This is a genomic window from Neorhizobium sp. BETTINA12A (assembly GCF_023006485.1).
Lineage (GTDB): Bacteria > Pseudomonadota > Alphaproteobacteria > Rhizobiales > Rhizobiaceae > Neorhizobium.
Genome location: NZ_JALBGW010000001.1, coordinates 57083 through 114753, shown reverse-complemented (window position 1 = coordinate 114753; position 57671 = coordinate 57083). Strand labels below are relative to the sequence as shown.

48 protein-coding genes and 2 pseudogenes (2 of these 50 running past the window's edge) are annotated in these 57671 nt (G+C 60.2%); 32 read left to right on the top strand and 18 right to left on the bottom strand.

Annotation, left to right across the window (positions count from 1 at the left end; genetic code table 11):
• On the bottom strand, positions 1-539 hold the 5' portion of the coding sequence (locus MOV61_RS00555; protein ID WP_247135196.1) for a LacI family DNA-binding transcriptional regulator. The gene continues 493 nt to the left of window position 1, outside the view; 539 of the gene's 1032 nt are visible here — the first part of the coding sequence; the start codon lies at positions 537-539; its stop codon lies beyond the left edge, outside the window.
• 165 nt (positions 540-704) lie between these two features.
• Between MOV61_RS00555 and MOV61_RS00550 the strand changes: the two genes are divergently transcribed.
• From MOV61_RS00550 to MOV61_RS00535, 3 genes and pseudogenes are all read left to right on the top strand, one after another.
• Positions 705-1652: a dihydrodipicolinate synthase family protein gene (locus MOV61_RS00550; protein ID WP_247135133.1), complete on the top strand. Its 948-nt coding sequence runs from the start codon at positions 705-707 to the stop codon at positions 1650-1652.
• Between the two features lie 236 nt (positions 1653-1888).
• Positions 1889-3271 (top strand): MFS transporter, encoded by a 1383-nt coding sequence (locus MOV61_RS00545; RefSeq protein WP_247135132.1) that lies wholly within the window; start codon positions 1889-1891, stop codon positions 3269-3271.
• 910 nt (positions 3272-4181) lie between these two features.
• A pseudogene (locus MOV61_RS00535) lies at positions 4182-4406 on the top strand (PIN domain-containing protein); the annotation flags it as partial.
• A gap of 372 nt (positions 4407-4778) precedes the next feature.
• On the opposite strand, the gene purU reads toward MOV61_RS00535, so the two are convergent.
• From purU to MOV61_RS00505, 6 genes are all read right to left on the bottom strand, one after another.
• Positions 4779-5663 carry a formyltetrahydrofolate deformylase gene (purU, locus tag MOV61_RS00530; protein ID WP_247135131.1) on the bottom strand — a complete coding sequence of 295 codons (885 nt, stop codon included), beginning with the start codon at positions 5661-5663 and terminating at the stop codon, positions 4779-4781.
• A gap of 113 nt (positions 5664-5776) precedes the next feature.
• Complete coding sequence (locus MOV61_RS00525; protein ID WP_247032551.1) at positions 5777-6859, bottom strand: ABC transporter permease; 1083 nt, start codon at positions 6857-6859, stop codon at positions 5777-5779.
• Positions 6860-6880: 21 nt separating this feature from the next.
• Positions 6881-8434, bottom strand: coding sequence for a sugar ABC transporter ATP-binding protein (locus tag MOV61_RS00520; RefSeq protein ID WP_247135130.1), 1554 nt, complete (start codon positions 8432-8434; stop codon positions 6881-6883).
• Positions 8435-8497: 63 nt separating this feature from the next.
• A complete protein-coding gene (locus tag MOV61_RS00515) occupies positions 8498-9421 on the bottom strand; it encodes a sugar ABC transporter substrate-binding protein (RefSeq protein ID WP_247135129.1) in 924 nt (307 codons plus the stop codon).
• 113 nt (positions 9422-9534) lie between these two features.
• Entirely contained in the window at positions 9535-10347 is an 813-nt protein-coding gene (locus tag MOV61_RS00510) for a TIM barrel protein (protein ID WP_247135128.1), read from the bottom strand.
• A gap of 157 nt (positions 10348-10504) precedes the next feature.
• Complete coding sequence (locus MOV61_RS00505) at positions 10505-11536, bottom strand: LacI family DNA-binding transcriptional regulator (protein WP_247135127.1); 1032 nt, start codon at positions 11534-11536, stop codon at positions 10505-10507.
• A 172-nt stretch (positions 11537-11708) separates the two neighbouring features.
• Between MOV61_RS00505 and MOV61_RS00500 the strand changes: the two genes are divergently transcribed.
• The 7 genes from MOV61_RS00500 to MOV61_RS00470 all read left to right on the top strand — a co-directional run bounded on the left by MOV61_RS00500 (position 11709) and on the right by MOV61_RS00470 (position 17821).
• Positions 11709-12800, top strand: a complete 1092-nt coding sequence (locus tag MOV61_RS00500; protein ID WP_247135126.1) for a fatty acid desaturase family protein — start codon at positions 11709-11711, stop codon at positions 12798-12800.
• A 44-nt stretch (positions 12801-12844) separates the two neighbouring features.
• Positions 12845-13159 carry a MocE family 2Fe-2S type ferredoxin gene (locus tag MOV61_RS00495; RefSeq protein WP_247135125.1) on the top strand — a complete coding sequence of 105 codons (315 nt, stop codon included), beginning with the start codon at positions 12845-12847 and terminating at the stop codon, positions 13157-13159.
• A 1-nt stretch (position 13160) separates the two neighbouring features.
• Complete coding sequence (locus tag MOV61_RS00490; RefSeq protein WP_247135124.1) at positions 13161-14381, top strand: NAD(P)/FAD-dependent oxidoreductase; 1221 nt, start codon at positions 13161-13163, stop codon at positions 14379-14381.
• 25 nt (positions 14382-14406) lie between these two features.
• On the top strand, positions 14407-15201 hold the full coding sequence (locus MOV61_RS00485) for a 3-methyl-2-oxobutanoate hydroxymethyltransferase (protein ID WP_247135123.1): 795 nt from the start codon (positions 14407-14409) through the stop codon (positions 15199-15201).
• 19 nt (positions 15202-15220) lie between these two features.
• Positions 15221-15484: a hypothetical protein gene (locus tag MOV61_RS00480; protein ID WP_247135122.1), complete on the top strand. Its 264-nt coding sequence runs from the start codon at positions 15221-15223 to the stop codon at positions 15482-15484.
• A 284-nt stretch (positions 15485-15768) separates the two neighbouring features.
• On the top strand, positions 15769-16911 hold the full coding sequence (locus MOV61_RS00475) for an epoxide hydrolase family protein (RefSeq protein WP_247135121.1): 1143 nt from the start codon (positions 15769-15771) through the stop codon (positions 16909-16911).
• A 79-nt stretch (positions 16912-16990) separates the two neighbouring features.
• Positions 16991-17821 carry an endonuclease/exonuclease/phosphatase family protein gene (locus tag MOV61_RS00470; RefSeq protein ID WP_247135120.1) on the top strand — a complete coding sequence of 277 codons (831 nt, stop codon included), beginning with the start codon at positions 16991-16993 and terminating at the stop codon, positions 17819-17821.
• Positions 17822-18727: 906 nt separating this feature from the next.
• Here MOV61_RS00470 and MOV61_RS00460 read toward each other — a convergent pair.
• Positions 18728-18931: a cold-shock protein gene (locus MOV61_RS00460; protein WP_040125337.1), complete on the bottom strand. Its 204-nt coding sequence runs from the start codon at positions 18929-18931 to the stop codon at positions 18728-18730.
• 455 nt (positions 18932-19386) lie between these two features.
• On the opposite strand from MOV61_RS00460, the gene MOV61_RS30270 reads away from it, so the two are divergent.
• Entirely contained in the window at positions 19387-19512 is a 126-nt protein-coding gene (locus MOV61_RS30270; protein WP_258718730.1) for a hypothetical protein, read from the top strand.
• Positions 19513-19525: 13 nt separating this feature from the next.
• Here the strand turns inward: MOV61_RS30270 and MOV61_RS00455 are convergent, their stop codons facing one another.
• The 4 genes and pseudogenes from MOV61_RS00455 to MOV61_RS00440 form a co-directional block, all read right to left on the bottom strand.
• Positions 19526-19834 carry a hypothetical protein gene (locus MOV61_RS00455; protein ID WP_247135119.1) on the bottom strand — a complete coding sequence of 103 codons (309 nt, stop codon included), beginning with the start codon at positions 19832-19834 and terminating at the stop codon, positions 19526-19528.
• A 211-nt stretch (positions 19835-20045) separates the two neighbouring features.
• Positions 20046-20177: pseudogene (locus MOV61_RS00450) on the bottom strand (DNA polymerase IV); the annotation flags it as partial.
• A 69-nt stretch (positions 20178-20246) separates the two neighbouring features.
• The gene (locus MOV61_RS00445) at positions 20247-20888 is read right to left on the bottom strand and encodes a 3-oxoacid CoA-transferase subunit B (RefSeq protein ID WP_247135118.1); all 642 of its coding nucleotides are present in this window, start codon (positions 20886-20888) and stop codon (positions 20247-20249) included.
• Complete coding sequence (locus tag MOV61_RS00440) at positions 20888-21601, bottom strand: CoA transferase subunit A (protein WP_247135117.1); 714 nt, start codon at positions 21599-21601, stop codon at positions 20888-20890. The genes MOV61_RS00445 and MOV61_RS00440 overlap by 1 nt, the downstream gene beginning before the upstream one ends.
• A gap of 77 nt (positions 21602-21678) precedes the next feature.
• Here MOV61_RS00440 and MOV61_RS00435 point away from each other — a divergent pair, with 77 nt between their 5' ends.
• From MOV61_RS00435 to groL, 12 genes are all read left to right on the top strand, one after another.
• Positions 21679-22269 (top strand): PAS and helix-turn-helix domain-containing protein, encoded by a 591-nt coding sequence (locus tag MOV61_RS00435; RefSeq protein WP_247135116.1) that lies wholly within the window; start codon positions 21679-21681, stop codon positions 22267-22269.
• A gap of 293 nt (positions 22270-22562) precedes the next feature.
• Complete coding sequence (locus MOV61_RS00430) at positions 22563-23246, top strand: TetR/AcrR family transcriptional regulator (RefSeq protein WP_247135115.1); 684 nt, start codon at positions 22563-22565, stop codon at positions 23244-23246.
• A gap of 297 nt (positions 23247-23543) precedes the next feature.
• Positions 23544-24491, top strand: coding sequence for a 4-hydroxy-tetrahydrodipicolinate synthase (locus MOV61_RS00425; RefSeq protein WP_247135114.1), 948 nt, complete (start codon positions 23544-23546; stop codon positions 24489-24491).
• A gap of 10 nt (positions 24492-24501) precedes the next feature.
• A complete protein-coding gene (locus MOV61_RS00420; RefSeq protein WP_247135113.1) occupies positions 24502-25281 on the top strand; it encodes an SDR family NAD(P)-dependent oxidoreductase in 780 nt (259 codons plus the stop codon).
• Between the two features lie 95 nt (positions 25282-25376).
• Entirely contained in the window at positions 25377-26348 is a 972-nt protein-coding gene (locus MOV61_RS00415) for a tripartite tricarboxylate transporter substrate binding protein (RefSeq protein WP_247135112.1), read from the top strand.
• Between the two features lie 2 nt (positions 26349-26350).
• Positions 26351-28726, top strand: a complete 2376-nt coding sequence (locus MOV61_RS00410; RefSeq protein ID WP_247135111.1) for a molybdopterin-dependent oxidoreductase — start codon at positions 26351-26353, stop codon at positions 28724-28726.
• Entirely contained in the window at positions 28723-29181 is a 459-nt protein-coding gene (locus MOV61_RS00405; protein WP_247135110.1) for a tripartite tricarboxylate transporter TctB family protein, read from the top strand. The genes MOV61_RS00410 and MOV61_RS00405 overlap by 4 nt, the downstream gene beginning before the upstream one ends.
• 9 nt (positions 29182-29190) lie before the next feature.
• Entirely contained in the window at positions 29191-30690 is a 1500-nt protein-coding gene (locus MOV61_RS00400; protein WP_247135109.1) for a tripartite tricarboxylate transporter permease, read from the top strand.
• Between the two features lie 34 nt (positions 30691-30724).
• The gene (locus MOV61_RS00395) at positions 30725-31981 is read left to right on the top strand and encodes an FAD-binding oxidoreductase (RefSeq protein ID WP_247135108.1); all 1257 of its coding nucleotides are present in this window, start codon (positions 30725-30727) and stop codon (positions 31979-31981) included.
• 166 nt (positions 31982-32147) lie between these two features.
• The gene (locus tag MOV61_RS00390) at positions 32148-32756 is read left to right on the top strand and encodes a J domain-containing protein (protein WP_040125316.1); all 609 of its coding nucleotides are present in this window, start codon (positions 32148-32150) and stop codon (positions 32754-32756) included.
• Positions 32757-32938: 182 nt separating this feature from the next.
• Positions 32939-33235 (top strand): co-chaperone GroES, encoded by a 297-nt coding sequence (gene groES / locus MOV61_RS00385; protein ID WP_040125314.1) that lies wholly within the window; start codon positions 32939-32941, stop codon positions 33233-33235.
• Between the two features lie 66 nt (positions 33236-33301).
• The gene (gene groL, locus MOV61_RS00380; protein ID WP_247135107.1) at positions 33302-34936 is read left to right on the top strand and encodes a chaperonin GroEL; all 1635 of its coding nucleotides are present in this window, start codon (positions 33302-33304) and stop codon (positions 34934-34936) included.
• A 124-nt stretch (positions 34937-35060) separates the two neighbouring features.
• Here the strand turns inward: groL and MOV61_RS00375 are convergent, their stop codons facing one another.
• The 3 genes from MOV61_RS00375 to MOV61_RS00365 are packed head-to-tail and all read right to left on the bottom strand — an operon-like array spanning position 35061 to position 38299.
• A complete protein-coding gene (locus MOV61_RS00375; protein ID WP_247032489.1) occupies positions 35061-35855 on the bottom strand; it encodes a sulfite exporter TauE/SafE family protein in 795 nt (264 codons plus the stop codon).
• Positions 35856-35862: 7 nt separating this feature from the next.
• Entirely contained in the window at positions 35863-36738 is an 876-nt protein-coding gene (locus tag MOV61_RS00370; RefSeq protein ID WP_247135106.1) for an MBL fold metallo-hydrolase, read from the bottom strand.
• On the bottom strand, positions 36725-38299 hold the full coding sequence (locus tag MOV61_RS00365) for an aminotransferase class V-fold PLP-dependent enzyme (RefSeq protein ID WP_247135105.1): 1575 nt from the start codon (positions 38297-38299) through the stop codon (positions 36725-36727). Before MOV61_RS00365 ends, MOV61_RS00370 begins: the two co-directional genes overlap by 14 nt.
• A gap of 35 nt (positions 38300-38334) precedes the next feature.
• Here MOV61_RS00365 and MOV61_RS00360 point away from each other — a divergent pair, with 35 nt between their 5' ends.
• A complete protein-coding gene (locus tag MOV61_RS00360) occupies positions 38335-38817 on the top strand; it encodes an Lrp/AsnC family transcriptional regulator (protein WP_247135104.1) in 483 nt (160 codons plus the stop codon).
• 132 nt (positions 38818-38949) lie between these two features.
• Here the strand turns inward: MOV61_RS00360 and MOV61_RS00355 are convergent, their stop codons facing one another.
• Entirely contained in the window at positions 38950-40080 is a 1131-nt protein-coding gene (locus MOV61_RS00355; RefSeq protein WP_247135103.1) for a LysR family transcriptional regulator, read from the bottom strand.
• Between MOV61_RS00355 and MOV61_RS00350 the strand changes: the two genes are divergently transcribed.
• The 8 genes from MOV61_RS00350 to MOV61_RS00315 all read left to right on the top strand — a co-directional run bounded on the left by MOV61_RS00350 (position 39994) and on the right by MOV61_RS00315 (position 50854).
• The gene (locus MOV61_RS00350; RefSeq protein WP_247135102.1) at positions 39994-42039 is read left to right on the top strand and encodes a hydantoinase/oxoprolinase family protein; all 2046 of its coding nucleotides are present in this window, start codon (positions 39994-39996) and stop codon (positions 42037-42039) included. The genes MOV61_RS00355 and MOV61_RS00350 overlap by 87 nt on opposite strands.
• Positions 42039-43649, top strand: a complete 1611-nt coding sequence (locus MOV61_RS00345; RefSeq protein WP_247135101.1) for a hydantoinase B/oxoprolinase family protein — start codon at positions 42039-42041, stop codon at positions 43647-43649. Before MOV61_RS00350 ends, MOV61_RS00345 begins: the two co-directional genes overlap by 1 nt.
• Before the next feature lie 23 nt (positions 43650-43672).
• Positions 43673-44719: an SIS domain-containing protein gene (locus MOV61_RS00340; protein ID WP_247135100.1), complete on the top strand. Its 1047-nt coding sequence runs from the start codon at positions 43673-43675 to the stop codon at positions 44717-44719.
• Positions 44720-44852: 133 nt separating this feature from the next.
• Positions 44853-45746 carry a fructoselysine 6-kinase gene (locus MOV61_RS00335; protein WP_247135099.1) on the top strand — a complete coding sequence of 298 codons (894 nt, stop codon included), beginning with the start codon at positions 44853-44855 and terminating at the stop codon, positions 45744-45746.
• Positions 45747-45757: 11 nt separating this feature from the next.
• Complete coding sequence (locus MOV61_RS00330; protein ID WP_247135098.1) at positions 45758-47461, top strand: ABC transporter ATP-binding protein; 1704 nt, start codon at positions 45758-45760, stop codon at positions 47459-47461.
• A complete protein-coding gene (locus tag MOV61_RS00325) occupies positions 47458-48435 on the top strand; it encodes an ABC transporter permease (RefSeq protein WP_247135097.1) in 978 nt (325 codons plus the stop codon). The genes MOV61_RS00330 and MOV61_RS00325 overlap by 4 nt, the downstream gene beginning before the upstream one ends.
• Positions 48432-49268: an ABC transporter permease gene (locus MOV61_RS00320; protein ID WP_247135096.1), complete on the top strand. Its 837-nt coding sequence runs from the start codon at positions 48432-48434 to the stop codon at positions 49266-49268. The genes MOV61_RS00325 and MOV61_RS00320 overlap by 4 nt, the downstream gene beginning before the upstream one ends.
• A gap of 50 nt (positions 49269-49318) precedes the next feature.
• The gene (locus tag MOV61_RS00315) at positions 49319-50854 is read left to right on the top strand and encodes an ABC transporter substrate-binding protein (RefSeq protein ID WP_247135095.1); all 1536 of its coding nucleotides are present in this window, start codon (positions 49319-49321) and stop codon (positions 50852-50854) included.
• A 206-nt stretch (positions 50855-51060) separates the two neighbouring features.
• On the opposite strand, the gene MOV61_RS00310 is transcribed toward MOV61_RS00315, so the two are convergent.
• Together MOV61_RS00310 and MOV61_RS00305 are read right to left on the bottom strand one after the other, a co-directional pair.
• Positions 51061-51828, bottom strand: coding sequence for an IS6 family transposase (locus tag MOV61_RS00310; protein WP_247135094.1), 768 nt, complete (start codon positions 51826-51828; stop codon positions 51061-51063).
• Positions 51829-51953: 125 nt separating this feature from the next.
• Positions 51954-57671, bottom strand: the 3' portion of a protein-coding gene (locus MOV61_RS00305; RefSeq protein WP_247135093.1) for a GLUG motif-containing protein. It continues 2895 nt past the right edge of the window; only the last 5718 of its 8613 coding nucleotides appear in the window; its start codon lies off the right edge, out of view; the stop codon is at positions 51954-51956.

The window sequence follows — 57671 nt, the reverse complement described above, 5'->3', positions numbered from 1 at the left end:
CGCGTCGCCAGATATCCGCCCAGCCTGTCGTCGCCCACCGAAGAAAGGCTCCGTCCATCGGTACGCAACGCCAGGACAAAAGGTACCCCCCGGGCCGCGAGCTTGTCAGGAAAATCGTCATCCTCGCGGGCAGTCGAAAGGATCAAGCCGTCGACGCCTCGTTTCAGAAGAGACTCCGCAGCAAGTCTGTCGGCCTTGGGCTTGTCATCCGTCGTTGCGACAATCGCGAAGCGCCCGCTTCTGCTGCATGCTTTTGCCAGGGCTTCATAAAGCATTGCCATGACGGTATCGGTCAGCCGGGGCACGATCACGCCAACCGTCATCGTGTTGCCGCGTCGGAGGCTCGCTGCGGAGACGTCTCGGACATAACCCATGTCTTCGGCGATTTTCCGGACGCGGCGCGAAGTTTCGTTGTCGGATCGGGGAAGTCGTTCATCGAGGATGCGCGATACCGTCGATTTCGAAACGCCAGCTGCCGACGCGACATCAAGGATGGTCACCCGTGTCTGACGGCTCACTTCTCCGGGCTTTGAATCCATTTCGGTTTTTTCCATCTGCGGCGTTCTCGCGGTCAACGCGCCAACCATGCAACAAAAAAAATGTTGACTCCAGCAAAATCGGAAACGATAGTGGGAACGTTCCCATTAACGATCCCATCGCTGATCGCAAAGGCGGACAGCGGCTATCTAGGAGGAGAAAAACCTATGCCAACGATGGATCTGAGAGGTCTGAGCCCGGCACCCGTTACCGCGTTTACCCGCGACGGAGAGGTAGATTATCCGGCCAATGCCCGTATTGCCAAATGGCTTGCCGGCATGGACGGCGTCAAGAGCCTCGTTATCCTTGGCCATGCCGGCGAAGGCACGTTCCTGACCGAGGAAGAGCGCCTGAAGCTCATCCGCACCTATGTCGAAGCCGTCGATGGTCGGGTTCCAATCATTGCTGGCATCACCGGCGAGGGTACCAAGGTTGCCGCAGAAGAAGCCAAGAAGTGCAAGTCTGCCGGCGCGACCGGCGCTCTTGTCTATCCAAACCATGGTTGGCTGCGTTTCGGCTTCCAGAAAGGCGCCCCGCAGGATCGCTACAAGGCGATCTGGCAGGAATCGGGCCTGCAGTGCATCCTGTTCCAGTACCCGGATGCCACCAAGGCTTCCTACGACCTGGACACCCAGCTTGCGATCGCGACCCAGGATGGCGTCGTCGCCACCAAAAATGGCGTTCGAAACATGAAGCGCTGGTACGTCGAGATTCCGGAACTCAAGAAGGCCAACCCGAACCTGCAGATCCTGAGCTGCCATGACGAATGGCTGTTGCCGACCATGTTCGATGTCGACGGCCTGCTCGTGGGCTACGGCAATATCACACCGGAGCTGCTGATCGACCTGATCAAGGCAGGAAAGGCGCAGAACTATCCGGAAGCCCGCCGGATCTTCGAACGTCTCCTTCCAGTCACCCGTGCCGTCTACCACCGTGGTTCCCATATGGAGGGCACCGTCGCCCTCAAGCTTGGGCTTGTCCATCGTGGCGTGCTTGATCATGCCACGATCCGCGAGCCCCTGAAGAACCTCGGCGAAAAGGCCGAAGCGGAGATCTTTGCAGCCTTTGATGCTGCCGGCATCGGCCGGGTTGAGCAGCTTCTGGCAGCCGAGTGACTGAGGACGCCCCCGCCTCTCGAGCGGGGGCTCCTAGCGGGGAGGGGATTGCGGGCGCATCGGGAGTGACGTGCCGCGGTCGCACCGTCTGTCACGCTGGTGCCTGGTTAGCCGATGAGAGAGCCATGCCTTCCGGATCCACAGCGACACCATACCAAAGGGTCCCGAAGTTTAAGACATCCAACGCGTAGGTTCGACGCCAGGCTGGGAGAGTAGGCCGGGCAGAGGGAGGAAACATGAATATCGAACAACGGATGGCCGCGCCGTCGCCGGCCGTCGACACCCAAGCTGAAATCAGCGCCCGCCTAGAACGGCTGCCAGTGACCCGGGAGGTCTTCTGGGCTCGAAATATCGTCGGCGCAGCGACATTCTTTGACGGCTACACCGTCATTGCCATAGCCTATGCCATGCCGGTTCTTGTCCGCGAATGGGGTTTGACCCCGGGACAGACGGGCATGATCCTGTCGATGGGCTACCTGGGGCAGTTGATCGGCGCCATTTGCTTTGGCTGGCTTGCCGAGCGGATCGGCCGTCTCAAAGTGCTGCTATTCACCATCCTGCTCTTCGTCAGCATGGACGTCGCATGCCTTTTTGCGGCCGGTGCCGGCATGATGATGGCATTGCGTTTCATTCAAGGCATCGGAACCGGTGGAGAAGTTCCGGTCGCGAGTGCATATATCAACGAGTTGATCAGCTCGAAGGGGCGGGGCCGCTTCTTCCTGCTGTATGAGGTCATGTTTCTGCTCGGCCTCGTCGGCGCAGGCTTGATCGGCTATTTCATGGTCCCAGCCTATGGCTGGAAGGCGATGTTCGTCGTCGGCCTGATCCCGGCCGTCCTCATGATCCCGCTGCGCTGGTTCCTCAATGAATCACCTCGCTGGCTTGCCGCCAACGGCCGCTATGAGGAAGCCGACCGGATCGTCACCAAGTTGGAGAACAGCGCTCGTGCTGCCGGCAAGGATCTGCCGGAGCCGAAAATCGTAGCCGCCCCCGTCCGTCGTCGATCGGACTGGCGTGAACTTTTCCAGGGCATCTATCTCAAGCGCACACTGTCGATCTGGGCGATGTGGTTCTGTGCCTATATGGTCGCCAATGGGACGATCACCTGGCTTCCGACCCTCTATCGCCAGACATTCAACCTGCCGCTGGAAACCAGTATCCTATACGGGTTTATCACCTCGGTCGGTGGCGTGATCGCGGCCGTTATCTGCGCATTGCTCATCGACAAGGTCGGTCGCAAGCGCTGGTACACCGGTGCCCTTCTGATCGCACCGGTCCCGCTTGTCATCCTCGCTTGGCTGGGTGCGACGTCGGCAACACAGGTCCTGATCCTGGCCGGTCTCGCCTACGCCATCGTCCAAACCGTGACTTTCTCGCTCTATCTCTATTCGGCGGAAATCTACCCGACCCGCCTTCGTGCCATTGGCACGGGTACAGGCAGCGCCTGGCTTCGTCTCGGATCCTCCGCGGGCCCTATCGCGGTGGGTTGGGTCATGTCGTCGATGGGCATCCAATATGTCTTCGGCGCGTTCGCAGCGATCCTTCTCGTTGGCGCCCTGGTGACGGCCCTCTTCGCGGTCGAGACCAAGGGTCAGGTTCTGGAGGAGCTTTCGCCATGATGCCCTGATGCGTTAGCCATGAATAAGAGTAGGGATCAAAGGCTCGGCGAGGATCGCCCGGGCCTTGATCTTTCACAGTTGCACCTGCGCACGGATTGGTCATCGTTTTACCCCCCCAAGATTGCTTCGCTGTCCGACGCAAATACCGAGGCGGCGCGAGCGGCTCCCGAACCGCGAACTCGGCACGGCTTACGACGACAAGATCCCGGTCGCCCCTCCGGAAAGGTTCGCTAGCTTGCTCCAAATGGTAAAATTTGCCAGTCGTTATTCAGGTCCATACTGGACGGAAAATGATTGTCGAACGTCGATTTAGCCACGCCGGCTTCCGCGATGTTGCCGTCAGTGCCGACAGCGCGGATGGCTCCTTCGTAAAAGAGCCGGGTCACGGCGTCGAGCAAACGGCGACGGGTCGAAGAGAAACTAGCGACGCTCGATCATTCAATGCGGGTTAGTTTTTCGCGAGTGAGAGCGACCTGGAAAGTTCCATCCGACAGAAGCTCAACAAGATACCCATTGGACGTATAGTAAATAACCGCTGGGGGCGCTTGGTCGCCGGCAGAGGGGTCAGCCTCCCGTGTAGCCTCTATAACCATCACCATGGAACCTCTTTCGTTCAAGCAGCTAATCAGTTGCTCCCGTGGGCCCATCATGTCGTCCGTCCTGTTGTCCACCCGGAATGAGCTTAGAGAGCGAGCCGGCGGGGAACAAGTACAGGCTTGGAAGAGACGGCTATATTGTCCGTTAGAACACCTCGGCTTCGACGGGCGATGCTTCCAGCGCCGGTTACGCTCGTGATGCTGGCTTGAGATAGGCGGTGAACTTAACCATCAGAATGGTTCGACGGGTCGGCCTTGGGCGGCAATTCTCCCGGGCGGATGACGCGCGAGTTGCTGGGATCTGCGTTTGGAGGCTGGAAAACACAGTTCTCACAGCATTTTCCGGCCGTATTCTGCCGTTGGACGAGGCGGCAGCCGTCAAGGCCGCCCAATGGCATGTGCCCAATCCCAGACCGATCAATGCCGCCTATATTGCAGCGACAGCCTTCACCCGACGTATGAAGCTGGTGACTCGCAACATCAAGGACTTCAAGGATATGGAAGTGGCACTCGTGAACCCGTGGGACACGCCGGCCTAGGCCCATCTTCTGCGGTGGTCAGCATTGCTATCGCATCTGAGCTCGTTACGCGGTGCATATAAGAGTAGGGACCGGTCGCAGCGATCAGGCCCCAGTGTCGACGAGGGCGCTCACAAACGAGCTTCGCAACGACCTCTTCTGGGCTGCCCCACGGCGCAATCCGGAGTCACTGTGCGATGTTTCGCTCCCGCTTTACCCGCTGGCTAATCTGCAGAACTTCGTGAAGACCCAAGGCACCAGGCAGCCTTTCAGCGTGACAGGCGCGGAGCGAGACCTGGTTTGGGGTGGCCAGAAGTCTCGAGCTTCGTCTCGGCAGAGGTTTCTGCTCCAATCACCAAGGACGCCGCCCTTCGGTCGACGACAACGGTCATATTAGCCCATGCGCTCGGAGGCATAGGAACCTGGGCTTGCCGGGAAGACGACGGTGCGATGTCCGTTGATGAAGGTGCGGTGGTGGATATGGGCGTGGATGGCGCGCGCCAGCACCTGGCTTTCGACGTCGCGGCCGAGAGAGACATAGTCTTCCTGAGACTGCGCATGGGTGACCCGCACGGTGTCCTGCTCGATGATCGGACCTTCGTCGAGATCGGCGGTGACGTAATGCGCGGTGGCGCCGATCAGCTTCACGCCACGTTCGAAAGCCTGCTTATAGGGATTGGCGCCCTTGAACGACGGCAGGAAGGAGTGGTGGATGTTGATGATCCGGCCGGACATCTTCTGGCACATCTGATCGGATAGGATCTGCATGTACCGGGCAAGCACGATGAGTTCAGTGCCGGTCTGCCTGACGAGGTCCATGATGCGCGCTTCGGCCTCAGGCTTGTTGGCTTCGGTCACCGGAATATGATGGAAGGGGATATCGTGATTGACCACGACCTTCTGGTAGTCGAAGTGGTTGGAGACGACGCCGACGATCTCGATCGGCAGGGCGCCGATCTTCCAGCGGTAGAGGAGGTCGTTGAGGCAATGACCGAAGCGCGATACCATCAGCAGGACCTTCTCCCGCCTGGCGGCATCATGCAGGCTCCAGTTCATGCCGAAACGCTCGGCGATAGCGGGGAAGCCCTGTGCGAGCTTCGCTTCATTGGCCTCCTTCTCGGAGATGAAGGAGACGCGCATGAAGAACTTGCCCGTGCCGAGGTCGTCGAACTGGGATGAATCCACGATGTTGCAGCCCTGATCGGCGAGATAGCCGGAGACTGCAGCGACGATGCCGCGGGTCGACTGACAGGAAATGGTCAAAACATAGGTCTTCATGGTCATCTCGTGAATGGCCTGTGACGGCGTCATCTCAGTTGTAAGACGGGTGCATGGGGGAGGCGGCGCCGGTTGCTCGGAACCGGCACCGCCTCTGCGCCTGGGGAGGTCCTTCAGGCGCGGGATTTCTTGCGTTGACGGTGCACGTCAATGACGACTGCCGCGACGATGATCGCACCCTTGACGATCTCCTGGTAATAGGCGCCGACCTTGAGGAAGGTGAAGCCGGAGGTCACCACACCGAGAATAATCGTGCCGATTACCGTCCCGGTGATCCGCCCTACGCCGCCGGAGAGCGACGCGCCGCCGATGACGGCCGCTGCGATAGCGTCGAGTTCGAAGGAGACACCCATGTTCGGCTGCCCGGACTGGGCGCGGGCAGCGAGCATGACGCCGGCGAGGCCGGAGAGAAGGCCGGCCACGGCATAGACCTTGATCAGGTGCTTGCCGATATCGATCCCCGAGACGCGCGCAGCCTGGCTGTTGGCGCCGATGGCATAGGTGAACTTGCCGTAGCGGGTATAGGACAATCCGATGTGGAAGATGATCGCCACGACGAAAAAGACGATGACCGTTCGCGGGACGGGAAAGCCCCAGAGACTGAAGCTCTGGCCGAGCCAGGCGAAGTTTTCGTTGAGCAAAGCGACGGGCTGGCCTTCGGTATACCATTTGGCAAGGCCGCGGACTGAGACCATCATGCCAAGCGTGGCAATAAAGGGCGGAATGCCTGTCTTGGCGATAAGAAGGCCGTTCAGAAAACCCAGGAATGCGCCGAGCAGCACGCCGACCAGAAGCGGCCAGAACGGGCTGGAATCGATGAACCAGTCCAGGCCGAATGCGGCGTATTCGGGTTGCAGGAAGACGGCGCGGGCATTCAACGAGGTCTGAGCGAAGCTCGCAGCCACCATGGCGATAAACCCGACCATGGAGCCGGACGAGAGATCGACGCCGCCGGTGATGATGACCTGCGTCACGCCGACCGCGATAATCCCAGTGACGGCCACCTGCAGGACGATGATGGACAAGCGCTGCTTGTTCGCCAGAAAGCTTTCGCCCACGACGTACCAGCCGATCACTTCAAAGATAAGGGCGATCCCGATCAGGACTGCCAGGATCGAGAATTCCGGCGGAAGTCGCCGAATTTTCTTCAAGCCCGTCTTGGAGGTCTCCCCCAGTTCGTTGATGGCATCAGACATGATATCCTCCCGACTGTGTCGTCAGCGCGACGCCAGCTCCATTATCTTGACTTGATCGGCTTCGGCTCTGTCCAGGATGCCTGTGACCCGCCCCTCGTGCAGCACGACGATGCGATCACTCATGCCGAGCACCTCCGGCATCTCCGACGAGATCATGATGATCGCCACACCTTGGCCCGCGAGCTGCGAGACCAGCCGGTGGATTTCGGCCTTGGCGCCGACGTCTATGCCGCGGGTGGGTTCGTCGAGAATCAGGATCTTCGGATTGGTCATCAGCCAGCGACAGATCAGCACCTTCTGCTGGTTGCCACCCGACAGGTTGATGATCGGCTCCCGCATGTCGGGCGTGCGGACCCTGAGGCGGTTGGCCATGTCGGTGGCCGCCTTCCGCAGCTTGTCCTGCTGTACGAAACCGAGCTGCACATAACGCTGTTGCAGCACCGCCATCTGCGCGTTTTCCTGGATGTCGAGCAGCAGGAAACAACCGGTCTCCTTTCGATCCTCCGTCAGAAACGCCATGCCGTGCGCCATGGCGACGGACGGCGAGGAGACGGTCAATTGCTTGCCGAAGAGCTCGATCGTCCCGGAACTTGCAGGCGTCACGCCGAAGATCGTCTCCGCGACGTTGGACCGGCCCGAGCCGACGAGGCCGGCAAAGCCGAGGATCTCACCGGCCCGGAGATCGAAGGACACGTCGCGGAAGACGCCGTTCAGCGTCAGCCCTTTTACCGACAGCACGACGTCGCCGATCTGCGCCGGTTCTTTTGGGAACATTTGAGTGATCTCGCGCCCGACCATCATGCGGATGATGTCTTCGCGGGTCACCTCCGAGGAATTGCAGGTCGCAACGTACTTGCCGTCGCGAAAGACGGAGAACTCGTCAGCGATCTCGAAGAGTTCGTTCATCTTGTGGGTGATGTAGATGATGCCCTTTCCTTCTCCGCGAAGCGAGCGGATGATCCGGAAGAGGTGGTTCACCTCCCTTTCGGTGAGGGCTGATGTCGGTTCGTCCATGATGAGGACATCGGAATCGAAGGATACGGCCTTGGCGATCTCGACCATCTGGCGGTTGGCCACGCTGAGCTTGCCGACCTTGATTTGTGGATCGATCTCGATCCCGAGGCGCTCAAACAGCGCGCCCGTCTGACGGTTCATTTCGGCATGGTCCACGATACCGAAACGCCCGAGCGGCTCACGGCCGATCCAGATGTTTTCCGACACGGTCATGGGCGCCATCAGATTCAGTTCCTGATGGATCATCGCGATTCCGTTCTGGAGCGCGTCGAGCGGATTCTTGAGACGGATGTCTATGCCACGCAGTTTGAATGAGCCGCTGTCGGGCGTGTAGATGCCGGCGAGGATCTTCATCAGCGTGGACTTGCCGGCGCCGTTCTCGCCCAGGAGGGCATGCACCGTCCCGCGTTTCAGCTTCAGCTGCACACTGTCCAGAGCAACGACACCTGGAAATTCCTTGCGCACGTCCTCGACTTCAAGAAGATATTTGCTGCCCGGGACAGCGCCGCTCCTGCGAACGGCCTCCATGGTCTGCGGACTGATGATGCGTTCAGCCGACATGGCGGTCCTCCTCCACGAGAGTGATCCGCTGCCCCGCAAGGCAGCGGATCGGCCTATCCTCGGTTAATTCTTCGTCGTGAACTTGGCCATGTTTTCAGGCGTCACGAGCTGGAACGGGATCCAGACCTTGGCGTCCACTTTCTCACCCTTGGCGAGCTTTATGGCAGCGGCGACCGCGCCCGAGCCCTGACCGAAGGCATCCTGGAAGACGGATACGTCCAGATTGCCCGCCTTCATGTAAGCGAGCGCTTCCTGCGTGGCATCGATGCCCGCAACGACCACGTCCTTCATATCCCAGCCGGCAGATTTCATGGCGTTGATCGCACCGATCGCCATGTTGTCGTTGTTGGCGATGACAGCCGCCGGCTTGCGACCGGCCGCGATCCAGTTGGTCATCAGGTCCTGCGCCTTGACCGGATCCCATACGGCGGTCTGCTCGTCGAGGATCTTGATGCCCTTGCAGTCCGGCGTCGCGATCACGTCGTGGATGTCCTTCGTGCGCTGGACGGCAGCCTGATTGGCAAGATCACCGACCATGACAAGGATATCGCCCTTGCCGCCCAGGATGCGACATACTTCCTTGGTCTGCAGCGTGCCTGACTGAACTTCGTCGGAGGCGACGAATGCCCCCTTGGTGCCAAGCTTGTCCACGTCTGCCGGCATCCGGTTGACGTAGACGATCGGGATGCTGGCATCGTTCGCCAGCTTCGTCATCGGCGCCGTTGCCGTGGTGTCGACGGCATTGACGATGATCGCATCGACCTTGGAGGCGATGAAGTTCTGGATCTGGGAAAGCTGCTTCTGAACGTCATCATCGGCGATTTCGATCTGGACAGGCTGCTTCGCATCGGCTGCAGACTTCTCGATGCCCTTGCGCAGAACGGTCAGGAACGTGTCGGAATTGGCCATGGACACGCCAATATTGCCTGCATAAGCACTCGATGCCATCAGGACGCCGAACACGGCACCCGCCAAAAATTTCTTCATCTCTTCCTCCTCTGAAACGGTGCCCGGCGAACACCTCAAAAAAGCCGGTCGCCTCCTCCCCGAAGGCAATCTCACGAACCGGTCCGGTCACTCCCACCGGATCGGTGAAGACATCAAAGTCTGTCCCGGATCAGCTCCATGCTGCTGCGGATCATCGTTTGCGGATCGCTCGATGCGTGAACGGATGACGCGAACGGTTCGAACGAGAGTGGGCCGGAATAACCAGCGTCGATGAGCGCACGGATTTGACCGATATTGTCCAACCGGTCCCGTGCCGTCACCATCACGCGATGCGGGTCTCGCATGGCGTCGATGCTGACTTCCTGATCATCGACGCCTGAAATGTGGACCAGCCCCGTCAAATCCGGAAATATATCCGGCTCGCCAGCGAGCACGTGGTGGAACGTGTCATGAACCAGCTTGAAGCTCTCGCGGCCATCGATCGCGACAATCGCTTCCGCTGCTTCTTTCTTGGAGCGAAGCGAGCAGATCTGGAAGCCGAGCGGCTCCACGAGGCCGATGAGGTTATTGGCCCGCAGGATAGGTTTCAGCGCCTTGAGCGCAACGCGCAAATTCCCCTGACGTTCTCCCTCCAGCTTGCCGCTTCCATCGTTGACAGGCACGAGGACCAGGGCTTTTGCGCCGCAGGCAGCGGCATAAGCGGCCAATTCCGTGGCTTCCGCTTCCCGCTCCGGCGTCCATTCGTTGAAGCGCTGCAGGGCATTGATCGAAATGATTTCGGTTCCGTGCGCCTTTGCAAGGTTGCGGACAGTCTCAGGTGAAGTCTCGTCGAGTATGGCATTCCCGACAAGGTCGTTGCGGATCTCGAATTGCCGAACACCGAGCGATATGCCCAGTTCGAAAAAAACGCCGAGCGGCATGTGTGGCGCAACCATGTGGTTGAGCGCGAAGGTAAGCGCGGCCATGAGTTCTCCCGAAGTTTGGCGCGGCCGGCTTTCCTCCTCCGTCCCGCTGAATGAAGTCATCAGGTTTCGTGGCGTTGGTCAAAGAGGAAATAGCAATATTCCGTTTCATTTATGAAAGAATTTGCGGATCCATATGATGGATTTCCATCATCGCAGCTCAGATGTTTTCCGGCACGTAAATTTCGAGCGGCAGGAAAGTCTGGCCTGGCGCCGTCGCGGGACCGGTATCCACCGCCTCGACCATTAGCTGGACGAGTTCGCGGCATAGGTTGGCAAGCGGTGTCGCGATCGCCATGGTCACGATCTCGTCGGCCAGCGCTGCGCGGGAAATTGGCGTCAGTTCGTTGACGACGATAACATGCTTACCGCCGAGCTTTTCTTCTCGGATGGCGGAGATGGCGCCTTCCATTCCGCCGCCGGCAACATAGAAACCCACCAGATCCGGATGGCGGTGCAGCAGATCCAGCGTTGCTTCGTGGGTGATTTCGACCGTTTCCAGGTTCACCAGCGTGTCCAGAACCTCGAAATCGGGAGCGTGTTCGCGAAAGTAGGACCGAAAGCCGATCTCGCGCAGTTCGTGACCGTGAAAGCGGTGACTGCCGACGAAAACAGCCACCTTCCCGGGGCTTTTCGCAGCCTTCGTGATCATCCAGGCTGCCGTCCGGCCAGCCTTGCGGTTGTTGAGCCCGACATAGCCCTCGCGGATGCCGGAGGCGAAATCAGACAGGAGTGAGAATACCGGGATGCCTCTTGCCTTCAGTTCTTCCGCGGCCACCGTCAGGGCCGGATAGTCCGGGGATGTCATGGCGACCGCCTGATTCCTGGCGCCAACCTCTTTCAGCTTGTCGGCCAGTTCGCTCGGTGTCTGATTGGCGCAGAATTCGATCTGTGCCACGCCGCGAATGCCGGGATGATTCTGGACGGCGATCTCCAGCTCCCGCTTGAAGCTCTGGTAGAAATGGTGGTTGGGCTTCTGCAGGATGAAGCCCAACCGGTATTGCGGCAGGCCCTCGAACACTCGCTGCCGCAGCAATCCGACGGCATGGAAGTTAATCTCGTTTGCCGCGTCATAGACGCGCCGCGCCGTGTCCTCGCGCACCTTGTGGCGCCCGTTCAACACGCGGTCCACGGTTGCGACGCTCACTCCCGCAGCCTTTGCCAGATCCGCGATCGTTGGTCTCGATCCCATCTGTTCCTCCCTCAAGTGATATCTTTCTATCATGAAATAAGTCAAGAATGATAGAGTTTGATAGAATATATCATGCGTGGATTGTGATCCGTCAGAACAACGATAATCCTCAAGATCAGATTACATGCGGCGCCTTTGATGGCGACCGCATCGAAACCGATGGAGGAGATCGATGGCGAGGACAGCGGCAAAGCGTGACTATAGCCTGCTTGGACGCGATGCGCAGGCAGCGGTGGCCAATGGGCTCGCGGCGGCGCAGTGGTATCATACCGAGGTCCCGCGCAAGCAGATGAAGGAATTGATGAAGCGGGAGGATGGGCCAGCCCTCCGGGACACGGCGATCTGGCTCGGCTGCATGGCCGTCTTTGCGGGGCTTGGCATCTATTTCTGGGGCAGCCTCTGGGCGATCCCTTTCTTCCTCGCCTACGGCGTGTTCTACGGGTCCGCCTCGGATAGCCGCTGGCATGAATGTGGTCATGGCACGGCGTTCAAGACGATGTGGATGAACAACATTGTCTACCAGATCGCCTGTTTCATGATCATGCGCAATCCGGTGACCTGGCGCTGGAGCCATACCCGGCACCACACCGATACGGTCATTGTCGGCCGGGATCCGGAAATCGCGGTGATGCGTCCGCCGGACCTCCTGCGGCTGATCCTCAATCTGTTCGGCCTGCTGGATGCCTGGCATGCGGTGATCGACATGGTCCGCAATGCGTTTGGGGTCATCAGCGCCGAAGAGAAGATCATCATTCCGGAGACGGAGCAGCCGAAGGCGATCCGCGTCGCACGCATCTGGCTCGCGATCTATGTGGCGACCGTTGCGCTTTCGATCGCCGTGAATTCGATCCTGCCGTTGATGCTGATCGGCATGCCGCGCCTTTATGGTGCCTGGCACCATGTCATGACCGGCCTGCTGCAGCATGGTGGCCTTGCCGACAACGTCACCGACCACCGGCTAAACAGCCGCACGGTCTACATGAACCCGATCAGCCGCTTCATCTACTGGAACATGAACTATCACGTGGAGCATCACATGTTCCCGATGGTGCCCTATCACGCGCTGCCGAAGCTGCACGCGATGATCAAGGACGATCTACCGGTACCGAACCCGTCGATCCTCGACGGTTATCGAGAGATGATCCCGGCCTTCCTACGCCAGCTCCGGAACGAGGATTACTTCCTAAAGCGCGAGTTGCCGCCGACGGCAAAGCCCTATCGCGAAGACTTCCACAGCGACGCCATGGCGCCGGCGGCGGAGTGACGCCGGCGTCCGAGAAGACAAGTCATAAAGGGGAGGAGAACCCGATGAGCACCTGGATCGACGTCTGCGACAAGGACGAGATCGACGAAGAGGACGTCATCCGCTTCGATCACGACGGCAAGAGCTACGCCGTCTATCGCAGCCCGGAAGACAGTTTCCACGCGACCGACGGACATTGCACGCACGAGAATGTCCATCTGGCCGATGGACTGGTGATGGACGACATTATCGAATGTCCGAAGCACAACGGCCGCTTCAACTACAAGACCGGCCAAGCCAAGGGCGCCCCCGTCTGCGTCAACCTCAAGACCTATGCGGTCAAGGTCGACGGTGCCCGCGTCTTCATCCAGGTCGGCTGAGATGGGTGACAAAGGCATGGTGATCGTGGGCGCCGGCGAAGCGGGCGTTCGGGCGGCCTTTGCCCTGCGGGAGCGAGGCTACCGGGGGACCGTCACGCTGATCGGTGATGAGCCGCATCTCCCCTACGAGCGTCCACCCCTGTCGAAGGCGGGCGAGGAAGCCGGGACCGTCCGGGCGATTGTCGCAAGCGAACGTTTTGCTGAGGCGGGGATCACCTTCCTGCGAGGGCGGCGAGCTATCTTGGTCGACCCAGCACGCCATGCGCTGCTACTGGAACCCGGCGAAACGCTGTCCTACGAACGGCTGCTGCTCGCAACCGGCGCCGCTCCGCGCCAATTCCCAGGCCTTGCCACAAGCGATCACATCCATGTGTTGAGGACCCTCGAGGACGCATCCGCCATTCGTCGCCACATGCGGGAGGATGGCCGCCTGGCCATTCTCGGCGGTGGCTTCATCGGGCTCGAACTGGCCGCGATGGGCCGGAAACTGGGCACGGCCGTCACCCTGATTGAGGCGCAACCGCGTGTGTTGATGCGCGGCGTTCCCGAAAAGCTCGCACTCGCCTTGCAGGCACGGCATACGGCAGAAGGCGTGGAACTGCTCTGCGGCGTGGGGATCGAGACCATCGCCGATGGCCGGAGCGGCGTCACCATCGGGTTCGCCGATGGTCGCCACATCAAGGTCGATGCGCTCGTGGTCGGGATCGGCGCCCAGCCCAACACCCGCGTTGCCGCAGAAGCAGGGCTTGCGATCGACAACGGCATCACCGTCGACCGCTATCTGACGACCAGCGACCCGCACATCTTCGCCGCCGGCGACTGTTGCTCCTTTCCAGTCGCCGCCTATGGCGGCCGGCGCGTCAGGCTCGAATCCTGGCGCAACGCGCAGGAACAGGGCAGCGTCGCGGCGGCCAACATGCTGGGAGAGGCCGAACCCTTCGATGCGGTGCCCTGGTTCTGGTCGGACCAATACGACCTGACGCTGCAGGTAGCCGGCCTGTCCGACGGCGCAACATCGACCGTCGGCCGGACGCTGTCGCCGCAGGCCGAGATCCTGTTTCACCTCGATGCGGATGGGCGATTGCTGGCAGCCAGCGGACTTGGCCCCGGCGGTGCCGTTGCCCGCGACATTCGACTGGCCGAGATGCTGATCGCCAGGTGCGCGCACCCCGATCCTGCGGCACTCGCCGATCCTTCCGTCAAACTGAAATCCCTTCTGTGAGCGCCTGACGCCAAAGGATGCACCGATGAAATCCAACCGTCCCACCGTTGCCGATATCCTGGCGCTCAAGGGCAAGCGCCAGCTCAGCATGCTTCGTGTCGTCACGCTCGAGGAGGCGGAGGCCGCCGAGAGGGCCGGGATTGAAATGGTCTCCGTGCCGCCGGCGCTTCTGGGGCCTGCGTTTCGGGAGGTGGCGCCAAGCGTCTTTGCGGTGCCGGGGCTCGAATATGGCGACTTCGTCACGACGGAGGAATATCTGCGGGCGGCCTTCAAAGCGATGCGCGCCGGTGGCGACGCCGTCTATTGCGCGGCGAGCCTTCGGATCATCCGCGAACTCAGGGACGAGGGCATTCCCGTCTGCAGCCATGTCGGCCTCATTCCCTCGAAGGCAACCTGGACCGGTGGCTTCAAGGCGGTCGGCAAGACGGCCGACAGCGCGATGGCGATCTGGAATGCCGTCAAGGCCCTTGAGGAGGCCGGTGCCTTCGCCGCCGAAATCGAGGTGGTTCCGGCCGAAGTTGCCGCGCTGATCAGCGCCCGGACGTTTCTCTTCATGATCTCGATGGGGGCGGGCGCTGGTTGCGACGCGCAATATCTTTTTGCCGAAGACGTGCTCGGACAGAACCGCGGGCATGTGCCTCGACATGCGAAGACCTATCGCGACTTCAACGCAGAATTCGACCGCCTGCGGCACGAGCGCATCGCAGCCTTCCGGGAGTTCCGCCAGGACGTCGAGAGCGGAGCCTATCCGGCGGAGCCGCACAATGTCAGCGTGGCGGGCGAGGAAATTGCCCGTTTCCGCGATATGATCAACGGCTGATCAAGCCATAGGAGATGGCATGAAAGAGGCCGCGCCCGCTGAGAGAACGGATCACTCCGCGACGATGTTGTTGAACCAGTCAATCTCGTGCTGGGTGAGCGGCATACAGATCAACCGGAAGAAAACGCTGCGTTGCCGAAGAATTCGGCCAGCACCTTCGTCGTTTCGATGGGATCCTCTTTCCTCGGCGATCGCCCGCCTCTTCATAGGCGAGATTAAGATGGGGCGTTATGATGTATTTCGTCATGAGCATGAAACCAAAGTCGTCCACCACGTGTTTTAGATTTTTCCCGGGTGATCAGCGATCGGCGACGCCGCTCCGCATGTTGGCCCACCTGCCGAAGTCGCAATTCGCTACAACGATCAGGGGAGAGGCTGGTTCCCCTCTCGCCGCGGCGACGCGTTGAAGGGCGAGAGGGAGACGATCATCGATGACACGTGTCGGTGAATGTCGATTGGCGCCAGTGCGCGCTCACCTGGGCACGAAGCGAGCAAGATTATTCTTCGACCTGTGTGGCCAACGTATTTCAGCGGGCGCCTGAACGCGTTGCGGAAAGGATAAAGGGAATGGCAACACCGTTCAAAGTCGACTGGCCAGATGAGGCCTTCGATGCATTGAAGGCGCGGGTGCGATCATATCGTTTGCCTGACCAGCCGGATGATTCCGATTGGTCCTATGGCTGTGATCCCCAAACCCTGCGCGAACTCTGTGCCTATTGGGTTGACCGCTACGATGTTGATGCGATGGTCAGAGATCTCAACTGCTTTCCGCAGTTCACGATGGAGATTGATGGGCTGAGGCTTCATTTCGTTCACGTTCGAGGCGAGGCTGAGGGCAAGCGCCCTCTGCTCCTGATCCACGGCTGGCCCGGCTCGACTTACGAATTCTGGCCGGCGGTGGAAGCCTTGGCGTTTCCATCTCGTAACGGTGGACGTACCGACGATGCTTTCGACCTCGTCGTTCCATCGCTGCCAGGCTACGGCTTTTCTGCCAAGCCCAACCAGCCGATCGATCCGCGGCGCATCGGTGCATTGTTCAACGCGCTGATGCGCGAGGTCTTGGGGTACGATCGCTACCTCGTTCATGGGACTGACTGGGGTGCAGTGATCGGTCCATGGATGGCGCTAGATCAGGCCAATTCGATCCTCGGCTTGCATATTGATTATCTCGGCACTGTCCCTGAGGACGCGCCGCAGGATGACACCGAGCGACGCTGGATGCAGCAGTTTGCGGACTATGAGAAGCGGCTGGGTGCGTATTCACACCTTCAGTCCACGCGGGTACAGTCACTCGCCTATGCGATGCATAACAATCCCGTGGCCCAAGCCGCCTGGCTCCTCGAGCGCTTTCACGATTGGGCCGACCTGGGCGAACGATCGATCATCGACGTGTTCGGTCACGACCGATTGATCACCAGCATCATGCTTTATGTCATGACCGACACGTTCGCGACATCGACGTGGATCTACACCGCCTCGGAGCGAGAGAAGAGCAAGATGCTACCGAAAGGCCGCCGGATCGAGGTGCCTACCGGTTATGCCTCCTGGCCCGATCCGAGGCACCCAGCGCCGCCACGGTCCCTCGTCGAGCGCACCTGCAATCTAGTCCACTGGAGCGAACAACCGCGCGGCGGCCACTTCCCACCCACCGAACAACCGGAGGCGTTCGTCGCCGATCTGCGCGCCTGGGTACGCGGGATCGCCGCGTGACCTCCTGTGCCAAGCACAATGCTTCCACGACGCGAAAGCGCGTCAGGACGTTACTCACTACAGAGGAGTTCGTGATAAAATGCGTATCCGTGTTGTCACCCTGAATGTGTGGAATACACAAGGCGATGCGCGCAGAATTTCTCTGATTAATCAGGAATTGCGGGCGCTTCAACCGGATATCATTTCGTTGCAGGAAGTCGTCCAGTCCGAAAATATCCGGATGCTTGACGAAATCCTGGAAGGATTGGACATCGGGTCGATCCATCAAGTGGACCTTCAACGATTTCTTCCGCCCTTTGCCGATCAATATGGTGGGACAGCGATTGCGAGCAAGTGGCCGATGCGGCCGCTAGAGGCGCTGGACCTTCGGCTCGCTGAAGCACCCGATGTGCCTTGGGCGACGCTGGCTGCCGTCGTCGATGTTCCCAATGAGGGCGAAATGCTTTTCATCGCTGCGACGACCGCGTGGCGTCCGAGCGCAGAAGCGGCTCGCGAACGGCAGGTACAGGCGATCGTTGATCTTGATCTCCGCCATCGCCGGGCGCTCCCGACCATTATTGCCGGAGATTTCAATGCCGATCCAGATTCGTCAAGTATGAGATTTCTGACTGGTCGTCAGTCATTGGGCGGCCGAAGTGTGCTCTACCACGATGCCTGGGACATTGCGGGTGAGGGAGTGGGGTTCACGTGGACCAGTGACAATCCCAATGCAAAGGCAGGCATCGATCAGATCATTCGACAGCCGGAATATCATCGCCGGTTCGACTACGTCCTTGTTGGCTCCTGGGATGGTCACCCGAAAGCCCATGCGCTTGTGCATTCCGCGCAGGTCGCCTTTGACAAACTACGGGATGGAATTTGGTTAAGCGATCATTTTGGTGTGGCCGCCGAAATTGACGTGGGCCTTTGATGGGATGGAAAGGCCGTGACCTTCTCATCGATCTCTTCGCAAATCCGAGATACCTGGCTCTTGAAGATACCACTCATGCCCACCGCCTTGACCAGATCGCGCGTCACAAGCCCCTTCGAGCCCGCCGGATTGAAAGTGATCAATCCACGGTCCCAATGAAGGTGATATTCAGCCAAGTGCCCTTGAGTCCGATTTCCACCGGGACCGCCGAAGAGGAAATGTCCGAAAACCGTTCGGAAGTCCTACTCATCGCCGCGGAGGATCCAGCGTTGGAAGAGACTTCGCGTGAGCGGCCGCTTCGCCGGAGTAGGGGAAATCCTCACCGAGCTGGCGGTCGCCGTCATAAACTTTGAAGGTCGGTCCCTCGAGCTCAACAATCCTATAACCGTTGACGTACTCGACCTTTGGCGTTTTCCATCCCATTATCAGCTTCCTTCTTAGAATCTTTACAGCCGCGGCTCGGGCTCGCCGGCAGGCTACAGCATTCTTTGTCCCGGAATCGCCAAGACAACTTGCACCCGCCCATGTTTATCAGGAGGGGTGCTAAACGGCTTCGATCTCATCGACCTGGTTGCGAAGTGCGGACGGCGGATTACGATCAGCGTCACGCCCGGCCGCCGTACCGACCGCGAACTCCGCTCCCGCACCTAGTCAGTCTCTCCCGAAACTTTATCAGATCTCGCAGGGCATCGTAGCCCTGTCCTGGACCCTACCCGTCGGGACCTCGCTGGCAAGCTGGCGGCACGCTTGTCCAACCTACATCCAATCTCGGCAGGCCTGCTATTCCGGCGCGTTGATCTCGTCGATGTGCCACATGGATCAGCTTGGCTCGTTGGCGAAACTGCCAGCTCAAGCTGAACAGCGCTTCCTGGCAGAGCCCTGTATTTCGCGAAGCCGATTTCTTAGTCAAAGAACCGAAACGTTCTCTGCTTTTGATTTCCCGGTCTTGCGATCTTGCCCCAGTTCGAAGCTCACCTTGTCGCCTTCACGGAGTGATCCGCCGCGCTCGAGTGCGGAGACATGGACGAAAACGTCCTGGCCGCCATTCTCGGGCGTGATGAAACCAAAACCCTTGTCGTCGTTGAAAAACTTCACTGTACCAGTCGCCATAAATACCTATTCCCGTGTTCGCAGAGTTGCGGGTGTACTCTATAGCGGGATGACCGCCGTGGATACAATGATCGTCGCGAATATCTCCGCGCGCAGGCGTGCGAGCGACCTGTTCATCGCCCTGTAGATAAAGCCAGTTTCGAATGGGTGCTCTAGTAGGCAGTCCTGATGAAGCCGCTCAATCGACCGATCGCGCAGCTTCATCCCTGCGTTAACTCGCCCTTTCCTGAACCGCTGGCCGTCCCGTCCGTTCAATGGGGATCGGCATCGTGTCTGCAACTCACAAGTTATGGCTTCCGCCACTTGCTAACTCTCCTAAGCAATCATGGACGGGAGTGCGGGTCGGAGAAGAAGTCCAGCTGGTGTGCCTTCCTGTGTAAAAGTGAGACGCAATTAACCTCTCGGTAACGAAGCCGGAGCATGAGTCTGGGGCTCAATCGCTGAGAGGTTTTGTTATGCGTGTTCCCGGTGGTGCTGTGCTTTTGGTTATTCCGATTATTGCGGTGCTGCTGTTTGGCGCGTCGCTCGCTTGGGACCAGCTCGACAAACTTGATCCCATCGTGACTGGCACGATCCGGTAGAAAGACATTTTCCTCACGTGCTGTTCTTGACACGGCTACGCCGCTGCCGGCGCTCGGTCGAAAGGTCGGGCAGATTGCCATCCAACTGCAGGCCGGTGTGGTCGCGGTCATCCGCCGAGAATTCTCTTTCGATTTCCATGATCGCCTCGTCGAGCCTGTGCAGTTGGATCGGCAGAGAACCATGCCCAGCAGGCATGTCTGGGCGTGTAAGAAGCCGTTCTACTGCGCGGCGGGCGGAAGCATAGATACGTTGCCGCCCTTCGACCGTGGCGTCGCTGGAGCGCTGGATGGCTTGGCGGAGTACGGAAATAAGTGCTGACATAGGATCCCTGCCGCGATGAAAGGCACGGAGCTAGGGCCAGATTGTCAGTCGTCAATCGTGCGAATTCGCGCTAAATCCAAATGTTTACTATTTCCAAGCGCCGATCGATGCATAACTGGCTCGAGGGGCTATTTCCTGAACCAGACATCCCGCATAGGTTTCCGCCGGGCGCCTCGCCGTTCAACCTTTCCTGTTCAGAAAAGCTCGCGGCCTAAAGCGACAGCCGCAGCTGCGATTCCGCGGCCGGTGCTCGCCGTTCCAGAGAGGACAGGGTGACGCTGAGCAGGCGGATCCCTTTTCGCGGTGGGAAGATTGGTGCGAGCAGCAGGCCGACCACGTTCTCCCCGATCAGGAAGAGATCAGCTCCGGCGTGGGGCGATCACCTCGCGGGATGTATCGCCCCATGCGCCGATCAAAGACCAACCCTGAAATCAGCTCGGGTCTTTGCCTTGATTTCTTCCAAGGTCACTCCCTCTGCCATTTCGATCAGCACCATTTCCGGAGCGCCCGTTCTTGCGATCGTGAAAACGCCGAGGTCGGTGATGACGAGGTCCACGACGCGCTTGCCTGTCAGCGGAAGATCGCATTCCGGCAAAAGCTTCGACTCGCCCTTGGCCTCGTGCTCCATCAGTACCACGACGCGTTTGACGCCGGCGACGAGGTCCATCGCGCCGCCCATGCCCTTCGCCATCTTGCCCGGAATCATCCAGTTCGCAAGGTCGCCGTTGCTGGCCACCTGCATGGCGCCCAGGATCGACAGGTCGATGTGACCGCCGCGGATCATCGCGAAACTGTCGGCCGACGAAAAGAAGCTCGTCATCGGCAGTTCGCTGACCGTCTGCTTGCCGGCATTGATGAGGTCGGCGTCGACTTCATTGTCGAGCGGGAAAGGGCCGATGCCGAGCATGCCGTTTTCGCTCTGCAGCACGACATTGATCCCGTCGGGAATGTGGTTGGCCACCAGCGTCGGAATGCCGATGCCAAGGTTGACGTAGAAGCCGTCCTGAAGCTCACGCGCTGCGCGCGCGGCCATCTGGTCGCGTGTCCAAGCCATTACATCGCCTCCGTCTGTACGGATCTCACGGTCCGCTGTTCGATATGTTTCTTCGCATCGGGAACATGGAGAATTTTCGAGACGAAGATGCCCGGCGTATGGACATGGTCGGCGTCGATCTGGCCGACGTCGACGAGATGTTCGACCTCGGCGACCGTGAACTTGCCCGCGGTCGCCATCATCGGATTGAAGTTCCGGGCCGTCTTGCGATAGACGAGATTGCCTTCGGTGTCGCCCTTCCAGGCATGGACAAGCGATACGTCCGCCGTCAGCGCCATTTCCATGACGTATTGCTCGCCGCCGAACTCCCGTATCTCCTTGCCCTCCGAAATGATCGTACCGACACCCGTCTTTGTGAAGAACGCCGGGATGCCTGCGCCGCCTGCGCGTATCCGCTCCGCAAGCGTACCCTGCGGATTGAACTCGAGCTCGAGTTCGCCGGAAAGGAACTGTTGGGCGAAGAGCTTGTTCTCGCCGACATAGGACGAAATCATTTTCCGAATCTGGCGTGTTTCCAGCAACAGGCCGAGGCCTATTCCATCTACGCCAGCATTATTCGAGATGACAGTGAGGTCCTTTACGCCGGACAGCTTGACGGCCTCGATCAGAATTTCGGGTATTCCGCAAAGCCCAAACCCTCCCGACATGATCACCATGCCGTCCTGCAATACGCCTGCCAGCGCCTCAGTGGCGCTTGATACTATCTTTCGCATCCCGACCCTCCCACGAAATTACGTTAGTGCGAAACTAAGGCTTGATCGACCTCGGCGGCTAGCCGTATTAATACTGCATGCCCGAAGCTCCAGCATCAATTCCGGATCCGGATCAGAGCCATCGCTTTCCGCTGGCCGATATGCCGGTGCCTATGGTTTATGCAAGGCATCGCATTATTCGCGATTGCAACGTCGAATTCGCGACGCTTTTTGGGCTTCGCCGGGAAGAGATCCTGGACACCAGTTTTGCACGGCTCTACCCGAAGATCGCAGACTTTGTCCGCATTGGTCATTTGTGGCGCAGTCATCTGCCTGCCGGGCAGGTTTTTTATGACGAACGGATCATGACGAGGGGGGATGGCGGACGCTTCTGGTGCAGGGTGAACGGCCGTAGCCACCATTTTGCCGATCCGTTTGCCGAAGCACTCTATTGTTTCCAAGCGATCAACCGGCCGATCAAAAGCTCCGATCCTACCTTTACCGACCGGCAGCACCAGATCATCACCCTGGTTGCCCAGGGAAAGAGTAACGCAATGATCGCTGACGAACTCGGACTTTCGAAACGTACCATCGAATCTCATCGCGCCCGGCTTATGCAAGCCGTAGGCGTACGCAATTCGGCCGAGCTGGTAGCCTGGTTTACGGCAGGTCATAAACGGCAAGGATGAGTTCATTCAATCTGACTGAGTAGTATATCCTCAGTCGGACTTCTTTCCCAAACAACAAGGTCGGCGCCATCATCTGCCCAGGATGAGCGCCGAGTTATGCTGGCGAGGCGGTTTTCGCGCGGGACGGCATCAAACGCCATTTTGCCGCTGCCAAATTGACCGGTGTGGACCGCGGTGCCAAGCTTGATGACGGCCCCACAAATCCTCATGCTCCCAAAAATTGCACTTGATGGCCCCCGTCGGTCCGCTACAAAACGACGACGATAGCCACGAAGCAAAAGAATTTGGGATGCATGGCAAAAAAGGCAGATAGCGGAACGTCCAAAGTCGATCGCGCGGATGAGCCGCGGGAGCGCATTGTTGCGGCCGCGCGCGAAGTATTTATTGAGCAGGGGTTTGATCTGGCGACCGTTCGCGACATCACGATGCGGGCCGATGTGAACGTTGCCGCCGTCAATTATTATTTCGGCACCAAGGAAGAGCTCATCAGCGAGGTCCTTAACCTGATGATGGAGCCCTATACCCATGCCCGGATAGAGGCTTTGGAAAAATGCGAGGCCTCAGCCCGTCCGGGGTTCCCGGTTTTGGAGGAAGTCGTCGGGGCTCTTGTCCGGCCGATGGTACAGTTCAGCCGCGATGCCTCCGGTGCTCGTCCCCTGACGCGGCTGATCCTGCAGATCCGTTCGCGGCCGCGTGAATCCACCAACCGTTTTTTCATCCGCCGTGTCGATCCAGCCGTGTTCCGTTTTATCGATGCCTTCAGTCGAGCACTACCTGCTATGCAGCGCCGCGATATTTTCTGGCGTTACAATTTTTCGATTGGCGCCATCATGCAGGTCCTGATCGATTCAGACCCGGCATCGTACCGCCTCAAGCAACTGTCCGGCGGCCTTTGCGATACCGATGATGATGAAGAGATCATCCGTCAGCTCTCGCGGTTTATCTGCACCGGATTCCAGGCGCCTGCCATCGGGTGATGATCTCGGATCTCGACTTACAGATGAAAGTTGCGCACGACGAGATATACTTCAGTTTCTATTAAAAGTCGGATCTACGCTGGGTGATAATCTTTTTTATTGCCTTTTGAGAAAAACGTCAGGGCATCTATTTCAAGATTAGACTGTTTTTCCAATTATTCCTTCAATCGCATGCTGGTTTTTCCAAAGTCACCGGCTGCTGCTTGATTCTTGGGCGGTCTGACCGATTAAAGTCATTGACTCCATCTCGTCTCAAATTATGTTTCAAACATTGTTTAACATTCACGGAGTCCTGCAATGACAGCCGCTGCCCCGAAGATCACCGGATCCTTCGTTGCCTTGATCACCCCGTTTGACAAGTCAGGCGCTGTCGATATGGGGGCATTCCGCGAATTGCTCTCCTTCCATGAGGCGAACGGCACCTCAGCCGTCTTGATCATGGGCTCGACCGGCGAGGTATCCATGCTGTCGGCCGAGGAGAAGAAGAAAATCATCGTCGAGACGTCGAAAATGAAATCGGCCAAGATGCCGATCTTCTTTGGCTGCACCGGCAACAACACCGACGTTACGATTGAAAATGTGAAGTTCGCCAAGGATAACGGCGCGGACGGTGCCATCCTCGCGGCTCCAGCCTATATCTGCGCGCCGGAAGCCGACATCGAAGGTTATTTCCTGGAGGTCGCCGACGCGACCGACCTGCCCCTCGGGCTCTACAACAACCCGCCGCGCGTCAAGAGCGACCTGCACTGGGATCACCTGCTGCGCATCTTCAAGCATCCCAACTACGTCATTCACAAGGAATCCACCGCGCGTGTTGGCCAGGTTGCCCAGGTTCTCGCTGCGCGTCCGGATATTTCGGTCATGTGCTGCGACAGCCCCAATCTCGGCCTCGTCGTTCCAACAATGAGCCTTGGTGGCCATGGCACCGCCAATATGGGCGGTAATATTGCCCCGGCCGAAGTGGCGGTGATGTCGCGTCCGTGGACGAGTTATGTCGAAGCCGAAGGGTTCCGCGACACCTATTTGAACCTTCTGCCGCTGCTGCACTACAATTACTCGGCGATCAATCCGGTTGCCGTGAAATCGCTGATGAAGGCCGTCGGGCTGCCGGCTGGCGAACTGCGGCGGCCATTGACAGGCCTTGAAGGCGAAGCGCTCGCAAAGGGCATTCGCATCGTCCAGGACCTCGGCCTCGACAAGAAATATGGTTGGAAGCTGCAGCCCGCTTCCTCCTTGGCCGCTTGAGGCTCGGCCGATGGATCTCGGGATTTCCGGTCGAAATGCTATCGTTACCGGCGCAAGCCGGGGCATGGGCAAGGCCGCCGCAATGGCTCTCGCGCGGGAGAATGTGGATCTGACCATCATCGCCCGCACACCTGAAACATTGCAGGCGGCAGCCGCAGAAATTCGAGCCGTTAGCGGCGCCCGCGTCACCGCCGTGGTTGGCGATATTACCACGCTTGCCGGTCGTGAAGCCGTTCTGTCCGTCTGCCCAAAACCGGACATCCTGGTCAACAACGCCGATGGCGAACTGCCCGGTGATTTCCGCAACTGGTCTCGTGAGGACTGGTTGCGGGGCATCGATCGGATGATGCTGACACCGATCGACATGATGCGTCTGACCGTCGACGGAATGATGGCCCGCGAGTTCGGCCGTATCGTCAACATCGTGTCGCGCAGCGTCAAGATCGCCCAGGCCGAGCTTGGCATGTCGAATGCGGCGCGCTCCGGCCTGGTCGGTTTCGTCGCGGGCCTCGCTCGACAGACGATCGCCCACAATGTGACGATCAACAATATGCTCCCGGGCATTGTCGCTTCGGATGGCCAGCGCCAGCATGTCGAGGTACTTGCTCAGGAAAGCGGCCGCTCTTTCGACGAAATCTGGGCCGCCCGTGCGGCACAGAACCCGGCCGGCCGCTACGGGCGCCCCGAAGAAATTGGCGCCTACATTGCCTTCCTCTGCTCGGCGAATGCCGGCTTCGTCACCGCTCAGAACCTGCTGATCGATGGCGGGCAATATCCCGGAACGTTCTGACGGCAGGAGCGGATTGCTGCTCGCCGCGAAGAATCCGCGATGCATACAATGACTTTCGACTGCATACATCCTCTTGGAGCCAGAAGGAATCCATCATGAACCGCTTCGGAACAGTATTGCTTTCTCTATCGATGACGCTGTCGGCGGCCGGCCTCGCCAAGGCGGATGACTATCCCAGCCGGCCTGTGTCCATTGTCGTGCCTTATCCGCCGGGCGGTGCAGTCGATGGCGTTGCACGCGTTCTGGCCGCCACGCTTTCGGTCAAGACCGGCAAGACCTTCGTGGTCGATAACCGTGCGGGCGGTGCCGGCGGCGTGGTCGGTTCGTCCGATGTGGTCAAGGCTGCTCCCGATGGCTACACCCTGCTGCTGAATGCGTCGATCCATGTGGTCACGCCGCTGATCAACAAGAACGTGCCTTTCGATGTCGTCAACGACTTCACGCACATCAGCGGCATCGCGGCTGGCCCGCTGCTGATCACCACCAATCCGTCGGACAAGGCCAACACGCTGAAGGAATTCTTCGCCGAGGTGAAGGCGGCTCCGGATTCCTACAACTTCGCCACCTCGGGTTATGGCTCGGCTGGTCATTTGGCTGTGGAAGTCCTGAAGGGCGAAGCTGGCGTCGATACTGAAGTGGTTACCTACAAGGGAGCCGGTCCGGCACTTACCGACATGATTGGCGGCCAGGTGCAACTGATCGCTGATCCGATCCTGTCGTCCCTGCCGCACGTCAAGGCAGGCCGGCTGAAGCCGCTTGCGGTGACCAGCCTGACCCGTTCGCCCCTGGCACCGGATGTCCCGACCGTTGCCGAGAGCGGCATGCCTGCATTGGAAATGCTGTCCTGGTACGGTGTCTGGGCGCCGAAAAATCTTGATCCGAAAGCGGCGGAATATCTCGGCAAGGTCCTTCAGGACGTCGTCACCTCCACCGAATTCAAGGACAAGCTGACCGTCTTCGGCTTCGAGCCGATGTACAAGAACAGCGCGGATCTGAAGGCCTTCGTGGTTGACGAGACACAGCGTTACAGCAAGATCGTCAAGACAGCCGGCATCAAGGTAGAATGAAGATGACGAAGGCTCCGAAAACCACGCAATATTCGGAGCCTTCGGCAGACCGGCGCCATGTCGGAACCCATTGGGGGTTCTACAGCCATGATGGCTTGGACGGCGCCATTCGTCCGATGGCGGGCGATCCCGATCCCGTTCGATTCGGCGGGGAGCTTCCAGCCGACAGGCTCGCGCCGTGCCGCATCCTCAGGCCGGCGGTCAGGCGATCCTTTCTGGAAAAGGGACCGGGTAATCGTGCCGGCCGGCGGGGAGCCGAGGCATTTGTCGAGGTTTCCTGGGACGAAGCACTCGAACTGGTCGCCGGCGAAATTCGCCGCGTCAGGGACGAGCACGGCAACGGCGCGATTTTTTCCGGCTCCTACGGCTGGTCGAGCGCCGGGCGATTTCATCATGCGCAAAGCCAGCTGAAACGCTTTTTCAACATGAACGGCGGTTCCGTTCGTTCCGTCCAGAGCTATAGTTATGCCGCCGGCGAAATCATCCTGCCGCACGTCATCGGCTCCACCGATGGGCTGATTACCGGCCATAGCCCATGGAGCCAGATCGTCGGCCATGCGGATCTGATCGTGATGTTCGGCGGCACGCCGCTTCGCAACGCTCAGGTCAATGCCGGCGGCGTTTCGCGGCATGAAACTCGCCAGGGTCTGCTTGATTGCAAGGAAGCAGGCGCCCATTTCATCAACGTCGGACCTGTCCGGGATGACGCCGCCGGCGAGCTCGATGCCCAGTGGATGTCTCTCAGGCCCGGGACGGACGCCGCCCTGCTGCTGGCCATCGCCCATGTGCTGATAAAGGAGGATCGTTACGACGCCGGGTTCATCGGGCGCTACACCGCTGGCTTCCAGACATTGCGGGACTATCTGTTTGGCAAGGCGGACGGCGTCATCAAGGACGTCGCCTGGGCAGCCGGCATTACGGGTCTTGAAGCGCAGGACATCCTCACCCTTGCCCGGACCATGGCCTCGCGAAAAACCTTCATCATGATGGCATGGGCGCTGCAACGCGCCGACCATGGCGAACAGGCCTATTGGGCGGCAATCGCGGTGGCATCGCTGCTCGGTCGCATCGGTCTGCCCGGTGGAGGATTTGGTTTCGGTTATGCATCCGTATCGGGCATCGGCCAGCCGGCGCCGGCCGTGAAATGGCCGTCGCTACCGCAAGGGCAGAATGCGATTTCCGACTACATTCCGGTCGCCCGAATTGCCGACATGCTGCTTTCGCCGGGAGCGGAATACGACCATGACGGCAAAAAACGGATCTATCCGGACATAAGGCTGATCTATTGGGCTGGCGGCAATCCCTTTCACCATCATCAGGATCTCAATCGACTGGTTGAAGCTTGGCAGAAGCCTGAAACGATCATCGTTCACGAGCATTGGTGGAATGCCCACGCCCGGCATGCCGACATCGTATTGCCGGCCTCGACATTCCTGGAGCGCGACGATCTGGTTGCCAGCGGCCGCGACGGTTTTCTCGGATATTCGACACACACGACGGCGCCACCTGCGGACGTATTCTCGGATCACGAGATCCTGCGTCGCGTTGCGGCAAAGCTTGGGACTGAAGCGGCATTCACCGGTGGATTGAGCGAATCCGAATGGCTGGAGAAGCTTTATGCCGACGCGCAGGCGAACGCCGCGTCAGGCGACATTTCCCTGCCTGATTTTTCCACGTTTCGGAATGTGGGACTGATTGAAGTGGAAAGCCAAAACGCCGACAGGCCTTTGCTTGCCGCGTTTCGCGCGGACCCGGTCGCCCATCCGCTGCACACGCCGTCCGGTCTGATCGAGCTTTCCTCGGAACTCATTGCCGGCTTCGACTATGTCGATTGCCCTGGCCATCCGGCGTGGGTGGAACCGGCCGAATGGCTGGGGGGCAAACTGGCGGACGTCTATCCACTGCATCTCCTGTCCTGCCAGCCGCATGACAAGCTACACAGCCAGTGGGACCATGCGGCACCGTCGCGCCGGACCAAAAGCGGCGGCCGCCAGCCGGTGCGCATTCATCCCGACGACGCCGCGGCTCGCGGCCTGGCGCAAGGCGAGGTGGTGACCATTTCCAACGCCCGCGGTGCATGCCTGGCGATCGTTGCCATCACCGATGCCGTCATGCCCGGCGTCGTGCAGTTGGCGACGGGCGCCTGGTTCGATCCGGCGGATCCCTCGACGCCGGGTTCGCTGGAACTGAACGGCAATCCGAATGTCCTGACGCCGGATCATGGAACCTCCCGCCTCACGCAGGGGCCAAGCCCGAACTCATGCCTTGTCGAGATTTCCCGTTTCATCGGCACACCGCCGCAGGTGCGAGCCTACCGCCCGCCGGATCTGGTCCCCGACCCGCGATTGAATGACGCTCACGGAAAGGAATGCCCATGACCTCACGTCTCAATCCGCAATTGATCGCAGGGCTCGTGTTCGTATTGATCGGCGCCGCTTTTCTGTTGAGCAGTCTCGATCTCTCCTATGGTACCTGGCGCAAAATCGGTCCGGGTGCATTTCCGGGCCTGGTCGCCTCGGCGCTGATCGCCATGGGCGTCATTGTCGCCTTTACGGCCGAGAAACATGACACCAGCAAAGAACAACCGGGCCTTTATTCATCGAAGGTCACGTTCATCATTGCAGCGATAGTGGTGTTTGGGCTGGTCATTCGTGGAGGAGGGTTGCTGCCGGCGGTCTTCTGTTGCTGCGTCATCTCCTCGTTGGCGTCGCGCCCTTTGCGGCCGGTGAAATCGATGTTGTACGGGCTCGGGCTCGGCACGGCCTGCAGCCTGGCCTTCGTCAAGGGGCTTGGCATGCCAGTTGCCATCATTGGTCCCTGGTTCGGGCTTTAGGACGATCACATGGACACGCTGAACGCGCTGCTACTCGGCTTTGACCAGGCAATCCTGCCGACGAACCTGTTCTGGTGCCTGATCGGCACGCTGCTCGGGACCCTTGTCGGCGTCCTGCCGGGCCTCGGGCCCGCCGCCACAATGGCCATCCTCCTGCCTTTCACCATCGGACTTGAACCGGTGACGTCGCTGATCATGATGGCAGGCATCTATTACGGTGCGCAATATGGCGGTTCGACAACGGCCATCCTTCTCAATCTGCCCGGTGAAGCATCGTCCGTGGTGACAGCGATCGACGGTTACAAGATGGCCCGCAACGGACGAGCGGGCGTGGCACTGTCGACAGCGGCGATCGGCTCTTTTTTCGCCGGCACCGTCGCCACGCTGTTGCTGGCGCTGTTTGCGCCCTCGCTTGCCGAAATTGGATTGCTGTTCGGCCCCGCGGAGTACTTCTCCCTGATGATCCTCGGGCTTGTCGCCTCGGTCGTGCTTTCGCGCGGATCGCTGCCGAAGGCACTTGCCATGGTCTTCATCGGCATTCTGGTCGGTCTTGTCGGCCAGGACGTACAAACTGCCGTGCCGCGCTTCACGCTCGGTTTCGAAGAGATGTCGAGCGGTATCAATTTCGTCGTGGTGGCGATGGGATTATTCGGCATTGGCGAGTTGATCAAGGATCTGGAAAACCCGGAAAGCCGCACGGCCATCAACGCACCATTCTTCTCGATGATCCCGTCGCGGGAAGACTGGCGCAGGATGGTTGCGCCGATCCTTCGGGGCACCGGGATCGGTTCCGTGCTGGGACTTCTGCCGGGTGGAGGCGCGCTTCTCGCTGCCTTCGCCGCCTATGCCATAGAGAAGCGCGTTGCCAATCCGCCCGAAGGTTTCGGCGGTGGTGCGATCGAAGGCGTTGCATCGCCCGAGAGCGCCAACAATGCCGGTGCGCAGACCTCGTTCGTCCCGCTGCTCACGCTCGGCCTACCGGCAAACGCCGTCATGGCCTTGATGTTCGGCGCTCTGATCATGCAAGGTATCGCACCCGGGCCGACGCTGATTTCCGAACATCCCGACGTGTTCTGGGGCGTCATTGTGTCGATGTGGGTCGGCAACCTCATGCTGCTGGTCTTGAACCTGCCACTGATCGGCATCTGGACCCGCTTGCTGACGATGCCTTTCCACTATCTCTTTCCGGCTATCGTGGTGTTCTGCTCGATTGGCGCATTCTCGCTCAGCAACTCGGTCTTCGATCTTTGGCTGCTTGGAGCCTTCGGCGTCGCCGGCTACATCTTCGCCAAGCTTGATTGCGATCCGGCACCACTGGTGATGGGCCTCATTCTCGGGCCGATGATGGAAGAGAATTTCCGTAGGGCCATGTTCCTCGCCCGTGGCAATCCCGGCATTTTTGTCGATCGTCCGATTTCGGCGGGTCTGCTTGTCCTTGCTGTGCTCGCCATCCTCGCGGTCGCACTGCCGAAGATCAAGGCCGTCCGCGAAGAGGCATTTCAGGAATGAACCGGCTTATTTTGGACACGCAGAGTGAAACACCATGCATGTAGTGGTCATTGGAGCGGGTATCGTCGGCGCAGCGACGGCACTCGAGCTGTTGAGAGACGGGCACGAGGTCACCATCGTCGAACCCGAACAGCCCGGCGGTCGCCACGCCGCAAGTTATGGCAACAGCGGCTGGCTGAGCCCTGCCTCGATCATCCCGATGTCGATGCCCGGCCTCTGGAGGAAGGTGCCCGGCTATCTTGCCGACCCTTCCGGACCGCTGACCATCCGCTGGCGGCATCTGGCGCGTCTCGCGCCCTGGCTGCTGCGCTTCGTGCTGGCCGGTTCGACGGAAGCCAAGGTTGAACGGACCGCGCAAATTCTGGCGAGCCTCCTGCACGATGCTCCATCCCGGCATGCGGCGCTGGCAGAGGAAATCGGACGGCCGGATCTTATCCGGCGCAGGGGCCTGCTCTACGTGTACCAGGACCGAGCGGCTTTCGAGGCAGAGACTTTTGCGTGGCGCCTGCGACGCGACAACGGCGTTTCCTATCGAGAACTATCTTCGGCAGAGTTGCATGAACTCGAGCCGAATCTTTCATCCCGTTACTCCTTTGCTGCCTTCGTTGAGGATGGTGGTCATTGCGTGGATCCGGGAGGTTATGTCGCAGCAATGGTCGATCATGCGGTGGATCTTGGCGCCCACCGCATCAATGCTAGGGCGACCGGTTTCGATCTTACCGGCAACCGGCTTTCCGGTATCCGGACAGAGGCGGGCACCGTGATGTGCGACAAGGCCGTCATCGCTGCCGGTATACACTCAAAAAAGCTTGCCGCGTTGGCCGGTGACACAATCCCGATGCAGAGCGAGCGCGGTTATCACGTAGTCATTCCCTATCATCTGGCCAAGGGGGAGATGCCGATCATGCCGAGCGACGGCAAGATGGGCAACAATCCGAGCCTTGCCGGACTTCGTATTGCCGGACAGGTCGAGCTGGCAAGCGTTGAGGAAAACCCGGACTGGACCCGCGCCGAAATCCTGCTGAAACACGCCAGAGGAACCTATCCGGCACTATCGGATCTATCCGAAGGTAAAAATATCGATCGGTGGATGGGGCATCGGCCCTCGACTGCGGACGGCCTTCCGGTGATCGGTTTTTCGAAGTCTTCCGAAGATATCGTTCACGCGTTTGGCCACGGTCACGTCGGCCTTGCAGCCGGACCGGTCAGCGGCGCGCTTGTTGCAGGCCTGATCGCTGGGCGCGAATGTGCCATCGATCTATCCGCGCTGTCCGCCGCCCGTTTTCGCTAATCCGCAATCTGCAGGATCGTGTCGGAGAACATCATGCGGCTGAAATGGCCCTAATCCCTGCTTTCATGCGCTTCGACGGCATCCGGCGATCCCCCAGTTCGAAAATCTATGCGGCTGGGCGATCCATATTCGTTGCCGAGAGGATTGGCCGGTCGTATAAGGCGCGATGACGTCTGATTCAAAGATATTTGTTGGCCTGCGGTCGACCCGCAAAAAACCGGCCCCGGACCACGAACCAAGCCGTGCGAAATGCCAATGGGACGGGTGCGAAAAGAATGGCACCCATCGCGCTCCCGTCGGGCGAGATGCTGAAGGGCTGTATCTGCTGTTCTGTCCCGAGCATGTAAGGGAATACGGCAAAGGTTATAACTTTGCGCCAAATCTGTCTGACCCTTTAATTAGGCGCTATCAGACGGAGGCGGCAAACGGCAGCCGCCCGACTTGGGGTACTGGTATCAATCGCGCGTCGGAAATGCCGCTCCCGTCGACGGCTCGCTCCGGTTCTGCAAAGGCAACGAACGCACGTAAAAGCGCTGCAGAACGCCAGGCAGCACAAGTGGATCTTCAGCGACGCAAGCTCAAGGTATTGGAGGCCAAGGCTTTCGAGACCCTCGATCTTTCGCCGGATGCAACGCCGGAGGAGATCAGAAGCCGCTACAAGCAGAGGCTCAAAATGCACCATCCGGACGCAAACCATGGAGAGCGCAACTCTGAGGACGAGCTTCGGGCGTCGATTGACGCCCATAAGATCCTCAAGCTCAACGGCTTCTGCTAGGGGCGTGGCAAGGGATCTGCGGTAGTCTCGGTGGCAGCGGCGTGTACCTCCGACAAAGGGAGGTGCCACGGATGGCGGATCACAACTAAGGCACGAATCGCTCTAGCACTCTCAGCATAAGAGTGCTAAGGATATCCGATCGGGAACCCGCCATTGGGCTGCGCTCTCGCCAAGGAACCCAAATGAATAATACCATTTTTCGGCCGTTGCACGACCGCGTCGTCGTGCGCCGTATCGAGGCTGAAGCCAAGACCAAGGGCGGGATCATCATTCCCGATACCGCCAAGGAAAAGCCGCAGGAAGGCGAGATCGTCGCCGTTGGCACCGGAGCGCGTGACGAGAGCGGCAAGATCGTTCCCCTCGATGTCAAGGCCGGCGACCGCATCCTGTTCGGCAAGTGGTCCGGCACCGAGATCAAGTTCAACGGCGAAGACCTGTTGATCATGAAGGAAGCAGACGTCATGGGCGTCATCGCCTGATTTTCGGGCGCTTCTTTATTTCCTTTTGATGACGACTATAGGGCCAATGGCCCGGGAGTTATTGCCATGTCTGCCAAACAGATCAAATTCGGCCGTGATGCACGCGAAAAGCTGCTGCGCGGCGTCGACATTCTTGCCGATGCAGTCAAGGTCACGCTCGGTCCGAAGGGCCGCAACGTGGTGATCGACAAATCCTACGGCGCACCGCGCATCACCAAGGACGGCGTTGCCGTCGCCAAGGAAATCGAACTTGACGACAAGTTCGAAAACATGGGCGCCCAGATGGTTCGCGAAGTCGCTTCGAAGACCAACGACGTCGCCGGCGACGGCACCACGACTGCAACCGTTCTCGCCCAGGCGATCGTTCGCGAAGGCGGCAAGGCTGTTGCAGCCGGCATGAACCCGATGGACCTGAAGCGTGGCATCGATCTTGCAGTCACCGCCGTCGTCAAGGACCTGCTTGCCAAGGCCAAGAAGATCAACACATCGGAAGAGATTGCCCAGGTCGGCACCATCTCGGCCAATGGCGAGAAGGAAATAGGCCAGTATATTGCCGACGCGATGCAAAAGGTCGGCAATGAGGGTGTGATCACCGTTGAAGAAGCCAAGACCGCCGAAACCGAACTCGAAGTCGTCGAAGGCATGCAGTTCGACCGCGGCTACCTCAGCCCTTACTTCGTCACCAACGCCGAAAAGATGGTGGCTGAGCTGGAAGATGCCTACGTGCTGCTGCACGAAAAGAAGCTCTCCAACCTGCAGGCCATGCTTCCTATCCTGGAAGCCGTCGTCCAGAGCGGCAAGCCGCTGCTGATCATTTCCGAGGACGTGGAAGGCGAGGCTCTTGCAACGCTCGTCGTCAACAAGCTGCGTGGCGGTCTCAAGATCGCGGCCGTCAAGGCTCCGGGCTTCGGCGATCGCCGCAAGGCCATGCTGGAGGATCTGGCGATCCTGACCGGCGGCACCGTGATCTCGGAAGACCTCGGCATCAAGCTCGAAAACGTCACGCTCGAGATGCTCGGCCGCGCCAAGAAGGTCTCGATCACCAAGGAGAACACCACCGTCGTCGACGGTGCGGGCACCAAGGCGGATATTGACGGACGCATCGGCCAGATCAAGGCTCAGATCGAGGAAACCACTTCGGACTACGACCGCGAAAAGCTGCAGGAACGTCTGGCCAAGCTGGCCGGCGGCGTTGCCGTGATCCGCGTCGGCGGCTCGACGGAAGTCGAAGTCAAGGAAAAGAAGGACCGTATCGACGACGCCCTCAACGCGACGCGTGCAGCGGTCGAAGAAGGTATCGTGCCTGGCGGGGGGACAGCCCTTCTTCGCGCCTCCATCCTTCTGAACATCAAGGGCGAGAATGAGGATCAGAATGCCGGGATCAGCATCATCCGCAAGGCCCTGCAGTCTCTGGTTCGTCAGATTGCCGAGAATGCCGGTGACGAAGGTTCGATCGTGGTTGGCAAGATCCTGGAAAGCAACACCGACAACTACGGCTACAACGCCCAGACCGGCGAATTTGGCGACATGATCGCCATGGGCATCGTCGATCCGGTCAAGGTGGTTCGCACGGCTCTGCAGAACGCGGCTTCGGTTGCCGGCCTGCTGGTGACGACGGAAGCCATGATCGCCGATCTGCCGAAGAAGGATGCTGCCGGCGGCGGCATGCCTGACATGGGCGGCATGGGCGGCATGATGTAAACGGTTCCCAATCGGGAACTCGAATAAGCCGTTCGCGGTGAAGGGCTCCGATCGATCGGGGCCCTTTTGTCATATGCTCGCTACGTCTCGCTTCCACAATTCCCCGCCGCCTGAGGTATTGCGATCATCTTGTCCAAGGCAGTGCAGCGTAGCTTCGCCACAGCACATAGAGGCTGACGGAAAAGATGATCCATCGGAAGATCTGCGCCAGCGTATTGCGATGCGTAGAGAGCCGCGTGGCGGTTATGGTGCCGAGCGTTCCGCCGCCGACGCCGCCGGCAATGAAATATCCCGCGACCTGCCAGTCCACCAGCCCGGACAAGGCGTAGTTGGCCGCTGTCGTGAGGCCGAACGTGCCGACGGCGAGGAGAGACGAACCGACCGCGTTGATCAGCGGCATGCCGGTAGAGAACAGCAGTCCCGGCACGATCAGGAAGCCACCGCCGATGCCGAAGAAACCGGAACAGAGGCCGGTCAGCAAGGCGACCAGGCTGGTCTTTCCATGGGTGCGGACCGTCAGGGATTGCGGCGTGATGCCGATCTGGCTGCGTGTCTTGCTCATGACGAAACTGACGAACATCATCAGCAGTCCGAACATGAAGAGAAGGTCCTGACCCTCGACGACCTTGCCGAGACTGGAGCCGAAATAGGCGCCGAGCGACCCGGCGATGGTGAAGATCAAGGCGCATCGCCACCAGACATGGCCGCGAACCGCATGGCCCACGAGATTGAGATAGGCATTGACGGAGACGGCGAGCGCGCCGGTGCCGATCGCGGTATGCACGTCCTTGACGCCAACGACATAGATCAGCAGCGGCGTCGCGAGGATCGAGCCGCCTCCGCCGATCAGGCCGAGGGTGAAACCGATCAGCGATCCTGAGCCGATCGCAAGCAGGACCTGCTCGATTGATCCGTCCATGCAGCCGTCAATTCCAGACCGAACGGGGAAACGCGTCGAGCGGAATCTTCAGGTAACGGCACCCGTTGTCTTCGGCCGGCGGCAGTTCGCCGCCGCGAATGTTCACCTGCAGCGCGTGCAGAATCAGCTTCGGCATCGGCAAGGTTCTGTCGCGGGCCTCCCTCAGATCGACAAAATCCAGCTGCGACCTGCCGGTGACATGCGGGTTGTCGGCCTTCTGCTGCGCCACCGAACTTTGCCATAAGGCTTCGCGGCCACCCTGCCGGTAGTCATGGCCGGTGAAGAGGCGAGTTTCGTCGGGCAGCGACAGGATTGCCTGGATCGACGTCCAGAGGTTAGCGGCGCTACCGCCGGGGAAATCGGCGCGGGCGGAGCCGGTGTCGGGCATGAACAGCGTGTCGTGAATGAAGGCCGTATCGCCGACGAGATAGGTGATCGAGGCGAGCGTGTGTCCGGGCGAATGCATCACCCGCGCTTCCAGCTCGCCGATCGCGAAGGTCTCGCCGTCCTGCAATAGCCGGTCCCATTGGGAGCCGTCGCAGGCGAGATCCGGCCAGTTGTAGATCTGTCGCCAGATTTTCTGCACCGCCACCACATGCTCGCCGATCGCGGTCGGCGCGCCGGTCCTCGCCTTGAGGTAACGTGCTGCCGAGAAATGATCGGCGTGCGGATGCGTGTCGAGGATCCATTCCACCGTCAGCCCGCGAGAGGCGACGTGGTCGAGGATCGCGTCGGCATTCACAGTTGCCGTCGAGCCGGATTTCTCGTCGAAATCGAGGACCGGGTCGATGATAGCGCATTTGCGCGCCGCCGGGTCTGATACGACATATTGAATGCTGCCCGTCCGCGCATCGTAGAAAGCGGCAACATCAGGCTTGTGCATAGGTCAGGCCCTCTTCGGTCTCCATGCGCGGAAAGAAGATCGCTCGTGCCGGGTCGAAATCGTAGTCGGCTTCGAACATCGGCGCGTCTGCCGCAAGCTGCGCCACGGACTCGATGATGAACCGCACTTTTTCATCCGAAAGCAGGACACTGAAGTTCAACCGCGTGAAACCCGGCTTTCTGATTTCGTCGCCGGCGAGAATGGCCTGGCGCATCGCTTCGGATTGCTCGGCATCGATTGACAGCAGCCGGTGAACGTAAGGCCCGGCGCAGGCACAGCCGCCGCGCGCCTGGATGCCGAAGCGGTCGCTCAGCATGCGCGTGACAAGCTGCTGATGGACATAACCGCCCTCGCCGTTGCGAATGCGAAAGGAAAAGATCGGCAGCCGATCCGCGTCGGGCAATCCGAGCAATTCCAGTTGCGGCACCTGGCTCCACGCGGCAAATGCCTGCCGGGTCAGATCTCGGTTGCGCCTAGCCATCTCCTCAAGGCCGATTGCGTGTTTGACGATGAAGGCGAGAGCGGCACGGATGTCGCCGACGACGTTCGGCGTGCCCGCTTCCTCGCGCACTTCCAGGCTGCTGCTGTAATCGTGAGTCTCCGGCGAGACGAACTTCACCGTGCCGCCGCCCGGCCAAGAGGGTTTGTTCGTCGCCAGGCCCTCACGACGGACAATAAGGATGCCCGAAGCACCAGGACCGCCGATGAACTTGTGCGGCGAAATGACGATGGCGTCGATCTGTGCATCCGCACCAGGCGACATGGAAATCGGCACATAGGGACCGGCGCCCGCATAATCCCAGATCATCCTCGCGCCCGCGGCTTTGACCATTCTGGTAATCACGGCGACATCGCTGGTAATCCCGGTAATGTTCGATCCGGCGGACAATGTGCAGACCGTCAGGTCCGGCGATCCGTCGCGCAGCGCCTTGTCGAGAAGGGACAGATCGGGCCCGCCGGACGGGCACTCGGAGAGCTCGAGGATTTCCGCGCCGCTTTCGCGCCAGGGGAGGATGTTCGAGTGGTGTTCATAGGGCCCGATGATGACCCGGACGGTCTTCCCCGCCGCGACCGCTTCCGTGACGCCGAACAGTTTGACGAGGCGATTGAGGCCGGACGTCGCGCCGGAGCCGGTGAAGATGACGGCGTGCTCCTCGGTCGCGCCGCAGAACTCGGCGATCAGCGACCGCGCTTCCCGCCGCATCCGGGTCATAAAGCCGCCGCAATAGGAGGCTTCCGTATGGCTGTTGGCGTAATAGGGCAGGACTTCGTCCATCATGAAGTTTTCGATCATGCGTAGCGCCCGGCCGGAGGCGACATAATCCGCATAGACCAGGTTCTTCACGCCATATGGACCTTCGATCTGTGCTGTCGCGCCGACGAGATCGTCGCGAAGATCGGCGATCAGCCCGGGATGGTTCAAGGCCTTGCGAAAACGAGCAAGAGGCGTGAGGGCCTGATTGGTTTCACGACGAATGGCTTGCACGGTCATCTCGCTGTCATCCTCTTCAGTCTCGAAGTTGACAGCGATTGTATTCTGCTTCAGGCTCGAAGAACTCACCTATTTTATGCGAATTTTCCCCCAGGTTGTGTCGTATGATCGAATCTACAGCAAAGATCGATGTGTTTGATCTGAAAATCCTCACTGTTTTGCAAAAAGACGCTAGCCTTTCGCAGCGTGATCTGGCGGAGAAGGTCGGCCTGTCGCAAAACGCTTGCTGGCGGCGGCTTCAGCGGCTCCAGACGATCGGCATGATCCGCGGTTCACACAGCGATATCGACCTCAGCGCGCTGGGGCTGGATCTCACCGTCTTCGTGATGATCCGCACCCGCCATCATTCCAAAGAATGGATCGACGGTTTTCGCAGCCATGTCGAGCGTCTTCCCGAGGTCATCGATTTCTACCGGATCGGCGGGGACTGGGACTATCTGATCAAGGTCGTGACCAGAGGCATGTCCGGCTACGACGCATTTTACCAGAAGCTGATCACCAATTTCGACCTTGCGACGGTCACCGGTTTCTTCTCCATGGAAGCCATCATCAACAATCGTCCGGTGGACCTGAGCCGGTTGCGGTAACGACCCTGACCGAGGCGCCCGTCAGCGCTGGTAGCTATCAATGCTTCTTCTTCTGTGTTCGCACCGTGGGTTTTTCCGCGGCATGGGAATTTGTACGTTTGACTCAAAACGTCGCCTCAGGACCACAACTCCCTATCCTGGACCTTGCTCCAGCACCTCCTTCAACGTCCCAACGAACGTCTGTGCGGCAAGCGATAGGGGCCGGCGTTTGGGGATGATCATTCCGACGGAAACCGGGATGCGGGGCTCGAACTGGCGCACGGCGATGTGGTCGAACTCATTGGCATCCCAAACCGAGAAATGATCGACGAGGGCCACTCCGCGCCCCCGCTCGACGAGGCGCCGGATAAGCTGGCTCTGGTTCGAGATCAGGCTGTTCGAAGGCCGTACGCCTTCGTCGGAAAGGGATCGGAAGATCGCGGCGCCAAACGGGACCGAGCGCGGATAGGTCACGAACGGCTGGTCGGCGATGTCGCTGGCGAGGATGATGCGATGTTTCGCAAGCTCGTGATTGGTCGGCATGATGCAGACCATCGAAGAGGTCTTGAGTGTCTGCGTCATCAGGTCGGCCTCATGCTCGGGATGATGCACCAAGCCGAAATCGTAATTTCCGCGACTGACATAGGTGTGGATCTTGTCGGAGTCGAGAAGGTCAACCTGGACCTGGATTCCGGGATATAGATTGTTGAAGCGCTCGACAGCCATCGGGATCAGCGCGGTGCTGAATGCCGAAAGTATGCCGATATTTACATAGCCCTGCGACATGGTGGTGAGGTCGAGAGACAGGTTCTCGAATAGCATCAGCTCGTCCATTAGCAGCGTCGCATGCGCAAACAGCAGCTCCGCTTCGGGCGTTGGACGCAGTCGGCCGGCGCTGCGCTCGAACAGTTTGACGCCGGCAAAATCCTCAAGCTGCTTCAACGACTTGCTCGCGTTAGGCTGCGTCGTGTGCAGCACAAGCGCCGCCTCCGTGACGGAGCCTGTTTTCATGAAGGCGGCCAGGGTGTCGAGATGGCGCAACTTGATCCGGCGCATGATGGATCTCTCCAGAGTATTCCAAAAGGGAATGGAAAGCTCGAGTAATTGAATTTTACAAGATGCGCCATGTCTTTCTAGGTTGCTGATCATTAGAGGACAGGCGGACGCGGGAGCCGACGCCCAAGCACGAAGATCATCATGGGCAACATCAGGGTTGGCATCGATGTCGGCGGAACCTTCACGGATTTCACCGTACTCGACGACGAAACGGGCGGCATGCGCCACTTCAAGGTGTCCTCGACACCGCATGATCCCTCCGAGGCAATCGAGATCGGCATCACCAGCCTCGAAGGACGCGGCCTGAGAGCCTCCGACGTCGTCCATTTCGGTCATGGCACGACGGTTGCCACGAACATGGTCATCGAGCGTCGCGGCGGCAAGACGGGCCTCCTCACCACCGAAGGCTTCCGGGACGTTCTTGAAATCGGTCGCCAGACCCGCCCCGACCTGTTCGACATGAGCGTCCGCAAGCCCGATCCGCTGGTCGTGCGGCCGTTGCGCCTGGAAGTCGCCGAGCGCCTCGGTCCCCACGGCGAAGTCATCGTTCCTCTCGATGAAGCCGGCGTGGAAGACGCTGCAAAACGTTTCAGGGCAGAGGGCATCGAAGCCATCGCCATCGGCTTCCTCCATTCGTATCGCAATGCCGCTCACGAGCGGCGCGCAGCCGAGATTGTCAGCAAGCATCTGCCGGATGTCTTCGTCAGCCTGTCGAGCGACGTATTGCCGGAGTTCCGCGAATACGAGCGCATCTCCACCACGGTGATGAACGCCTATCTGATGCCGCGCATGGACGGCTATCTCGATCGCTTCATGAAACGATCGCGCCAGGCCGGCATCGATGCCAAGCCTTATACCATCCATTCCAATGGCGGTTTGATGTCCACCGAGACGGCGCGCAACTACCCGGTGCGGACTTGCCTGTCGGGTCCAGCGGCCGGTGTCGTCGGTGCAGCGCTCGTCGGCAAGGCGGCATCCTTTCCCGACATCATTACCTATGACGTGGGCGGCACCTCTACCGACGTCGCTCTCATCGCCGGCGGCAAGCCCGCCTATTCGGCCGACCGTGACGTGGCCGGCTATTCCATCCGTTGCGCGATGGTCGATGTCAGCGTCATAGGGGCAGGCGGCGGGTCCATCGCATGGCTTGACGATGCCGGCGGCCTGAAGGTCGGCCCGCAGAGCGCGGCGGCGGTTCCGGGTCCGGCCGCCTACGGCAAGGGCGGAACGGATGCCACGATCACGGATGCCAACATCGTCCTGCAGCGCCTGAACCCGATTGCGCTGCTTGATGGCGCCATGCCGGTCGATCGCGAGGCGGCGCTGAGCGCGATCAGCGCAGTGGCCGAAAAGATCGGTCGCAGCGTCGAAGACACTGCCTGGGGCATCATTCGGATCGCCGTCGCCAACATGGCGCGCGCCATTCGCGCCGTGTCGATGGACAAGGGCCACGATCTCAAGCAGTTCGCGCTGATGGCCTTCGGCGGCGCAGGCCCCCTGCATGCCTCGCTGGTTGCGGCCGAAACCGGTCTCAACACGGTCATCATCCCGGAATCGCCCGGCACCATGTGCGCCCGCGGCGTCCTCCTTTCTGACGTTACCCGCGATTTCGTCTCCACTCAGATCAAGCGGGCACGGGGCGAAGGCTGGACCGAGATCACGACAGCCGTCGCAGGTCTTGAAAAGCAGGCCAGGGAATGGCTCGAGGCGGAGACCATCCCCGACGACAAGCGCGCGTTGCAGCACATCGCCGAAGCGCGTTATGCGGGCCAGAACCATGAAATTCGCGTCGAAGGCATCCTGTCGAGCGCGGAGGATTTCGCGGCTCGTTTCGCCGAAGCCCACCGCGTCGTCTACGGTTATGCACTGGACAATCATCCGGTCGAGATCGTCAACCTGCGCGTCCAGGCGATCGGCCACGCCGGTCGGCCGCTGCAGACGGTAGAAAGCGCTTCCGGCACCATGGCGGATGCCAGGATTAGCGAGCGCGATGTGTATGTCGGCCCCGAAGGCGGCTGGAAAACTGTGCCAGTCTACAAGCGTGTGCTGATGCCGCAGGGGGAAAAATTCGCCGGCCCAGCCATTATCGAGGAACTCACCTCGACCGCCTATGTGCTTCCCGACCAGACCGGCGTCGTCGACGCCTATGGCAACATCATCCTCAGCTTTGTGAAGGACCGTGCGTGATGCAGCAGCACGTCAAACCACCGCGCGAGTTCGACGCCATCGAAATGGAGGTCTATTCCAACCGGTTCATGTCGATCACAGACGAGATGGGGCTCAGCCTCGTACGTTCGTCCTTCTCCACCAACATCAAGGAACGCAAGGACTGCTCGGTTGGCCTGTTCGATGGTAAAGGGCGCCTGGTCGTCCAGGCATCGCACATTCCGGTGCATCTGGGGTCACTGCAGGGCGGCGTAGCGGCCGTACTCGAGAACTACAGGCTCGAGGACATCAAGCCGGGCGATGCGTTCATCTGCAACGATCCCTATCTGGCGGGCGGCTCGCACACGCCGGATATTTCCATCCTCACGCCGGTCTTTTATCAAGGCCGCCTTTGTTTCTTCGCCGCCAATCTGGGTCACCATTCCGACGTCGGAGGCGGCGTGCCTGGCTCTTGCGATCCGAGCCAGACCAGCATCTTTGCCGAAGGCCTGCGTATTCCCGTGCTGAAGATCGCGCGCGAGGGCGTGCTCGATGAGCAGATCGTCAAACTCATCAGCACCAACAGCCGCGATCCGCTGGAGCGCATCCTCGATCTCAAGGTGCAGATAGCCACCAACGAAATTGGGCAGCGGAAGCTCGTGGCCCTTGCCGACCAATTCGGCATCGCCACGGTCGAGAAGGCGATCGAGGACCTGATCGCGTATTCGGAAAGCCGGCTGCGCAAGCGCATCAAGGAAATGCCTGACGGCGTCTACAAAGGCGAAGCCTTCATCGACGGCGATGGCGTCGGTTTCGAGCCCTGCCGTATCCAGGTCGCCATCAAAGTGGAAGGTGAGGGGATTACCTTCGACTTCACAGGCACCGACAGTCAGGCGCGAGGCGCGGTCAACATCCCCAAGACCGCCCTCGACGCCACTTGCTACTACACGATCAAGGCGCTTCTGGACCCGTCGCTTCCGCCGAATGAAGGCATGGCGTTGCCAGTCTCGATCATTGCCGAGGAGGGCACGCTGGTGCGGCCGAAGTTTCCCGCCGCCGTCGGCATCCGCTCGACGAGTTGCCAGCGGGTAGTGCGCGCCATCTTCCAGGCCTTCTCCGACGTTCTGCCCCGGGAAAAGGTGTTCGCTTCTTCCGCCGACATGAACGCGACGATGATCTTCTTCGGGCCACACAAGACCCGTGAGGGCAGCTTCGTCTATCTCGAAACGGTCGGCGGTGGTGCCGGCGCAAGCCTCGATCATGATGGCATGAACGGCATTCAGGTTCACATCACCAACACGTCGAACCTGCCGGCCGAAGCACTCGAGATCGAATACCCGCTGATGGTCCGTCGTTATGCGCTCGCCGACGGGTCGGGCGGCGAGGGGCACACCACGGGCGGCATGGGCATCGTCCGCGAGGTCGTCGCCATGACGGATGGCATACGCGCCAACGCTTCTTGCGAGGGACTGCGTACTCCAGCCGACGGGGTCTTCGGCGGCGGACAGGGCGAGGTTGCGCGGCTGAAATTCGGCACAGCCGACGGCACTGTGACCGAATACGACATCTCGATCACCAATATCCTCATGAACCGTGGCGACAGCCTGTTCCTGCAAACGCCGGGCGGCGGCGGCTTCGGTCGCGCGTCCTGAACTAATTGGAGAATAAAACTATCATGGCTCTCGAAAACCTGACGCCAAGCGACGAAGAGATCAAGTCCGCCCCGAACCCGAATTACCTCGAAGGTGACTATCTGAAGGGCGTCCTGGAGATGACCTTTCGCGACGGCAACCCCCTGGCCGAAAAGCTGGTGGAGGACATCTTCTCGTCGCGTGAAATCAACACCGTCTATCTGGTCGGCGCCGGCGGCTCGAATTCCTACATCGAACCGATCAAGTACATCCTCGACAAGTATTGCGACCTGCGCATCGAGCGTATCAACTCGACCGAGTTCGAAACGCGCCGCCCGAAGCCTGTCAACGAGAAGGCTGTCGTGCTTCTCACCTCACATAACGGCGAGACCGAAGACACCGTGGTTGCCGCTCGCTGGGCCAAGACTACCGGCGCGGTTACCGTCGCGCTCACGTCCGACCACGAAAGCGGTCTGGCAAAGATCTGCGATTACCTTCTGCCCTACAGCAAGGAGCTGCCGGGCATGCCGAAGACGATGATCGCTTATCTGTTCGCCGCCTACCTGCTAAAGCACCTCCGCAGCCCGGTCGGCGCGCAACTGCTGCGTGACCTCGAAGCGATGCCGGCCAAGCTGCACGACATCAAGGATGCCGAGCGCGAGCGTGGCATGGAGCTCGCCCGCCGTTACAAGGACGAGAACATCTACTACGTGCTCTCCAGCGGCATCCTCTCGGGTCTCAATTACCAGTATTCGATCTGCATCTTCAACGAAATGTTATGGCTTGATGCATCCGACATCCATTCGGGCGAATTTCGCCATGGTCCCTTCGAAGTTGCCGATCCGGAGATGGCCTATGTCTTCCTCATGGACAATGGCGAGAACCGCAAGATCGACCAGCGCGCGCTGAAGTTCACCCGCCGGGTCACCGACAAGATCATCACTTTCGACGCCGGCCGCTACGAAGACATCTCACCGCTGCTGTCGCCCTTCGTGATCGGCGTCACCTGGTACTGGTTCGCCCACACGCTGTCGGTATTGCGCGAGCATCCGCTGTCCGTGCGCCGCTACATGTGGAAGGTCGACTACTGATGGTCAGGCGCCCGCCCGCATGGTTGTTTCTGCCTCGCGCGAGTTCGTCGCGGTTCGGCACGGCATCGCCTCCGCGGGCGGGCGGTTTCTCCGTCGCGCCCTATGTCTCGCATAAAAGGAAGGCGGCCGAAAAATGATCACGCCCGACACGTCTTTCAACACGTTCAAGGTGCTCGGGCTCGGCGATAACGTTGTCGACCGCTATCTCAACACCGGCAAGATGTATCCTGGCGGAAATGCCCTGAACTTTGCTGTCTATGCCAAGATGCTTGGCGCCGATGCGGCATTTCTGGGTACCTTCGGTACGGATGCCGCCGCGCGGCATGTTCGGGCCACGCTTGAAACGCTTTGCGTGCCGGCAACGCACAGCCGTATTATCGAAGGCGAAAACGGCCATGCGGATGTGCGTGTCGTCGACGGAAACCGGGAATTCGTGTTCTCCAATAGAGGTGGCGTCGCGCGGGAAAACCCCTTCACACCGAGTCAGGGCGATATCGACTACCTCTCCGCCTTCGCACTGGTGCACACGAGTTGCTACAGTCACCTCAACCAGCATCTCGCGACGCTGAAGAATGGCAGCCATCTGCTGTCCTATGATTTCTCCTATCGCTGGCAGGTGGAGGGCCTGATCGCGCCGGTGGCGCCGCACCTCGATTTCGCCGCCCTGTCGGCAGGCGATGTCGGGCGTGGCCGTGCATTGGAAGTCCTGCGCGAGGTCGTCGGGCATGGCTGCGGCCTGGCGCTCGCGACGCTCGGGCCGGAGGGCGCTGTTGCCTATAATGGCAAGGACTTCGTGTCGGTTGCGCCCGTGCCCACCGATGTCGTCGATACGCTTGGCGCTGGCGATGCATTCATCACCGCGACGCTGCTAACGCTGGTTGCCCGTGGCTGGAAGCGCGGCGAGCATGTGGGGCCGCAGGCCATCCAAGCAGCGATGGAAAAGGGCTCGCAGTTTGCCGCCGAGATCTGCCGGATTGAGGGCGCGTTCGGTTATCCGGCACCCATCCACTCGCAAGTCACGGCTTGATCGGAGGCGCGATGCTGGAAGTCAGGAACCTCTCGATTGCTTTCAAGACCCGCGACGGACTGAAGTCCGCGGTGCGCAATATCGACTTTACCATCGGGCCGGGCGAAATACTCGGTCTGGTCGGGGAGAGCGGTAGCGGCAAGACGATCACTTCGCTCGCGGTGATGGGTTTGCTCCCGCCGAATGCGGTGGTCACGAGCGGCGAGGTTCTGGTCGACGGCATCGACATGCTTCAACTCGGACCGGGTGAACTACGCAAGCTGCGCGGCAGGCATATTGCGATGATCTTCCAGGATCCGATGGCGTCGCTCGACCCGATCTTCACCTGCGGCGATCAGATCATCGAGGCGATCCGGCTTCACGAAACGGTTGGCAAGGCGCGGGCGCGCCAGAAGGCGATAGAACTTCTTGAGAAGGTCAGGATTCCTGATCCCGAGCGCGCCATGCGTGCCTATCCGCACGAGCTTTCCGGCGGCCAATGTCAACGCATCATGATCGCCATGGCGGTCGCCTGCAAACCCCGCATCATCATTGCCGACGAACCGACCACGGCGCTCGACGTGACCGTGCAGAAACAGGTTCTGGACCTGTTGCGCGGCCTTAACGAGGAGGTGGGGGCAGCCATCCTGCTGATCACGCATGACCTTGGCGTTATCTACGAAGTCGCGGACCGGGTCGTGGTCATGTATTCCGGGGACAGAATAGAGGAGGCGACCACCGCCGATCTCTTCTGTAATCCCAAGAGCAGTTATGCCAAGGCGCTGATAGACTCGATGCCGACGCCCGGCGGCCAGCATGACCGCCTGCCAGTGATCGAGCGTGACGCGCTTGGCAACGTTTTCAGCGTCCGACCCGAACCGCGCGTCCGTTCAAGCAATGTCGCGGCGGCACCGGACGCGAACGCTACGCCGCTGCTCGAGATCAGGGATCTCGTCAAGTCCTACTGGATCAAGCCTGCACCGCTTGCGGTGCCGGTCGAAATGCGGGCTGTGGACCGTGTCAGCCTGAGCATTGCACCGCGCTCGACACTTGGGCTGGTTGGCGAATCCGGTTGCGGTAAAAGCACCCTTTCCCGCGCCGTCATGCGGCTCTATCGCCCCGACGCCGGCGAAATCCTGCTCAAGGGACGAGATATCGCCAGACTTTCGGAAGGCGAGATGCGGCCGTTCCGGCGTGAGATCGCCATGGTCTTCCAGAACCCTTATGGCTCCCTCAATCCGCGCCAGACCGTCGCCGAGCTTGTCGAAGCGCCGTTGGTCATCTTCGGAGAAGGCACTGCTCCCATGCGTCGCCGCCGCGTCGTGGGCCTGCTCGATGCGGTCGGTCTGCCGGCCGCGGCGGCGGCGAAATATCCGCATGAATTTTCTGGCGGACAAAGACAGCGGATTGCCATTGCCCGGGCCCTCGCACTCAATCCTTCGCTCGTGATCTGCGATGAGGCTGTCTCGGCCCTCGACGTTTCAGTACAGGCGCAGGTGCTCAACCTGCTCAAGGATCTGCAGGTGGAGTTCGACCTGACCTACCTCTTCATTTCCCACGACCTTTCCGTGGTCGAACATATCAGCGACACGGTCGCCGTCATGCAGAAGGGCCGCATCGTCGAATACGGGTCGGCGAAGGCAATCTTCGCCAATCCGAAGGAAGCCTATACCCGGATGCTGCTCGATGCGGTGCCGACCATCGGTTCGGACCGTGTCGGAAAGGGGGTTGCATGAACGCCTCTATTGCCGGAGCTTTGCTGCTCGTTGGACGAAAACTGCTGACGGCCTTTATCCAGCTGCTGGTAATCGCCACACTGATCTTCTCGGTCATGTACATCATGCCGGGTGATCCGGTGCTGCTGTTGCTCGGCGCAGACAGCAATCCCTCGCCGGAAGCCGTTGCCTCCATGCGCAGCCAGCTTGGCCTGGACCAGCCGGTCATGTCTCAGTATTTCGTCTGGCTGTGGAAGGCGCTGCATCTTGATTTCGGGGCGTCGCTCGCCAACGGCTATCCGGTTTCGCGATATGTGCTTTCCAACCTGCCGCGCACGCTGGAACTGGCCTTCGCGGCGATCATCATCGCGACGCTGATCGGTGTTCCGCTTGGCATTGCCGCTGCCCTCAAGCGTGGAAGTCTGCGCGATACGATCCTGACGTCCGTCGCCACGATCGGGATTTCTGTGCCTGTCTACATCCTGGGCACAATGCTGGTTCTGTTCTTCAGCCTTAAACTCGGTTGGTTGCCCGCCAGCGGCTATACCGACATCTCACGGAACGCGCTTGAGCATTTCCGCAAGCTCACCCTCCCGGCGGTGGCACTCGGATTCGGCCTTGCCGCCTCGATTGCACGCATGACGCGCTCGTCGATGCTGGAAATCCTTGGACGGGATTTCGTGCGGGCGCTACGGGCGAAGGGCATGTCGGAGCGACGCATCATCTGGCAGCACGTGCTGCGCAATGCGGCAATCCCGATCGTCACCATCATCGGGCTGCAGCTCGGCAACCTGATGGGCGGTACGGTGCTCGTCGAAGCAATGTTCAATTGGCCGGGGCTAAGCACGCTGCTGGTGGGTGCGGTATCGGCCCGCAACTATCCGTTGGTCCAGGGCGCGATGCTTGCCATTGCTGCGCTTTTCATCTGCATCAATCTGCTGGTCGAACTGCTGTATAGCCTGCTCGACCCGCGCATCAGGAGGAAACGCACGTGACCTCCCGCACCCTTGGCGTCGCTCGCAGTCAGCCGGCATTCGTCGCAAGTCTTGCCGTATTGGCGATCGTCCTTCTAATGGCGATCTTCGGCGGCTGGCTCGCGCCTCACGACCCATTCATGCTCAACCCGCAGGCCGTCAACCAGGGCAGCTCCGCCAGCCACTGGCTGGGAACCGACGAATTCGGCCGCGATCTGCTGAGCCGGCTTCTTATCGGCATCCGTCCGACCCTCATAGTAGCGCTTGGCGCCACGGTGATCGCCGCCGTGTTCGGAACTTTCCTTGGAATCGCCGGTGCTTACGGACGTTTGTGGTTGTCCTTTCTGATCATGCGCGCCGTCGACATCATGTTGAGCTTTCCGCCAATTCTGCTTGCGCTGCTCGCGGTCGGGTTCTGGGAAAGCGGCGTTCTCAGCCTGACAGTCGTGATCGGTGTGCTTTATATCCCGCACTTTGCCCGTGTCGCTCATTCTGCCACGCTTCAGGTGACACGCCAGGAGTTCATGGAAGCCGAGCATGCGATGGGGGCTTCCGCGCGGCGTGTCGTCTTCACGGCGGTCCTGCCGAACATCCTGTCGCCCCTGGTCGTCCAGGCGACGCTGACGGTCGCCGCGGCCATTCTCCTTGAATCGGGCCTGAGCTTCCTTGGCCTCGGCATTGTGCCGCCGGAGCCGTCCTGGGGCCAGATGATTGGAACCGCACGCGGCTATCTCGGCCAGAACCCGATGTATGTCATCTGGCCATCCCTTCTTCTCGCGCTGACAGTGCTCGCCATCAACGTGGTGGGCGACCGGTTGCGCGACATTCTCGATCCACGTCTCAGGGAGGAATAGCCGACATGGAAAAGATGAATAAACAAGCACAAGCAAAAAAGGGGTTCAGCATGAAGAAATCAGTTCTCGGGCTTATCTTCGCCCTCTCATCCAACGTTTCTGCGCATCAGGCCCTGGCGGCTGAGGGCGGTACTCTCTATTTCGGTCTCTCCGGTGAGCCTTCCACACTCGACAGCACCATCAACGCGGGAACGCCGGCCCGCACGATCCGGCTCGCCATTCACCGTGGCCTCGTCAACTATGGCGCTGACGGAAAGCTGGCGCAGGAACTTGCGCAGTCCTATGAGGTCTCCACAGACGCACTGACCTACACGTTCAAGCTGCGGGACGCCAAATTTCACGACGGCTCGCCGGTGACTGCGCAGGATGTGAAAGCGTCCATCGAACGCATCACCGCAGCAGACAGCAAGGCCACTTATCGAAACGAGCTGGGTGTCATCAAAGCGATCGATACGCCCGATGCCAAGACAGTCAAGCTGACGCTTTCCAAGCCATTCGTTCCGCTCATCCACTACCTGGCGCTTCCGGAATCGGCCATCGTGCCCGCCGCCTGGATCAGGGATCATGGCAAGGATCCGAATGCAACGCCGATTGGCGCCGGGCCTTTCAAGTTTTCTACTTGGGAACGTGGTCGCGAATTGACCGTCGAAAAGTTCGACGGATATTACAAGCAGGGCAAGCCTCACCTCGATGACGTCCACTACGTCTTTTATGCCGACGAAAATACCCGCGTGAATGCGCTGAAATCGAGCGACGTCGACGTCATCGACTACGTTCCGTGGAAGGACGCCGCCTCGATCGAGGCCGATTCCAATCTGAAGCTGGCAAGCACGACCGGCCCTTTCATGATGCTGCAGTTCAACACCAAATTCGAGCCGTTTTCGAAGCCGGAGGTGCGGCAGGCCGTATCTTACGCCATCGATCGCGCCACGGTCATCAACACGGCCTTCAATGGTCGGGGCACGCCGATTTACGGAATTGCGGTTCCGGAAGGATACATGGGCTATTCCAAGGAGAAGGCCAACTACTTCAGCTACGACATTACCAAGGCGAAGGCACTGCTGGCGAAGGCGGGTTATCCGAACGGCTTCGAGGCACGGCTGTTGTCGACCGCCCAATACGGCTTCCATAACAATACCGCGATCGCGGTGCAGGCGGAGCTCGCCAAGATCGGCATCAAGGCGAAGCTTGATCTTCCGGACTGGTCCGGCCGCATCGCCAAGAACAACGCCGGCGACTATGATTTTCTTGTCGCGGGCACCGCAGGCGACATCGCCGACCCCGATTGGCTCAGCAACTTCTTCTACGGTGGGCAGCAACTGGTCCGGCTCAACAACTCGGCCTACTTCAACGATCCGGCCATCAACGATCTCCTGGACAAGGGTCGCGTCACGCTCGACACGGCCGAGCGTGGGAAGATCTACGGCCAGTTTGTCGACCGTGCTCTGGAGCAGTCGCCTTTTGTTTATCTGATGTGGCGCGACCAGAGTTTCGGCCTTCGCAAGAACGTCAAGGGCTTTACCAACATTCCCGGCTTTCTGACATTCCAGTCCGGAATCACCGTGGAAGACACCGAGCTGGAATAGGCAGTTGAGAATGGCTGATTTATTCCCCCGATCTTTCAGATCGGGGGAACGCACATATTTGCTTGTCGAAGGAGTGAACGTGGTGATGATGATGAATGGTGCTGGTGCAAAATTTAAGGTACCCGCGAGCGTGGGTACCTTCTGCGTCTGCATGGCTCTGTTGCAAATATTACCGACGGCTGGGGAGGAACCGATAGTCTCCGCCTTTAGGCAGCCTGCTGTTTGAGATGTCGAGCGAGTAATGCTGTCGCTTCCGTCAGTGCGCTTGGTCCAATGCCGAAGGCGCGTTCGACAATGCGTGCTTCTCCACGGACGTCGCCCGTCAGGTTGAAAATAGCCGCCTGCCCCTTCCGTAAGGCGCGCATGACCTCAAAACCTTTGATCGTCGCATAGGCGGTTTTCAACGTCTTGAATCCTCGCACCGGCTTGATCAGTTGCTTGAGCTTGCCATGATCGGCTTCGACGACATTATTCAGATATTTGACCTGCCGGTGCACGAGTTCCTCAGGGCATTTGCCTTCGGCCTTCAGTTCCGCAATAGCAACGCTGTAGATCGCAGCCTTGTCGGTATTGATGACAGTTGGCTTCTCCCAGTCCTTCAGGCCATTCAGGGCCTTGCCCAGACGGCGCTTTGCCGCTTTGGCATTGCGGGTCGGGGACAGATAGAAGTCGATCGTGTCGCCGAATTTATCGACCGCCCTATACAAATAGGTCCATTGGCCGCGTACCTTCACGTAGGTTTCATCGACGCGCCAGTTCGTTGATTGTGGCCGACGCCAGTGCCAGCGCAGCCGCTTTTCGATCTCCGGCGCGTACTTTTGAACCCAGCGATAAATCGTGGAATGATCGACCGGCACGCCCAACTCGCCCATCATTTGCTCGAGATCACGGTAGCTGACGCCATAGCGGCAATACCATCGCACCGCCCAAAGGATAATCTCGCCCTCAAAATGACGCCATTTGAACTCGTTCATCAAAAGTCTCGCTGAATATCTTTGTCGCTCTTTCCGACATCAACGCGATTTTTGCAACAGAGCCCGCAATCTTGGCGCGGCAACCCTGAGGATTGCCGCATGGGCCGCTTATCCTCCGCTCAGCGTCAATTCGACGAGCATCGAACGCTCGCGAGCGGGCCGGAGCCCGGCGCGATGCCATTCTGGTTTTGGGCCACGCATGACGTCGACGCCTCGCTGGAGCCGGGGGTAGCCGGCGTGCCATCCTGTCCCTGCGTCGTCGTTCCGGTCGACAGCAGATTGTTGAAGATGAAGGGGTAGGGCGTTACGGGATTGCCGATGATCGGCATGACGACCGAATAAACCAGCGGCTGCTGGGGCGTTGTCGTCGGCGAGGTTGGTGTCGTGGGCGGCGTCGAGGTCCCGACGATTGTCAACGTGCCGGTGCTGGCGTAGGTGATCACGTAATCCAGCATGGAAATTCCACTCACCCCCGAGGGGGTAATCGCGTAGGTCCCGGCGGCGGTCGTCGCCGTCGTTGCTGTAAGCAGCGTGCCACCGATATTGATGGTCTCGGTCAGACCGGTAATGCTGTCGCTGCCTTGCAAACCGCTAACCGTGTAGCCGGTCGATGCCGACGTATCGAGCGCCTGAGCGGTGCCAAAGTTTGTGGTCTGGTCCTGGGCGGCGATCGTCAATGCGACGGGTGTCACGGTGACCTCGCCGCTGCCACCGACGACCGTGTAATTGCTGTTCGACAGCGTCAGGCCGGAGAGCGACGCGATCGCCTCGGTGCCACCGGCAACGACATGGCTGCTCGCCATCGTCGCCGCACCGCCGATCGTCACGCTGTCACCGGCGACGAGATTGGCAATGCCGAGGTTACCGATGTCGACGGCGGTCGATGCGTTGTAGCTCTGGCTGCCGGTCAGGACGACCGCGAGCGGGTCGATCGTAAAGGTGCCTGATGTTGCATAGGTGATTGAGTAGTCGGACGTCGAGAAGCCCTGCACAGCCGAGGGCGTGATCGTATAGGCTCCGGCATCGGTATGGGTTGCCGACGATGAGACCGGTGTGCCGCCGATATTGATGGTCTCGGTCAGGCCGGTGATGCTGTCGCTGCTCTGCAGCCCGCTGACGGTGTAGCCCGTTGTCGCCGCCGTATTGAGCACCTGTGCCGTGCCGTAGGTGGCGGTCTGGTTCGCCGCCGTGATCGTCAAGGAGGCTGGTGTGATCGACACCGTGCCCGCCGCATAGGAGATCAGGTAGTTGAGATCATTGCTGTTGAGCCCGCCGGGGGTCAGCACGTAATCGCCGACGTGCCGGCTGGAGGTCGTCAACCCGGTCGCCGTGCCAGCGAGCGCCTGCGCCTGCGTATCGCCGTTGAGCAATCCGCCGACGGAATAGCTGTCGGATTGCGTCTGCCCACTATAGACGAGCGACTGCGTGGCGGCCATGACGGTAAGCGTCGGCTGATAGCCGTAGACGAAACGGTTGCCGCTGTTCGCGGTGCTGGCGAAGGTCCCTGTCGTGAAGTTATAGGCATCGCCGTAATAGCTGAGGCCGGTCAGTCCGGTGAAGACGTTGCCGGTCGCGGCAGCGCCCGATGAGCCCGTCGCCTGCGTATAGATCAGCCAGCGGCCGTTGGCGGTCGAGATCGGCGCCGTGCCGGCATTGTTGACGAAGGCTCCGTTCACCGCGAGCACGACGGCATCGCTGCTGGCTGCCGACGACAGCGAGCCACCGGTGCCGAACGTCATCGCGCCCACCGTCTGGATCTGAATGCCGCCGGTCTGGCTGAGGGCCGTATCGATCGTGAATCCGCCCGATGCGGTCGACAGGATGCTGAGCGGATCGGCCGTGAGGCTCGTCTCGATCGCGGTTTCGACCAATGATCCGAAGGTCGACGCGAGATTGGCGTCGAGAACGGAAAGGCTGGCGGCCGAGGTCGTCAGGCTGTCCTCGCCGGACGTGATATTCGGCAATACGACATTGCCCGAAGTCAATGTTCGCTGGTCGCTGTAGATCCGGGCGCTGATCGCAGTGTCGCCGGACGGCGTCAGGGTCGTGCCGATCCCGCTCGTGGTGGTCACGGCGCCACCGGCGACCAGTTGATAGTATGAGCCATCGGCGCCGACCGAGGCCGTGCCATAGCCGAGCAACGCGCCGGACTTGTAGAGACCGACCTGACCGCCAACAGCGGCGTTCCCCGCGCTCGTGTAGGCGTAGCCGGAAATGGACTGCGCCGGCGTCGAGAAAATCGCCGTCAGGTACGGATAGAGCCCGGTTCCCGTGGCCCAGGCGGAGGTGTCAAAGCCAGTCGGAAGCGCGCCGATCAATTGGCTCGTGGTCTCGCCGGTAACCCCGGCGTAGGAGCCGCTATAGATACCGTTGGATGGGCCGACGCCTGCGGTCTGGCCCGTTGTCTGGGTATTCCAGATGCCGTTGGTGACGGTGTCATTGATGTTGTCGACGCTACCGACGAGGCCACCGACATTGCCGGTCGAAGCAGTCACATTGCCAATGGCAAAAGCATTCGTCAGCGTCGCGTTCTGCATGTAGCCCGCGAGGCCGCCGACCTGATCGTTGCCGGTGACAGACCCCATCGCATAGACATTCGCCGTGTTGTTCTCATTGAGCAACCAGCCCGCGAAGCCGCCGACCTGATTGACGCCGACCACTGCGCCCGTCGCGAAATCGGAGGTCACGTTGCCGCCCTCGATCCGGCCTGCGAAGCCGCCGACTTCGTTGCCCAGGCTTTTGACCGAGCCCGTCGCGAAGTTGCCGGTCATCGTGGCGTAATATTCATAGCCGACGAAGCCGCCGACGAGATTGCTCGTCCCGTAGACCGCGCCCGTCGCATAAGAGTTCGTGGTGGTACCCTGGCTCTGCCCAGCATAGCCGCCGACTGACGAATTGCCGGTGACCGCACCCGTGGCGTAGTTCTGATTTTCCTGGCCGTATTGCAGGCCGGCAAATCCGCCCGTGTAATTGGCGCCGGTGACGGTACCGGTCGCATAGGAATTATTGATCGAGTTGCTGCTGTGCTGCCCGACGAAGCCGCCTGTACCGTCATTCGTGCCGGTGACATTGCCGGTCGCATAGCTGTTGGAAATCGCCCCGTCGCTATAGCCGACGAGACCGCCGGTGCGGCTGCTGCCGGTCACATTGCCGGTCGCCCAGACATTGGCCAGCCCATTGCCCTGTTCGACGCCGACGAAGCCACCGGTATAGTTGCCGGTGTTGATGACGGTAGCCGTCGAATATTGCCCCGAGCCGATCGTGCCATAGTCCCAGCCGACGAAACCGCCGACGCCGTCGCTGGAGCCGGTAACGGTCGCGCCGGTCGTATAACTGTCGGTAATGGTGCTCTGGTTCTGGCCGACGAGACCGCCGACGCGGCTGTTGCCGGTGACGGCGCCCGTCGCCCAGACATCGTTCAGGGCGCCGCCCTGTGCAATCCCGACGAAACCGCCAGTATAGTTGCCGGTGTTGATGACGGTAGCCGTCGAATATTGCCCCGAGCCGATCGAGCCATAATCCCAGCCGACGAAACCACCGACGCCGTCACTGTTGCCGGTGACGGTCCCGCCCGAGGAATAGCTATTGGTGATCGTGCCCTGGTTCTGACCGACGAGCCCGCCGACGCGGCTGCTGCCGGTTACATTGCTCGTCGCGAAACTGAGGTCGATAGTGCTGTTCTGCGCGAGACCGACGAGGCCGCCGGTATAGTTGACGCCGATCACGGTTCCGGATGTGCTGGACTGGGTGATAGAGCCGCCAGCCATGTTGCCGATGAGGCCGCCGACCGCATCGCTGAACCCGGTGACGGCGCCCGACACCGTCGCGTTCGTGATCCCGCCATTCGACCAGCCGGCAAGACCACCGATCTGCGAGTTGCCGGAGACCGCGACGCTAGAGGTTACATTGCTGATCGTATTGCCGCTCGTCGTATAGAAGATGCCGGCAAGGCCGCCAATAAAGTTTTCAGCCGTTACGCCACCGGACCATGCCGACGCTGTGACAGAGCCGCTGATGGTGAGGTTGGAGATATTGGCATTGTTGACGACGCCGAAGAGGCCGAGGTTCGCCGAGAACTGATCGAGCGCAAGATTGCTGATCGTATGGCCGCCGCCATCGAACGAGGTGCCCACGAAATAGGGCGTGAAGAGACCCGGCGTCGATGTCAGGTCGAGATTGTTGGTCAGCTTCCAGCTGAGGCCGGGCGTCTCGGCAAACCCTTGGAAATTGATCAGGTCCTGCACAGAGGCGATGCTGTAGACGCCATTGCTGTCGGGCGTGAACCCATAGGCGGCCGGCGACAGCGCGCGGCCATTGTTGATCCATGACGTATATTGGCTGTCGCTGATGCCGCCGATGCTCCAGAGCGCGGCAGAGTTGATCAGGACCGTGCCTTCGTCGTAGTGCGAATTGGTGACCTGCGCGCCGTTGGTGAGATACCCGATCATGCCGCCGAGCGAAAATGTGCCGGTGACGTCGCCCGCGGAATAGCTGTCGGTCAGCGTCGCGCTGCCGTCCATATGGCCGATCAACCCGGCTACCTGCGAACTGCCGGCAGTTGTGGCCGAGACGTCGCCGGTCGCATAGACAGTCGTCATGGCGCCATTGCTGCCGCCGGCGAAACCGCCGATCTGGCTGCCGCCCGCCGTGACATTGCCGGTGCTGTGCGAGGTGGTAATCGCGCCGTCGTTATAACCGACGAAACCGCCAACATTGTTCTGGCCGCTGACGGTACCGGTCGAGTACGAGCCGGCGACACTCGCATAATTATGTCCGATCAGTCCGCCGACCTCGTCGGATGTCGCGGTGACAGTCTCGGTGGAATAGGAATTGGTCAGCGTCGATGAGTTCTGCCCGATCAGGCCGCCGATGCGATAGCCACCGCTGATCGAGCCGATCGCGTAGCTCTGGTCGATCGTGCCGCCGCAATTGCAGCCGACCAGTCCGCCGGCATAGCCACCGGCATAGACCGCGCTCGACGACCATGACGAGGTGATGGAATTGTCGGAATAGCCGACGAGGCCGCCGGTCCAGTTGCCATTGGTCTCGGTGACGGTTCCGGATGCCCAGGCGTTGACGAGAGCCGTGCTGCTACGGCCGATGAGGCCGCCGGTCTGGTCGCCATGGGCCGTTACGCTGCCTGTCGCACTCGCGTCGGTGATCGTTCCGTTGAGGCTGTAGCCGATGAGGCCGCCGGTATTTTGCTGTCCGCCGGTGATCGTCCCGCTCGCCGCCACTGTCGTTGCCGAGCCCATGAAATAGCCGGCCAGCCCACCGGTGTAAAAGCCGCTGCCGGTCTGCGTGCCGCCATATTGCTGGCTGGTGACGTTGACGCCGGAGGTCACATTCGAGGCAGCTATCGCGGTGCTGGACGGGTTATACATCGCACCGATGACGCCGCCGACATAGTCGAGGCCCTCAACCGAACCGGTGACCATCAGATTGGCTATCGTCGCGCCGCGCGCATAGCCGAACAGGCCGAGATCGCTGTTCAGCTGATCGATAGAAAGATCGCTGATCGTGAAGTTGCCGCCGTCGAACGTGCCGGCGAAATACGGGATCACCTGGCCCGGCATGGAGGCCAGGCTGATATCGTTCACGAGCTTCCACTTCAACGTGGAATCCTCGGCGAAGCCAAGAAAATCCTTGAGGTTCTGTATCGTCGACAGTGAATAATAGCCGTTTGCGTCGGCCACGCCGAAATAGGCCGATGCCGTCAATGTTTTGCTGGGCAGCCAGCTCTGGAACTGCGCGTCGTAGAGGCCGCCGGCGGTGACCATGCTGGCGCCGTTGATCGCCGTCTGATCAATGTCGTAATGCGAATTGGTGATCGTTGCGCCGGG

Coding starts and splice junctions, on each gene's coding strand:
- MOV61_RS00550 (WP_247135133.1), top strand. CDS start 705: ATGCCAACGATGGATCTGAGAGGTCTGAGCCCGGCACCCGTTACCGCG.
- MOV61_RS00545 (WP_247135132.1), top strand. CDS start 1,889: ATGAATATCGAACAACGGATGGCCGCGCCGTCGCCGGCCGTCGACACC.
- purU (WP_247135131.1), bottom strand. CDS start 5,663: ATGAAGACCTATGTTTTGACCATTTCCTGTCAGTCGACCCGCGGCATC.
- MOV61_RS00525 (WP_247032551.1), bottom strand. CDS start 6,859: ATGTCTGATGCCATCAACGAACTGGGGGAGACCTCCAAGACGGGCTTG.
- MOV61_RS00520 (WP_247135130.1), bottom strand. CDS start 8,434: ATGTCGGCTGAACGCATCATCAGTCCGCAGACCATGGAGGCCGTTCGC.
- MOV61_RS00515 (WP_247135129.1), bottom strand. CDS start 9,421: ATGAAGAAATTTTTGGCGGGTGCCGTGTTCGGCGTCCTGATGGCATCG.
- MOV61_RS00510 (WP_247135128.1), bottom strand. CDS start 10,347: ATGGCCGCGCTTACCTTCGCGCTCAACCACATGGTTGCGCCACACATG.
- MOV61_RS00505 (WP_247135127.1), bottom strand. CDS start 11,536: ATGGGATCGAGACCAACGATCGCGGATCTGGCAAAGGCTGCGGGAGTG.
- MOV61_RS00500 (WP_247135126.1), top strand. CDS start 11,709: ATGGCGAGGACAGCGGCAAAGCGTGACTATAGCCTGCTTGGACGCGAT.
- MOV61_RS00495 (WP_247135125.1), top strand. CDS start 12,845: ATGAGCACCTGGATCGACGTCTGCGACAAGGACGAGATCGACGAAGAG.
- MOV61_RS00490 (WP_247135124.1), top strand. CDS start 13,161: ATGGGTGACAAAGGCATGGTGATCGTGGGCGCCGGCGAAGCGGGCGTT.
- MOV61_RS00485 (WP_247135123.1), top strand. CDS start 14,407: ATGAAATCCAACCGTCCCACCGTTGCCGATATCCTGGCGCTCAAGGGC.
- MOV61_RS00480 (WP_247135122.1), top strand. CDS start 15,221: ATGAAAGAGGCCGCGCCCGCTGAGAGAACGGATCACTCCGCGACGATG.
- MOV61_RS00475 (WP_247135121.1), top strand. CDS start 15,769: ATGGCAACACCGTTCAAAGTCGACTGGCCAGATGAGGCCTTCGATGCA.
- MOV61_RS00470 (WP_247135120.1), top strand. CDS start 16,991: ATGCGTATCCGTGTTGTCACCCTGAATGTGTGGAATACACAAGGCGAT.
- MOV61_RS00460 (WP_040125337.1), bottom strand. CDS start 18,931: ATGGCGACTGGTACAGTGAAGTTTTTCAACGACGACAAGGGTTTTGGT.
- MOV61_RS30270 (WP_258718730.1), top strand. CDS start 19,387: ATGCGTGTTCCCGGTGGTGCTGTGCTTTTGGTTATTCCGATTATTGCG.
- MOV61_RS00455 (WP_247135119.1), bottom strand. CDS start 19,834: ATGTCAGCACTTATTTCCGTACTCCGCCAAGCCATCCAGCGCTCCAGC.
- MOV61_RS00445 (WP_247135118.1), bottom strand. CDS start 20,888: ATGGCTTGGACACGCGACCAGATGGCCGCGCGCGCAGCGCGTGAGCTT.
- MOV61_RS00440 (WP_247135117.1), bottom strand. CDS start 21,601: ATGCGAAAGATAGTATCAAGCGCCACTGAGGCGCTGGCAGGCGTATTG.
- MOV61_RS00435 (WP_247135116.1), top strand. CDS start 21,679: ATGCCCGAAGCTCCAGCATCAATTCCGGATCCGGATCAGAGCCATCGC.
- MOV61_RS00430 (WP_247135115.1), top strand. CDS start 22,563: ATGGCAAAAAAGGCAGATAGCGGAACGTCCAAAGTCGATCGCGCGGAT.
- MOV61_RS00425 (WP_247135114.1), top strand. CDS start 23,544: ATGACAGCCGCTGCCCCGAAGATCACCGGATCCTTCGTTGCCTTGATC.
- MOV61_RS00420 (WP_247135113.1), top strand. CDS start 24,502: ATGGATCTCGGGATTTCCGGTCGAAATGCTATCGTTACCGGCGCAAGC.
- MOV61_RS00415 (WP_247135112.1), top strand. CDS start 25,377: ATGAACCGCTTCGGAACAGTATTGCTTTCTCTATCGATGACGCTGTCG.
- MOV61_RS00410 (WP_247135111.1), top strand. CDS start 26,351: ATGACGAAGGCTCCGAAAACCACGCAATATTCGGAGCCTTCGGCAGAC.
- MOV61_RS00405 (WP_247135110.1), top strand. CDS start 28,723: ATGACCTCACGTCTCAATCCGCAATTGATCGCAGGGCTCGTGTTCGTA.
- MOV61_RS00400 (WP_247135109.1), top strand. CDS start 29,191: ATGGACACGCTGAACGCGCTGCTACTCGGCTTTGACCAGGCAATCCTG.
- MOV61_RS00395 (WP_247135108.1), top strand. CDS start 30,725: ATGCATGTAGTGGTCATTGGAGCGGGTATCGTCGGCGCAGCGACGGCA.
- MOV61_RS00390 (WP_040125316.1), top strand. CDS start 32,148: ATGACGTCTGATTCAAAGATATTTGTTGGCCTGCGGTCGACCCGCAAA.
- groES (WP_040125314.1), top strand. CDS start 32,939: ATGAATAATACCATTTTTCGGCCGTTGCACGACCGCGTCGTCGTGCGC.
- groL (WP_247135107.1), top strand. CDS start 33,302: ATGTCTGCCAAACAGATCAAATTCGGCCGTGATGCACGCGAAAAGCTG.
- MOV61_RS00375 (WP_247032489.1), bottom strand. CDS start 35,855: ATGGACGGATCAATCGAGCAGGTCCTGCTTGCGATCGGCTCAGGATCG.
- MOV61_RS00370 (WP_247135106.1), bottom strand. CDS start 36,738: ATGCACAAGCCTGATGTTGCCGCTTTCTACGATGCGCGGACGGGCAGC.
- MOV61_RS00360 (WP_247135104.1), top strand. CDS start 38,335: ATGATCGAATCTACAGCAAAGATCGATGTGTTTGATCTGAAAATCCTC.
- MOV61_RS00350 (WP_247135102.1), top strand. CDS start 39,994: ATGGGCAACATCAGGGTTGGCATCGATGTCGGCGGAACCTTCACGGAT.
- MOV61_RS00345 (WP_247135101.1), top strand. CDS start 42,039: ATGCAGCAGCACGTCAAACCACCGCGCGAGTTCGACGCCATCGAAATG.
- MOV61_RS00340 (WP_247135100.1), top strand. CDS start 43,673: ATGGCTCTCGAAAACCTGACGCCAAGCGACGAAGAGATCAAGTCCGCC.
- MOV61_RS00335 (WP_247135099.1), top strand. CDS start 44,853: ATGATCACGCCCGACACGTCTTTCAACACGTTCAAGGTGCTCGGGCTC.
- MOV61_RS00330 (WP_247135098.1), top strand. CDS start 45,758: ATGCTGGAAGTCAGGAACCTCTCGATTGCTTTCAAGACCCGCGACGGA.
- MOV61_RS00325 (WP_247135097.1), top strand. CDS start 47,458: ATGAACGCCTCTATTGCCGGAGCTTTGCTGCTCGTTGGACGAAAACTG.
- MOV61_RS00315 (WP_247135095.1), top strand. CDS start 49,319: ATGAAGAAATCAGTTCTCGGGCTTATCTTCGCCCTCTCATCCAACGTT.
- MOV61_RS00310 (WP_247135094.1), bottom strand. CDS start 51,828: ATGAACGAGTTCAAATGGCGTCATTTTGAGGGCGAGATTATCCTTTGG.